This window comes from Aeoliella mucimassa (genome assembly GCF_007748035.1).
In the GTDB taxonomy this organism is placed as follows: domain Bacteria; phylum Planctomycetota; class Planctomycetia; order Pirellulales; family Lacipirellulaceae; genus Aeoliella; species Aeoliella mucimassa.
The window spans coordinates 6,516,411-6,574,081 of the sequence record NZ_CP036278.1 but is presented as its reverse complement, the minus strand read 5'-3'; the positions used below and the strand labels follow the sequence as shown (position 1 = coordinate 6,574,081).

Here is a 57,671-nt window from a genome sequence, read left to right as displayed (position 1 = left end):
TTCGATCGCCAGATCGCGAATCACTAGATGCGATACCTTGTTCGCCCGCAGGATCGGCGCGTTACAGAGCGTCAAACGAACTTCCGACTGCGACAGATTGCTCGGCGGCCAGAAGTACAGCCGCTGCTGCTGGCGATCGAGATAATACTCGCCTGGCTGGTCGAGTTCTTCGAACACGTGCAGCGCGTAGAACCGGCGAGGTTCGTTCGGGTTGTAAGGCGAGCCGACCCCGTACGTGTGCTTGGCCGCCAGACGGACCTCGCCCGATTCAGGGTTAAAGCTCCCCGCCTTGATCGCCTCGTCGGCCCAGTCGTAGGTCCAGAACCCATGCAGCCAGACCCCGCGGTCGAAGTTCCACTGCTTCGCTCGGTCGCTAGGAAAACGAAACGAACCAGGGCGATAGACTTCGCGGCTGACCCAGTGGATCGGCTTCGAGGCGCCGGAATCAATCACCTCGGTAAACGTGGTGAAGCCTTCGTTCGGCCAGCGAGCAGACTGCATCGGCACGTTGTCGACGATGAGTTCCTCGCATTGATGGGCGCGATGCTGCAAAGGCATCTCGGCGAGTTTCGGAAAGCCTAGCGCAGCGAGATCGGCCACCACAACGTGCTGCTTGGCCTCGTCGGATAGGAGCGGCGCAGCTTCCTCGGCGGTGATCGGACGAAACTCGTCGACCGAGCGGGCGCCGACTAAGTGAGTAGCGTGTGGTTTGGTGCCACGAATCACGAGCGGTTGTTCGGCGGTGCCGCTCAGCGATGCATCGAGGGCCACCCCGCTCGGCAGGTAGAACTCGCCGGGGCCGATCCAAAGCGTGCCGGGGCCTTGGTCGCGCATCATCTGCACGCCCTTTTCGACCGACGCCAGCGGAGCCTCGCGAGTGCCGGGATTCGAGTCGTCGCCGTCGATGGCAACATACACATCGGTTGCGAAGACTGGGAACGGGAAAAGCCCAACCAGTAATAAAGCCGCAATTCGTGAGACGACGTTTCGCATGATGGTATTACCCCCAAGCAAGTTCACAGGATCGCCAGAAGAAGCGAAGAAGAAGCACCATTGCACTTGGTGCTGCACCACGATCGCCGGTTAGCGCGACGTGGTGCAGCAACGCATGTGCATGGCAACAAGGGGAACCGATGGCAGGCTCCCCTGGCGGGATTACATATTGATCGCGTACTTCTCGCGGCTTTCGCGGGCGAGGAAGGTGCTCGCCTGGTCGTCGCCGACGATTTCGCGAGAAACCGGGTTCCACGCGATTTCGCGACCGAGTCGCATGGCGATGTTGCCGAGGTGCAGGATTTCCATCGCCCGATTGTGCGACCACACATCGGAAATCGGCTGCTTGCGCGATCGCATGCATTCGATCAGGTTGGCCGAGTGGTTCGCGCTGATCGGGCCGCCGTAAACCTTCTCCATCGCTCCTTCCGGCAGCGGGTTGGCTTCCAGCTCTTCGACCGGCTTGCCGACGATCTTGCCGCGGTTCACAAAGAACCGGCCCTTGGTTCCTTCGAACATAATGCCGTTGTCGCCCTCGCTGGTGATGATCAGCTCGACTTCGTTCGGCATATCGACACGAAGCTCGAACTTGGTCGGCACGTTCGATTGATCGGCCGCCACGGGGTAACCGTCGCGATACTCAACCGGCATGTCGTACGAAATCGGCGTGACTTTGCTCGGACCAGTATCGGCTGCGTCGAGCGCCCAGTTGGCGATGTCGACATGGTGCGCGCCCCAGTCGGTGAGTTGGCCGCCGGAGTATTCGAACCAGTCGCGGAACGCGTAATGGCAATTGCTGAACAACGGCACGTTGCCGCCGTAGCCTTGGCGAATCTCAGGCAACGCGCGATACGGCACCTCGGCCGCTGGGCCGAGCCAGAAGTCCCAGTCGAGTCCCTCGGGCACGTCGGCCACGGGAATCTTCGGCGAGGCAGTTGCGCCGCCGATGGCGCAGGTAATCTTCTTGAGATCGCCGATACGGCCTGCTCGAATCAACGCGACCGCCAGGATGAATCGCTTGTCGCACTCGGTGCGCTGCATGGTACCGACTTGGAACACGCGGCCGGTTTGCTCTACGACCTTTTCGATAAGCTTGCCTTCGGCGGCGGTCAGCGTGAGTGGCTTTTCGCAGTAGACATCTTTGCCAGCCAGCATGGCTTCGACCGAAATCTTGGTGTGCCAGTGATCCGGCGTGGCGATCATCACCGCGTCGATGTCTTTGCGATCGAGGATGTGACGATAGTCTTTGTAACCATCGGGCTTCTTGCCTTGCCGCTGCTTGGCCCCTTCGAGATTCGTTTCGAGCACGTTGTTGTCGACATCGGCCAGCGCGGCGAAGTCGGCAAACTGGAAGGTCTTGGCCGTGATGCCCCAACCTTGGTTTCGCAAGCCGATGGTGGCAAACACAGGTCGCTCGTTCGGCGACAGGCTAGCCATCGCTCGACCAGGTGCCACCATCAGCCCGGTGGCCCCAGCAGCAAGCCCTGCAACAAAATTACGACGCGAAATCGCCTGGGTCGTTAACATCACGCAATTCCTCCCAAAAAGCAGTGCAGCACCATAAAGAGCATCACGCCCCGCGCTGCTCGGCGAGCACGCAGAGTCGTGTGAGTTTCGTCGAACTCAACATGCGCCCCATCCTACTTCTGCGACCACCCGGTGTCGAGTTTTCCAAGCAGTCGGCCGGAGCCTGGGTTTGGGCATAGAGGAGTTGCGTATCCAACTCGCCGGCTAGTTGGATAGTTTGGTGCTAATGAGCGCAGATTAATTTACGTTTGCGAAAACGCTAAGCACTTCAGAGAGACGCTGGCCAACGTGCCGTGCTTGATCGTCGACCTACTAGTGGATTCCCGAGGGCTCCAGCGGGCGGGGCTCGCTAGATCCTCGGGTTACTTCTCCCCCGAGATGGCCTCGGCGATATTTTGGGTGTGATCGAGCACTCGTTCGTATGCATTGAGCGAAGCGAGGTAGGCGACATTCACCAGCGGAGCTACTCCGCCGTTCGAGATTTCGTCGAGGTGCTCGCGACGCAAACGCTTGATAAGCGTGCGGATGCGTTTCATCTTCGGCGAGGTCTCGACCAGGATATTCTTGTTGCCCGATTTCAGCGCGGCGTTGATTGTTTGTAGGTTCTGCAGCACTTCTTGATTGAGGCTGGCAAGTCCCGTGCGTTGGGTGGGGCCGAAGCGATGACCGTCGCGGCGGAGCTTGCGATCGAACTTGTCGAGATCCTGCACGTAGTCGCTGAGCGACTCGAACTCGTCGGCCATCTGCAACTGACGACGGGCTTCGTCGGCCACCGAGTGCGGAATGTTGCCGGAGAGCAAGTTCGTGATGAACACGGTCATCTCGTCCTGAATCGAATCGAGCACCTGCTCGCGACGCTTCAGCCGATCGGCCAGTTCCTTATCAGGCTCGTCTTGTTCGCGAAGTTCGACTGCCCAGAGCAGCATCTTTTCGCATCCATCGCCCATGCGTTCCAGTTCGGTCTGCGATTGCTCGATGGCCACAGCCGGGGTGTCGAGCATTCGCATGTCGAGGTCGGTCAACCGAGGCTTCTCTTTGAAGTCCTTCGATGGCACCACGCGTTCCAGCAAGCCGACGATCATCGGCACGAACGGCAAGAACAAGAACGTGTTGACGATGTTGAAAATACTATGCGTGGCCGCAATGGCAGGTGTGGTTTGCGGGTAGGTGGGCAAATCGTTTTCCATCACCACCGCGGTGACGTCGACGTGCGTAACCCACTGCACGAACTCGATGTACCAAGGGAAGATCAATGTGATCCAGAACACACCGATCATGTTGAAGATCACATGGAAGTAAGCCGCCCGGCGAGCGTTGGTGGTGGTACCAAGCGAAGCGAGGAAGGCGGTGATCGTGGTGCCGATGTTCTCGCCAAGAATCAGCGCGGCAGCCGTTTCGTAGGAGATGATTCCCTGGAACGCCAGCGAGATGGTAATGCCGAGCGTGGCCGACGACGACTGCACGAGCGTGGTCATCAAGCATCCCACGAACGCACACTTGAGCACACCGAAGTAACTGTCGGCCTTGAAGGCATGGAACCACGATTCGAAATCGGGGTTCTCCTTCACGATCGCACACGCGTCCTTCATGATCTCCAGACCGAAGAACACCATGCCGATGCCCATGATTGCCAGCGCCCAGTAGCGCAGGCGGTCGCCGCGGCTAAACAAGTAGCCAAACGCGGCTGCACCAAGCAAAGGCAAGCCATACTTGCCAACCTTGAGCACAAGAATCCAGCCAGTGATGGTGGTGCCGATGTTCGCGCCCATGATCACCCCGACCGCTTGGGCCAGGCTCATCACACCGCTATTCACAAAGCCAACCACCATGACCGTGGTGATCGAACTCGATTGCACGATACAGGTGACGATCACACCGACGATCATCGCAAACAAGCGATTGCCAGTCACGGTGCTGATGAGTTTTCTCAAGCTGCTACCAGCAACCGCCTGCAGTCCGTCGGACATGTATTTCATGCCGAGCAGAAAGATACCGAGGCCACCAACCAGTTCGCAGACGAGCTGCACCAAAGAAGAAAAATTCAACGGACCGTACCCAACAGAGATGTATTGTTAAGATTGTGTGAAGGCAATGGCCTGACCACGGATTTCGGTGAGTTTCCCTGATTGTAACTAGCAGGAATGGCTGTCGATAGTGAAGGTTTTTTGCGGTTATAGGCCTGGCAACAGAACCGTTTTGAGTCGCGTGTGAGCTAAAGAATGTCGGAAAAACCAGACTGAATGGCCTGCTCGCCCGATAGCTATTTCGGCTCCACAGAAGGGGCACAAATATTAAGATCGTGTGTAGATGCAAGGTCGATCGAAGGTGCGGTGTGGCGGACCATCTGTTCAGGGGGATGCTGGCCTAATTGACTGCTTTTAATGGAGTTCTGACTCTACAACGCCCCATGCGGCAAAGTTGCGGCAATCAGCCATTTTTACCAACCGCCCCCATCGCCCAGAGAATGCCTTGCAGCATCAATTGCTGGAAGCGAGGGTCGTCCCAGGTCGCATCCAAATGGCCCCAACCAACCTGCAGCACCCGCCCCCGACCATACTCTCGCGACCACATCACGGGGTAATCTTCGTCGGATCGCTTCGCGCGTTGCTCGGGCGTGAGCGAGTTTGGATCGAGCTTTAGGATCACATTTACCTTGTCGCGATCGTAAGGCTCGGTGAATACGGGGTGCTGTTCGTTGAATATGAACGTTTCGCTGCCGAACGCGTCGGCCCCGGGGAAGCTGGGGTCTTCTACGATCACGCGTGCCTCGGCCATGAACTCGCCACCCATGCGACCACCGAGCATCTCGTAGAACTTGGGCCATTCGAAGAACGCCAGCGCGCCGGCGTGTCCTACGACGAGTCCCTTGCCATCGTCGTGCACGTAGGCCAGCAGGTCGGCTTGTTGTTCAGGCGTGAGAGTGCCTGCGCCGCTGGGGAGCAGGAACACCGCGTCGTAGCTCGACAATTCGCGAGCGTTCACGCGTTTGCCGCCGTACTTGGAGCCAACGCCGACGATCGGCTGACGCGTGATCAGCTGCGAGTCGGTACGAATGTTGGTCAGGTACTCGCCCGACTGTCGGCCCAGCATCGAGAGTGTTGCCAAAGTATGCGAGATCGAATCGTGATGATAACCAGTTTGTACGTCGGCTACCGCGAGCAGCGTCCGCTGCCCGGCCCAGGGATCGCTGCGAGGTCCGCGATGGCGGTGGGGTGTGTTGTTAGGTTCTTGCGAAGTGCTCACGGGTTGCTCGTCTCTTAGCGATCTTGATACGGAGCGTAACGCGTCCGCTGCTCGTCGGTGATGGGGATGTAGCCGTTGCGGCAAGTCGTGAATCGACCCGGGTCGGCGACCTGGTTGGTGAGTCCGCGGATCGCACGAATCAGCACTCGCCAGCCCGCGGTCTTCGCAGGTCGGGCGCGGTGGAGCGTACGACTATCGAACCGAATCTGCTGGTTCGGCTCGAGAAACCATTGCTTCAGCGATCCACTGGCGAGCCCCGCAGCGACTTGCGAATCCCACTGGTCTCGACCGGGCCGGCGTCGGTGCCCACGTGGTTCGACCGCGGATGGCTCGGACTGTTCGAGTGGTCCGAGGATGAACTCGGTTTGCGAGGCCTCGCCATGCAGCACCATGATTGTTTCCACCGGCGAGCCATCGCTGGCGTTTTGACCGCCCCAGTCGAAGTGATAGTGAGGTCCCAACGGATACCAGCCCGGCTTGAGGTAGAGCAATCGGCTGAAGATCTGCACGTCGGGATCGGTGCGCCATAGGTCGGGGAGCGACTCGATGAACGCCCGATGCGCCGGCCCAGCGGCCATGGCTTCGTCGATCGAGGTGCGGGCTTGGCTCAATTCTTGCCGCACAATCTGTTGCGAGAACGGAGCGGCGGTGCCTAGCAGTTCGATGTTCGATTCGATGATCATCGGCAAGAGTCCTTTAGCGCAAGTTTCCCTACGGCGCGATCATTAGAGCTGGGCATGGTTTCGCAGGCCGTTTACGTGTGGTCGCGGGTCGCCGATGGAAACGCGAATCATGAACTGAAAACCAGGTTCAGTCGCCGGGCGGGGACGGAGCAAGGTGCCCCAACCAAACTCCACGATCGTGGCCAGCGGCAACCCGGTACAGCAAAGCTCGCCCGACTCGATGTGGTGGGCGAATTGCTGATCGCGGGCGTCGAGCGACTCGGTCGGTAGCCAAAACGCTTCGGCCTGCTCCGGGGTGGCGAAACTCAGCTGACCTTCGGCCAGTTCCGGCGTGCAATCGAGTCCCCACACACAGAGCCGATGGACCGCAGTGAGGTTCCGATTCGCTGCTCCCCGAACACCCATCGCGATGCCTGGAAATGGCTCATGCACAAACCCCACTTTGCCGCGGGGGCCAGTGAGCGGCCCGGTAGGAGTCATGGCATGTGCCAAACCAGGAGTAAGCCAGACCAGCGAAGAATCGACCACCACGCCCGCTTCGCGATTGAGCGGAGTTGCTTCGAGAAACGCCCGAGTGAGGGGCCCACCCTGCTCGAGGGCGAAATCGAGGTCGGCCGCAAACAGCGGAGTTTCCCCCTCTAGCGGGCTGGCGTCACTGGCCGGTAGCGGGCCGATCACGCGTACTTCGCTCCGATGCTGCAGCGGAAGGGGCTCAGAGTCGCTCATAAACGGTGGCTGCAGCAGGTGGGGAGGTCGCGGCGGGTATTCTGGGGAGCCATCGATTTTACCAGATCGTGCGGATAGCAGCCAGCAAACGGAGTGTGCGAGCCGTGTCGCCGAATCGTGCGAGGGTTCCCCCGCGGTTCGGGTTTTCTGCGTAGAATAGAGGTTCCCGATTCCCCCTGCTTGTTTTGCTTGAGGTCCCGTCACCATGAATCGCTTTGCCGATACCGCTTTGGCTTGCTCGCTGCTTCTCTCCCTCATCTGGACGCTTGGACATAGTCCGACTGCGACCGCGGCCGATACGGCCGACCAGTGGAAGCTGACTTGGAGCGATGAGTTCGACGGCCAAGAGGTCGATCGCAAGAAGTGGGACTTCGACATCGGTAACGGTTTCTACAACTACTCCGCGAATCAATGGATTGCCGGATGGGGGAACTCGGAGCTGGAGTACTACACCGACTCGACCACGAATGCCAAGGTGGAGGATGGCCAGCTGCATTTGCGGGCGGTAAAGCAATCGCTGCATGGCTGCGGTTACACCTCGGCCCGCATGAAGACCCGCGCGGTCGACGGCAGCCCGCTGTTCAACCAACGTTACGGCCGGTTCGAGTTTCGGGCGAAACTGCCGACAGGGCAGGGAGTGTGGCCCGCACTCTGGATGCTTCCGCAGGAAGAAACCTACGGCGGCTGGGCTGCTTCGGGCGAAATCGATGTAATGGAAGCCCGCGGTCAGCAGCCAGGAAAGGTGTTGGGTACTTTGCACTACGGGGGTGCTTGGCCTGCAAACGTGCATTCGGGCGGCGAATACGAGTTTCCCGCAGGCCAGGATATTAGCGGTTTCCATGTCTACGCTTTGGAGTGGGAACCAGGCGAGATGCGCTGGTACGTGGACGATCACTTGTACGCGACCCAGAACTTCTGGTGGAGCAGCAGCAAGACAAACGAGGGAGGCGGCCTGCAGCCTGCAAATGAAGGGGAACTGAATCCGTGGCCGGCGCCGTTCGGCAAGCCGTATTATTTGGTGATGAACGTGGCGGTCGGCGGACAGTTCGTGGGGAATCCCGACGCGTCGACCAAGTTTCCTGCCGAGATGGTGGTCGACTACGTTCGGGTGTATGAAAAAAAGGAGGGTTTCGGCGAGACCAAACCGCGCGGCGAGGGTAAACTACCTTTTGCTCGGTAAAGACATTTCGCCGCGCCAGCAATCTTGCTGCCCGCCCTTCGGCCAGCTTCGTTTCGTGTTGCACAGGCCCCACCGATTTTTGAACAGAGAGAGTTCCTATGCGTCCCTGGTTCGTCGCACTGCTGTGCGCCGCCTTCGCCGCCTCCGTAGTCGAAGCAGAAGTACCAGAGCGTCTCGCTCCCATCACCCGTCAGGCAGAGCCGTACCAAGGGGTGACCTACTACCGACTCATCGGTGGTCGCAACAAAACGACGCCAGCGGTATTGCCGCGGCCGCTGGTCATCCATTTGCTTGAGATCGACCCTCAAGCCGAAGGGCTCACGTTTTTCGGCACGCCCGACAACGGCGATGCCCCGGCCGAGTATACCCGTCAGGTCACTAGCGAGTTTCTCAAACAGCATCGTCTGAGCCTGGCTGTGAATGGCGACTTCTTCAGCATGGAAATGGGGACGAACACTGATGCCCAGGGACTTGGGGCGAGCAATGGCAAAATTGGCTCGCACCCTGCTGCTGAGGGCAAGGTGTGTGCGTCGCTGGTAATCACCAAAGACAACAAGGTATCGATCGTTACCACCGCCGACATCCCCGAGGGCACCTGGAACGCGGTAAGCGGTGGTCCCATTCTGGTGACCGATGGCGAGAACGTCGCTCGCAAGCCAGAGAACGACAAGCTCCACCCACGAACCGCGGCCGGAATCAACACCGAAACGGGCCATCTGTTTCTGCTGGTCGCAGATGGCCGGCAGCCTGGTTTTTCGGAGGGGATGTACCTAAGCGAAATGGCCGATTTGTTTCTCGAATTCGGCGTGAACCAGGCGATCAACCTCGACGGCGGCGGTAGCACCACGCTGGTGTTCGCCGATGGTAACGAAGGTGCCCCGCGAGTGATCAACAGCCCCAGCAGCGGCGCGACGCGATGGACCGCTGGCTGGGAACGCCCGGTAGCCAATCACCTCGGTGTGACCGCTGCGGTCAATGAAGACTACAAGCGATTGCCGACCCCTCGTGAGCAAGAGAAAGCTCAAGAGGCCCTGTCACAGAGCAAGTAGCCACGGGTCAGTTCGGTGTGTCGTCGGATTCTGCCTGGTGCTCGTCGAGCTGCCGCGTGACCGCGAGCATGTGTTCGATGTTGCCCTCTATGCCAGCTTCGCGCTGCACCAGACTGAGAAGCGACTCTTGTCGCCCGTATACTACCAGGCAGTCGCCTGCTTGCAGGCGGGTGCTGCCGCGGGGGGCGCCGAGGTATTCGCCGGTGGGGCGTTCGACTCCCAGCACCAGCACACCTTCGTGGTTAAGGGCCAACTCCTGCAGCGTATGTCCGGCGATCCACTCACCCTGGTGTACCTGCATCTTCGAAATCACGTAGTCGTGCCCTACCCTTAGCAGGCGGGTGTAGTCGTGCAGTTCGAGGCTACCGAGTTTCTTGAACGCCCAGGTGTTGATGCCCCACATCATCCGCTCGATCTGGTTGCTGGTGGCCAGCAGCAACAGCAGCACTAAACCGCCTGAGAGTACCGCCAGGCGGATGGAGAGTTCGCCGGTCCGATTGTCGGAACCACCCATGTCGAGAAAAGAGAGGATGACCGAGGGAATCGCCAGCACCACGCCGATATGGCCAAGCAACATCAGGTGCATCACGATCCGGCGACGGACCGGGTGGTTGACGATATCTTCGGACTCTTTGGTGGTAAATCCCGAGCCGGTGAACGCCGAGAGGGCCTGAAAGTGGGCGAGATCCTTCGAGATGCCGGTCATCGCCAAGCCGACCGTTGCGACCCGAATAACGATGAGCGAAACCGCGAACACAATCAGCGTACTATAGACGGCAAACATAGCTCGACCTCCTACCCTTATTATGGCATGAGACCGGCCAAACTAGCGCATTTCCCGCTAAAAACCGCCGACTTGGGTTCGCCTTGGCTGCGGTTTCGGCCTCAATTGCCGGGCTTGTCGACCTTGATGCGGAGGAACCGCGGCTGGTACAGCCGGATGTCGTTGGCCACGTGTCCTAGCTCAGTCGCGTTGACGAAGTAGCTGATCACCAGCTCGTTGTCGCCGGCGAGCGAAGGATGCGCCTTCGAGCCATAGCAGAAGTTGCGGCTGTCCCAGCGATCCTCGGGACAACGGAACACGGTCACCGCTGGGGTCCAGGGCCCGGTGAGTTCCTTCGATGTGCTCACGCGGATGCGATCCGACAACCCGTTGTCGTTGAAGACCACCGCGTAGATATCGAGCTCGTCGAGGTGAACCACCGAGTATTCGGTGGCCATGCGGGGAAGCAAGTGAGCCGACTTGCGGAAGTCGGCGACCCATCGCTTGCCGTCGTAGAATTGCCACTGGTCGAACGATTCGATCGATTCGACCGGCACCTTGGCGAGCGTGAGGAACCGCGTGCGGTAGTCGCCGCTCTTCTCCTCGTCGGTGCCGTAGACATAAAGTGTTTTGCCTTCGATCCGGAGCGACGCCCCGAACCAGAGTTCGCGTTTGTCGGTTGCGATCGAGCAGGGCATCGGCAGCTGGCGTAGCTGCCACTGGTAGGGATCGTCGTGCGGATTGTCGACGACGCCGAGGACCTGGCCGATTTGGCGGAAGCCAAACGCTCCGCCATCGCCATCCCGCTCGATCTGCGAGAGCACCAGGTAGAGCTTCTCTTCGACCATTACCGCGTCCTGCAACCAGAACCACCCCCGCCCATCGGCTGGGGTGAACATGGCCATCGGTTTGCCTTGCTCGTCGCGGCGCACGTAGAACTTCGGCGGCTGCTTGCCGCGGGTGCTCTCGATGGCCAGCGTGTTGTTCACGATGGTCGCATCGACTCGCTTCTCGTCGCGGATCTTGCCCACCCAGGTATCGCTGAACAGCCATAGCCGGGTGTCCTTGTCGAGCAGGCACGAGTGCCCACCGTCGGCACCAATCCAGCCATCGGTGTTCTCGAACCGGGCGTCGACGTCGCGCATGCGCTGCGCCGAGTTGTAGCGCACCTGGGCTTCCGCCACGTTGGCAACGAGCATCGCCAGGATTGTCGCGGCAAGAAGGGATCGGAGCATACTATTTCGGAGCGAAGATGGCGACGATGCGGCGACCATGCATGGTGGGACGTTGCTCGGGCTTGCTGACAGGTTCGAGCTCGGCAGTGAGCTTTTCGATGAGCTTGAAGCCTTCGTCCACGTGCGCGTTCTCACGTCCACGGAAGATGACACTGAACACCACTTTGTCCTTTTGTGCAAGGAACTTCTTGGCGCGGTTCACCTTGGTCATGAAGTCGGCTTCGCCGATCTTTGGACGCAGACGGATTTCTTTGTTCTTACTTTGGTGCGTGTGGCCTTTGTGCTGCCGCTTCTTTTGCTGGTACTTGAACTTACCGTAGTCCATGATCCGGCAGACCGGCGGCTTCTCGGCCGAGGCGACCTCCACGAGATCGAGCCCCACTTGACGCGCGCGGTCGAGTGCTTGTTCCGTGGGAATGATTCCCAGTTGCTCTCCTTGTTCCGAGATCACACGGATAGGGGTGATGCGGATCTGTTCGTTGATCCGTTGCTGCTTGCGTTCGATTGCTACGCCTCCTAGGGGTTGGAACGATTAGGCCGACCGATACCGGCTTACTGCCAAAGTATTGGTCATAACTATAGGGGAAGTCAACGGATCGGCAGGCCTTTTTGCCCCGCTGGACTAATTGTCGGCCAATTTGGCGCGGATGGTCCAAACTTCCCCCGCGATCGCCGCCCGAAACGCTAGCACGGGGCACCGGGCGATTTCGCCCCGAATTTCGGCCAACTAGGGACATCCGCAGCTAGCAATTGGTCGCGACGCCCCGCTTCGAATCGCGAATCCACTCGCTCCACGACCCAGGATAGAGCTTCGTTCCGTGGTGGCCGGCCAGCTCGCAAGCCAGCAGATTCACGCACGCGGTGACGCCCGAACCGCACATGTGCACTACCGAACCAGTCTCTCGATTTCCGATCAGCTCGTCGAATCGTTCGGCCAGCTCCGCAGGCGAGCGGAATTCGCCAGCTTCGTTCAAATTCTCCACCTGCGACCGATTCACCGCTCCCGGCACGTGCCCGGCCACGGGATCGATCGGTTCCTCCTCGCCGGAGTACCGCGTTGCCCCGCGGGCGTCGACCAGCAGCATTTCGCCCGAGGCCAATCCGGCTTGCACGTCGTCGGTCGACAGCCACATGCTGCGATTGGGCTCGGGCGTGAAGGTCGTGGGGGTCAGCTTGGACACTTCGGTCGACACCGGCTGCCCGGCAGCCTTCCAGGCGGCCAGACCACCGTCGAGCACCGCGACATTCTTCAGGCCTAACCATTTGGCAACCCACCAGAACCGCGCGGCGAACGCGCTGCCCGACTCGTCGTAGGCGACCACCTGCTTAGAGGCATCGATGCCCCAGTTCGCGAGCGTGGCGGCCAACTCGGCGGGCACCGGCAACGGGTGCCGGCCACTGGTTTCGGTCGCGGCCGACGAGAGATCGCGATCCAGGTGGGCGTACACCGCACCCGGCACATGGCCTTCGGCATACTGCTGCTCACCCGCGGCCGGATCGGCCAGCGAGAATCGGCAATCGACCACAACCGTTTGCGGGTCGCCTAGGAGCGGTACGAGTTGTTCAACAGTGATCAGGGTGGTGTAAGCCATGAAACGGTTCGCCTGCGAGGGAATTGGCAAAGAACTGCTTCGTTCGATTCTAGCGAAACGGGAGTGGCTTTCCCACTACCAGCAGAAAGCAACACGCCGCGCCGAACGATAACGCTCGACGCAGCGTGTCACCAGTCAGTGGAATCTTCGCAGATTAGTTACGCCGCCAGGCAAAACCGACCATGGCCAGCGCCAGACCGATCATCACCATGGTGCTCGGTTCCGGAGTGGAAATGTCGTCGCCTTCGAGCACGCCGACCGCTTCGAGCGCATCGACATCTTCGAACTCGTAACCAAACGTCTTGCCGACTTCGAAGGCGGTATCCCAAGTGTGACCACCATGCTTCAGGAATGTCGCGACCGGGGCACCCGATGCGTCGAAGGTCAAATGCATGATTTCACCACCATCGATCGAGAACCCAGCGGGTACCGGACCACCGGTGGCCGACATCATCATTGGCTGGTCGATTGGGTCGATCGTGAACAGCAGCTCGTCGTTGAGACCGTAGATCGGCGCGGTCGGTGACGAATCGCCAACGTCGCGGGCCATGGTGCCATCGACGTCGATCATATCGCGCGTCTGACGATCGAAATCGAGCCCCGCACCAAGGAACAGATCTTCGACCGCTTCGACAATCACCGAATGCGGAATCCAGGTGCCCACGGTGCCGGTCGCGATGTCGTACGCCCAGACCGAGGTGCCAGTGACCGAGTCGTTATCGAGCGAAAAGCGATTGGCGTCAGCCGTATGGCTACCGCCATCGTAGCCTTCGCGAATCGTGGTATCGCCATTTTCATGGCTGCTTGGTTCGGGGCCCCAGACCTCGAGCGCGTCGAGATCCTGCACAGGGTGATGATTGACGCCGGCGCCTGGGCCAGTCGGAATCTGTGGCAGCGCCCAGATATCCAAGGGATCCGCCACTAGGTCGACGGGATCGGGGTCTTCAAAATGGACCCGCGACTTCGTGCCGCCAGAGATGCCAAGATCGGCTGTCATCGAGAACAACAGCGACGCTTCGTTACGAACAATTTGGTTGAACAGAAAATCCTGCCTATTCGCGAGAGCGTCGATCTGCGGAATATCGACGTTGAATTGCAATAAAGCAGGTTCGAAGTCGAACCCGTCGACCGAACCGCTATTGCCGGTTACGGGATTGGGAATCCCATCCCACGAAACCACTTGGGCGGGGTCGAACGCGCCAAAAGCATCGTGATCCGAGGTGTTATAGAGCCGCGGATCGGTAACTAACGAGAAGTCGGTGTTCGAATACTCTTTGCCATACACTTCGCCAACCGGCGTGGCCCCTTCGCCTTCGGGGTTGATCTTAACAGTTGCCAGATACGGGACTTCTGAATAGTAATCGCCAGCTTGGGCTACATGACCAAACGACAAGAACCCAGCAGCCGCCAAAGAAAAGGCGACCTTCCCCCACAAATTTTGAGTGCGCATGCCTATCATCCTTCTGCACAAGAAAAAGAAACGGTACGGAACAAGCAGCGGGTAGAAATGCCGAGGCGCACGTAGAGCCGGTCCAAGGCCCCCCAAGAACTGGATCACTAGCGCGCATGGTCGGCTAAGGTGAAACCGAGATGATCCCTCTCCCCAATCAACGCGATGCACTTTCCCTCGCGTTGTAGAACACCCTCGCATCTTCCGGCAATCGGACAACCTTGTCAAGTAATTAATCGAGAAGTAATCGAGTTGCTCGATGCGCTTTTGCGCCGCGCGCAGAGAGCACTAGCATCGCGAGTGAATCGTCTACCGATTTACTCGTGATTGTTGCGCTACGCGATACAAGGCATGAATGCTTAGCGTGCGAAGGAGAACCTAAATGGAACTTAGAATGCACCGCATTCGTTGATGCACCGCTATGGCTTGCGAAACACCAGTAGATAGTTTTCGCGAAGTCCTTCGACTTCTGGTTCGTCCACCAACTCAAAACCGGCCGCTTCGATCTCGCTGCGGAATACTTCTTTGCTTGCCCGCACATGATTGAGCAACCATTCGCTGCTGGTAGCAGGATCGCGAATGAAATCGACCACCACCAGTGTGCCTCCTGGTTTCACTGCACGAAAGATCGACGCGTTGGTTTTCGAGGGAAACTCAAAGTGATGATACGTGTCGCAGACGTAAGCCACGTCGACCGACTCGGGTGGCAAGTTCGCCGAATTCGCGTCGCAGAGCACTGGTGTGATGTTCTCGATGCCGGCTTCGTCGGCGCGGCTGGCGATGTGCTCGATGAACTTCGGCGAGATGTCGACCGCGTACACCCAGCCCTCGGGGCCCACCGACTCGGAGAACAACACGGTGAACAACCCGGTGCCTGCGCCGATGTCGGCCACACGCATGCCAGGCTTCACGCCGGTTGCTTGCATGATCGCCGCGCGGGCGGCGAACGCTTCGCGGCCATCTTGCTCGAACCGATCGACGAACTCCTCTGGCTTCAGTTCCGGATCGGTGAACCGCGCGTTAATTCCTTCGGGCAGCTTTACTCGAGCGGTCTCCGGCGGAGCCGTGGCGACATCCGGCGTTTCGGCCACGCAGACCAAAGCACCCAGCATGGCAGATACAACCATCGCAAAGCGAACACGCAAACGTGGAGCCTGAATTACGTTCATCGAAAGGAAGCCTTTGCAGCGAGTAAAGTCGACAGCAGGTGAAGTGAAATCCAATGGCAGGATTAGAACACATTCACTACTGGATCGCGACCTTTTCCTCTCGCGAACTGCCAAGGTTCAGGACGTCGCGATGCTCTCGCAGCACTACCCGAGTTTCAGCTCTGCGGTTTTCGACATCCGAAGCCGAGAAGGACCCCCAAACCTAAGAGCATCACGCTGGTTGGTTCTGGCACTCCTTGCACCGCGTCGATCCGCGGTCCGCCACCAGCGGTGGCAAAGCTTGCTTTCCATACTTCGTATTGCGCCATGCCGATTGGCTCACCCGATTCGTCGTTGAGCAGTGTGGCAGCTGCGCTGCCGAGATGGTCGCGCCATACGGTGTAGTCGGCCAGGTTCACGAGACCATCGTTGTTGAAGTCGCCCGTCATCCCACTCACGGCGGTGAGAATAAGCTCCGTCGCGGTGCTTTGCGATAGCGTAAACATGTCGGCCACGGCGCCGCTCAAGGTCAGATGGTTCGTGATGTCGCTCGCGGTGAGCAGCGTGAACGTCTCGTTCAATGTGGGCGTATAATTGGCATCCAGCACCAAGTTCAGATAGCCATCGAGCACCGCATTGCCGGACACCACAAGCGAGTCGTTCGCCCCGTTGCCAAGATCGAGTTCGAGCAAGGCACCAGCGGTGAGATTCAAGTCGCCTTCGATGGTGAGTATCTCACCTGAGAGTACCGAGGAAGAGTTCAGCGGATTGCTCAGATTGGTTCCTTCGGCGAAGAACAAATCGTCAAGCTCCACACCAACGCCCAATCTCTCGTAGATGCCAAAGGTCACTAGCGATTGATCACCAACCGTGCCGGCGGTGCGGCGGCCGAACTGGTAGGTGCCGCCGCGGTAGGTGCCATCCTCGTCGCCGGTGGAGGTCGCGACGCGATAAAGCTTCCTATCGTTGTCGACTTCGAGCCACACGTTCACCCACTCGCTATCGGTGGTGGTCGTCAGGCCGACGTCGCCTTGCCCGTTGCTGTAAGCCCGCAATGTTGAGCTGCTTTGGTTGCCGACCATCGACAGCAGTACCGCGTACTCATTCCACGGGCTGTCGATGTCGCCGCCGGGGCCGCTATCGGTGCTGACCGTGAGGTCCGTTAAGCCGAAGATCGTATCGATGTCGCCCGACTCGTTGCGGCGGACTCGAAAGAAGTAAGTGCCGGTCTCGCCATCGGCCAGGCTAAAGTCGCGGGTGTAGTCGGTGTTGAGTTCGGTCACTGCGCCGCGCCAGGAGTCGCCGCCGCTGTTTACCCCTTCGACTCGCAAGGCTTGGTTACCGCTGTTGTCGACGATCGTAGCGTAACTGGTACCATCGAACACACCCGACCAGACGTCGCCAGTCGAGTTCGGGGACGAGCCGAGCTGTCCGGTGGCGTAGGCGGTGAAGTCGTCGACCAGTTGTTGACCGCTCGCATAGCGCTCGACGAGCCCGCTACCGCCGACACGCAGCGTGGAGTCGGAGACCGCGGTCAGGTCGCCGCGGACGATGCCGCTGCCAGCAAGCGTGGCGCCGCGATTCACGGTGGTCAGGCCATAGCCGGTCGCCCCATCGACGATGATCGTGCCGGCCGCCACGATCGTAGTGCCAGTGTAGTTATTGGCCGACGACTTGAGCGTGAGGGCGAAGCTGCCTGTCTTGCGGAACCCACTCGTCCCTCCGATTTGGGAGTGGATGAGCATATCGCCTTGTGCGGCTTCGATAGTGCTGGTCTGCGCGAGCGTCAGGTGCCCTGCGAGTTGAAACAGGTCTGCGCGAGTTTGATCGTGCCGCAAGGTCCCTCCGTCGAGCACCAGTTGGTCGATGGTGACGATGCCAGAGGTTCCCGAGCTGTTGTACAGCAGCCGCCCACCGGTGTTGATCGTGAGCGAGTCGCCAGCGAATTCCCAGCTTGGCGCTCCCCGCGGAGTGCGAATGTCGTAAGCGCCGGTTGAGTAATCGGCTCCCGCATGGGCGAAGTAGCGGTCGCTCCATCCCGCGTAGCTGCCGCTGTAACCACCGCCAAACCAGTTGAAGGCCGACGTGCCGACCGCGTCGGAGCCAGTGAGCGTGGCACTCGTCGCCGACCAGGGATCGTTGGGATTACCGTTGCCCATGTCTTGCCGCATGGCATACATGAGCGCGACGTTACGCATGTAGATGCTGTCGTCGGTCACTTCGCTGTCGTAGTTCAACCCGTAAGGATAGAAGTGGACGCCCGACTGACGGAACGCGGTACCTTGCCCATCAAACTGGGCCATCAGCGCATTGACTTTGGTGCCGGTCCAGACGTTGTTGCTGAACAGGTTGTACCAGTTGCCATCGGTGCCGGAGCCGAGCCAGTGGTTCAGCTCGTGTTGGGTCACTCGCTCGTTGGGCCAGGTGCCACCGTATTCGATGGCTCCGTAGTAGCCCGCCTGGGCAGTGGGGACCCCGGAGTTGTAATAGAGGTCGACGTAGCCGTCGCTTCCCCAGTTGAAGTCGCCGTACACGTTGAAGCGATCGACGACCGCCTGCATGGAATTGTTGGCCGCGTTGCGGCGGGTATCGGAGTCCCATGACCCGAAGGTGCCAAATGAGAGCGCGTGGACCGACCCGCCTACACCGAGCATCGCCAGCACGACGAGGCCGCCAAGCCTGAAGGAACGAGGTATCAAGGGAGACCGCCGAATAGAAAAAGTAGCACCGCCTGTAAGATCTATTAATTATTATGATTTTTAAGCACCGGTTTTGTCAAGCAAATGCTATCACCGCAGGCTGCTAGCATTTACCAAACTGGCGAATTTCCCCTGCCGAATCACGTTGGCACATTCTGGCGATCTCGCTACAATCGCCGCCCCGTGCGCGGGATTGCGCACTCCCGTTACCCCACCCACCGTTCGCAAGGAACACTGGCATGGAAGCCGCTCGCCTTACGAAAAACGAACTGAACCCACTCGATACCGCGGCCCAGCTCCGTGCTGCACGCGAAGTGCTCCGGCTCGAAGCGGTCGCGGTCTGGAAACTGTCGACCACGCTCGATCAGTCGGTCACCGACGCGATCGCCCTGGTGCGACGATCCCGCGGAAATGTCATTGTCACCGGCATGGGCAAAGCGGGGCTCGTGGGCCAGAAGATCGCGGCCACGCTCGCCTCGACCGGCACCCGCAGCCATTACCTGCACCCAGCCGAAGCCTTCCACGGCGACCTCGGCCGCATCGGCAAAGACGACGTCGTGCTCATGCTCACTCAATCCGGTGAGACCAGCGAGGTGGTGCAGCTGCTCCCTTCGCTTCGCGAGATGCGAGTGCCGATGATCGCCATTACCAAGACCCGCGATTCCAAAGTTGGTCGGGCGGCCGACGTGGTGCTCGAGCTAGGCAACCTCGAAGAAGCCTGTTCGTTGGGGCTCGCCCCAAGCACCAGCACCACGGCGATGCTCGCCTTGGGCGACGCGCTCGCGCTCGTGCTCAGCAAGCTCGCTGGTTTCCGGGCCGAGGACTTCGCGCGCTACCATCCTGGTGGCAGCCTGGGTTTCAAGCTTAGCAAGGTGGACGACCACATGCGTACGCTTTCGGAGTGCCGACTAGCTAGCGATACCAAAACGGTTCGCGAAGTGATTGTCGAATCGAGCAAACCTGGCCGCCGCAGCGGAGCGGTGATGCTGGTTTCGGAGTCGGGCGAGCTAAGCGGTATTTTTACCGACAGCGATCTGGCCCGCCTGGTCGAAGGACATCATGAGCAGGCGTTCGACAAACCGGTGAGCGAAGTGATGACCAAACGCTGTGCTCGCATTCTGTGTGGTTCGAAAACCGAAGTGGCCATCGAGCTCATGGCCGAACGCAAAATCAGCGAGCTGCCGGTGATCGACAACGATGGTCGCCCCGTCGGCATGATCGATGTGACCGACCTGGTAGGCTCGGGCGGACTCAACAGCCAGCCGGTAGAGACCGACGAGGAACCGACGATTCGCGTGTTCCCTGCTCCGACTTCCAACAGCGAAGTCGCCTAAGTTATTCGACGTCCCACGGCCTTCGACCTCGGACTACTCCTTCATGCTTTCACGTATCATCCACAGCACGATTGCTCTGGCCGTCTTGGTGGTGGCTTATCAAGTGTATGCGTGGACGGTCGTGCCATGGGTCGAGCCCGAGGGGGTGAAACGCAACGCGAAAGCCATCGATCAGGCAACCCGCGACAGCAGCTACGATGCCTTTAGTCGCTACCACGACTTGCTGGCGGCCTATTTTCCAGAAGGACATTGGTCGCTCACCAAACCGTCGCCCAAGGTTTTGCGGATCGACTCGTTGATGCTGGTCGTGAAAGACTATCGTCGGCACGACGACGGCAGCATCGACCTCGACGAGTGCGCCATTTTGATGATGCCGAAAGAATGGGAATTCGGCTCCGGTGCGCCGCGCGAGACGGTAATTCTCGAAGCCCCTGGCGGTGCTCATCTGCAGTTCGACGACGACTTTCAGCCCGCTCAAGGCAAGGCTGGGCGGATTGTGTATGGCCGTTTTCCCGGTCAGATCACCATTCGCAGCGACATGGACCTGCCGGGCATCGAGGACGACTTGCTGATCCAGACCAGCAACCTCGAAATGAACGACACCCGCATTCAGACCGAAGACGAGGTGATGGCTCGCATCGGGCCGAACATCGGGCGGGGGCGGTCGATGATGATCCGCCTGCTCCGCGATCAGCACATCAAACATGGTCCGAGCATTGTGGGCATCAAGTCGCTCGAGGTGTTCAAGAACGTGAAGCTCGAACTCGATCCGGGCGAAGTCGATCTGTTCGACGACGCGCAGCCTGAGATCAATCCCGACGACAGGACGGTCTACAGTTCGGGTGGCAGCGCGGCGGTGCGGCTAACTTCGAGCACGCAACCTGAGAGCCACTTCAAGGCGAATGTCGAAGTGACTTGCGAAGGCCGATTCTACTTCGACCTGCTCAACTACATCGCAACGCTCGATCGCAAAGTGGTGGTCAAGCGGCTACGGCCAGTCGGTGCTTACGACCAGATCGCCTGCGACGAGCTATCGATCAAGTTCTCGCCGGTCGACGACGAAGGGAAGCCGATCGCGATGGAAGATCCCAACGTCGCCCGCCGGCAACGCGAAGCGTTGGGGCAGTTCAAGCCGGTGTCGCTCACCGCCACGGGTTTTCCGGTGCGGGCGCAGTCGCAGGTCGAACAAGCCGAAGCCCGAGCAAACCGCGTGTTCATTCATCTGCTCGACCGCCGAATCGTGCTCGACGAAGGCCGCGAGGTGATGCTCAAACATGGCGGCAGTGAAATCCATGCTCCCTACATCGAATACCAGATGCCAGCCGACGACTCCCCCAGCCCGCTAGGCGAGTTGCGAGTGGCTGGTCCTGGCTGGTTGCGGGCTGTGCCCGACGTCGCCCGCGCGGATCGCGTGATCGACATCACTTGGAAGGAAGGCGAAGGCACCCAAGTTCCGCTACAACTCACCCGGCGGAACGAGCAGCCGATCTTGTTGCTCTCGGGCTATCCGGTGATCGACGCGCATCGCCTTGGTAAGATTGCCGCCCAGCGGATGGAACTTACCCTTCGCGAAGTGCCAGCCGATGGCGAGCAGGGTGCCGCGATTGAACTCGACAACAGCCCCAACAAACTGGCGGTGTTTCCCGAGCGGTTGCTCGCATCGGGCAACGTGGTGTTCGATTCCACCAAGCTCTCCGGTTCCACGCATCAATTGCAGGGCGACTTTGCCGCCTGGCAAGCCTCGGCGGCCAACACTCCGACCAACCGCCTGACCAGCTCGGCCGATCGAGAGGAAGATCCCAATAAACCAACGTCGAAGTACGACTTGGCGGCCAATCAGATTCAGCTCGATCTGGCGCTCACTGGCAAGTCGGCCGAGCCGACCGCGGTAAGTTGCGAAGGCTCCGTGGTGTTCCGCGAAACCCAAACCGCCAAGCCCGACGAACAACCTGTCGAGGTCCGCGGTACTCGGCTCACCGTCGATCAACTCGACCAAGAGGCCAAGATCACCGTGTTCGGTCGGCACGATCCGCAACTCGGCACGCCTGGCACCGCGACCATCTCGGCCCGGGGACTCACGTTGGCAGCCGAGCAGATCCATGCCGATCAACAAACCGGGCGGTTCTGGATCAATGGCCCTGGTGTCGCCACCATGAACGTAAATGGCGAAGCATTTGGCGAGCCGGCCGGCACCACCACTCCGGTGACCCTTACCTGGCAAACTAAGCTCGACGCGGCCGGGCGACGCATCGTGGCCACTGGGCGCATTCTGGCTGAGAGCCAGCAAGGCTGGGTGCAAGCCGATACCGCAGTGGCCCTGCTCACCGCTCCTCTGAAGTTTGGCAAGGAATCGGCCGCCGGCAAGATCGACGTCGCCCAAGTCGCGCTCGAAGGCAACGTGCTCGGCGATCATCGCGGCATCGACGAGAACGGGCCGAACTCGCATGAGAGCTTCCAACTCAAAACACTCACCTACGATCGACTCACCGGCAACGTGCAAGGCACCGGGCCTGGCTCGCTGCGATCGATTCGTCTGAGCGACGGCTCAATGAACTTCGCCGATCTGGCGAATACCACCACGCCGCAGCGCCCGACCTCGACGACTCCCACGAAGAAAGAGCTGCGATTCCTGCGGGTTGATTTTGCTGATGGCCTCACCGGCAACGTCGAACAACGCGTGGTGCGGTTCCATGGCCGAGTGAAGAGCGTGTACGGGCCGGTGAAAGGCTGGCAGGAGGAGCTGCCGCTGCACGCGCCCGACCGGTTGCCTTTCGACACGGTTACGCTGGCCTGCGAAACGTTGGAAGTGAACGAAGACCCCGTCGCCCGACGACTAATGAGCAAGGAGTCGAAGCTCGGCCCGCTCGAGATTCGCGCGCTTTACAACGTGGAGATCGAGGGCCGATCGGAGAAGAATGGCATGTTCCAGGCGCAGGCCTCGTCGGCCAGTTACAGCCAGTACAAGGACCTGTTCTTGCTTAAAGGCGATGGCCAGCAAGATGCGGTAATCTACCATCGCGATCCGCAGAGCGGGCAATACGTGACGGTGCCAGCTGGTTCGATTGAGTACCATCGGGGCACCAATCACACCAAGCTCGAGGACGTCCGCAGCCCGATTGAATTCCAGCAAGATACCCCGCAGGCGACTGTTCCACGGGGCACCACGCCGCAGACGCGTCCGGCCATCGGACCGATTCGCTAGCACCGAAAGACGGCAAATTGCCGGAAATCGTGGCTGCTAGACTTTCTGGCCAAGACACGCGAAACTGGTTGCTTGGCAATCCAAGTTTTCTCTCTCTCACTGTGAGCCTGGCGTGAGCTATCTAGTTGGCATCGATGTTGGCGGAACCACCAGTACGGTGGCCATCGGTAATGAAAATTGCGAGATCCTGTACGTGTCGGACCAGTTCGATACGAACTCGGCAGCCGGCCCTGGCCCGCTGATTCATGCTGTGGTCGAGGCGATCCTGAAAGGGCTCGAATCGCTTGGCGGTACCGGCGACGAGATCGCGGCTGTGTGCATCGCGACCCCTGGCCCGGCGACGCTCGACGGCGTGCTGCTGAAGACCCCCAACCTGAAGGCCGAATACTGGGACCGCTTCAACATTCGCTTGGCCCTGGAAAACGGGCTCGATGGCCGTGGTTATCACCTCGACGTGCAGTACATCGGCGACGGTCAGGCGGCCGCGCTCGGCGAGTACTCCGTTCGTAGCGGCAAGCTCACCTACTCGGCCATGGCTGCCGGTACCGACATCGATCCCGATCTGCAGTCGCTGTTCAAAGTGATCGTTGGCACCGGGCTCGGAGGTGGCGAGGTGCGCGATGGCCGCGTGGTTCGCGGCCGCGAGGGTCGTGCTGGCCATGCAGGTCATTTGCTGCTGCCGGCCGATGCGTTCCGCTACGAGCACGATCGCGAGCTGAAGGTCGGCAATGCATTCTCGACCGTAGAGTCGGCCGTGTCGCTCACCGCTTTGGCCCATCAGCTCGGCTATCGGTTGGAGCTTGAAGAATGGCGCGACCATCCGCTGAATAGCCAGCCCGGCACGGTACGCGACAAAGCCAAGCGACTGCGAGAACTAGCCGCTGCTGGGGACACGCTGGCCCAACAATTGTTCGACGACCAAGCCCGCGCGCTCGGCATCGCCTTGCTCGATATCAATTACCTCGGCGACTACGACATGATCGTCATCGGCGGCGGCGTATGCGACCTCGCTCCCGAAGTCCGCAGCCGTTACCTCCGATTGGCCGAAGAGTCGTACCGCGAGCACGCTTTGGATGGCTTCCGCAACCTCGAGCACTTTGTGTTCTCGGCCTGCGGCGATGCTGCCCCGGTGATCGGGGCCTTGGCCAACGCGTACCATTCGCTCGAGGTCGCGGAGTAAGCGACCCCGAGTCGATTAACGACGCCGAACCAGCGCCAAGCTCGCGGTCTGCAAACCGATGGTGCCAGCTGCTTCGCTGAACAACCGCAGCGCCCGCTTGCCGGGAAGCGTACGTAGATCCGCGGGGGAGTTGTGCCGGAGTTTGTCGGCCAAACGCATCAGTGCGTTAGGCGCGGGAAACTTATCGGAAGCCGTCGCCAGGATCAATCGTTCGCGAACCACCAACTCGGCGCTCTTCGGTGTGTAGATCGTGCGTTCCGACCATCCCAGCGGCGGGCAATTTGCGGGTGTCCAATCGCAGGTGGCCGCTCTCCATCGCGCGATACCTGCTTCGCCCGCCGCCGCTACCGAAACGTGTGCCCCGTCGCCATCTAACAACGCCACGGCCACAGCGAGTCCCTCGCCGCCGGGCGATGCCAACCACAACGTTTGGTTGGCATTCGTTAGTAGCTCTCCAGCATCCAACGACTGCATGGCATGCGCCCGCAACGCGATGCGAGCCGCTTCGAGCCACGACTCGTGGTCGCATTGCCCGATGGCTCCACTGGTGACCAACGTTCGTCCGTCGGCCAGCGTTTGCCAGTCGTAGAACGAACCCAGATCAGTGTTGCAGTTGATGCCGGCAAGTTCCCAATCCTGGCTTTGAGTGACCAGGTTCGGGCGCACCAGCCTTGGCATCACGATGTTGGAAGTCGGCTTTTGCTCAGCGGCTTTCGGAGCCTGCGGAGCCTTAGCCGGCTCTGCTGGTGGCTCTGCTGGTGGCTTTGGCGTTGGTTTTTCGCTGGCGAGCGTTTCGGAAGGTGCGACCGGATCGATTGCCGCACTCCCTGCTGTTCGCCAACGATGTAGTTCCAACTCCACAGCCAACCTGCCAGCTACCACTTCGGCTAGTTGCAATTCGGCATCGGCAAATGCCCGTGGCTCGTTGCTGTATAACCACAGCGTGCCATGGATGGTTTCGTCGCTCGATACCGGCAAGCACACGGCCGCACCACACCAAATCGGTACCGGCCAACCTGCGACATCGAGGTCGTCTTCCAGTACAATCGCGCTTCCGGCGAGTGCGGCCACGTCGGCTCGTGCGGTGGCCAGCGGTCGTCGCGCGGGGGCCGACTCGGTTTCGGCCGCGTGATATTCAGTGCGGAGCAGCAATTCCGTCGTGCTGGAGTTCAGTTCGTAGAACGTTGCCGCGTCGCAGGCAAATCCCTGCACCAGGCCCTGCAGGACTGCAGTCAGGCGCTGGTTCAGTGCTTGCCGACGGGCGTCGGCGGTTGCCTGTTGACTAGCCGCCGTGGGGGAGGTGGCGACTTGCGGCGGACGGACGCGGGGCACCACGCCGGCGAACACCGTAGTTGGTGGCAACGAATGCTGGTGGGTTCCCGGTTCCATGGTACCTATCTGACTCCATTACTTAGGGTGCAAGTTGCTTGCGATGCTGGCAGGTTCACGGCGGCACATATTGCCGTGTCTACGCAAATTAACATCGGGTGCGCAATTCAGGATGTTTGAGTAATTTTTGCAAGCTGCGCAAAATATGCGATAAACTGGGACGGTCCTTCCCAAACTACTGTTGTTCTGTAGCCTTGGATGCCTAGGATTGGGGACTTCCGACGAACTACCCCGCGTGCCGAACACCCACCACCCAAGCCAACCCCTCCCCTCGACGAGCTTTTAGCAAGCAAGAAGGAACCGCATGACCAAGCTGGCGCTACACTGGAAGATTCTTATTGGCATGGCCCTCGGCATCTTTGCTGGGTTAATTGCTTTGTGGTTGGGTTCCGACAAAGTGGATGAGCTTGGCGAGTTGATACTCACTCCCAAAGGCGACCGGATCAACACCGGGGCCGAGTTCGTCGTCGCCTGGGTGAAACCGTTCGGCGATATCTTCATCAACGCGCTGAAATTGATCGCGGTGCCGTTAATCATTGCCTCGCTCATCAAAGGGGTGACCGACCTGAAAGACCTGAGTCGCCTTTCTTCGCTGGGGGGGCGGACGATCGGACTCTATCTGATTACGACTTCGGTAGCCGTGTTCCTGGGACTCGGCATCGCGCTGATCGTCAAGCCAGGCAAGTACATCAATCCCGATGGCCGCGATACACTGATTGCCGCTTACGCCGACGATGCCTCGGGCAAAATTGAAGAAGCCAACAAGCAGAAGTCCCGAGGGCCGCTGCAGCCTCTGGTGGACTTGGTGCCCGAGAATCTTACGGAAGCGGCCGCCAATAATCGCAACATGCTGCAGGTGATCACGTTCGCGCTGTTCTTTGGAGTCGGCCTGCTGCTGGTTCCGCCGGAGCAATCGAAGCCGGTCAAAGACTTTTTCGATAGCCTCAACGAGATCGTGCTGAAACTGATCGACCTGATTATGCTGGCCGCGCCAGTCGGTGTGTTTGCGCTGATGGCCTCGATGGTGGTGCAGACCCCTTCGATGAGTGTGTTCTGGGCGTTGCTCGTCTACTTCGTGTGTGTTTCTTCAGGGCTGGCGATCATGGTATTCGTGTTCTACCCAGCGTTGGTGTTGATTTTTCTCCGCCGAGGCTACGCCTGGTTCTTCCGCGGTTTGTCGCCTGCTCAGTTCCTCGCCTTCAGCACCAGCAGTAGCGCGGCCACGTTGCCAGTGACCATGGAACGCGTGGAAGAGCACCTGGGAGTCGACGAAGAGGTCGCGAGCTTCGTGCTCCCGATCGGCGCGACCGTCAACATGGATGGCACCAGCCTGTACCAGGGCGTGGCAGCGGTGTTCATTTGCCAGGCGTTCGACGTCACGCTGTCGGTTTCCACGGTTATTGGCATCGCGCTCACATGCATTTTGGCCTCTATTGGTACCGCCGCGGTGCCGAGCGCTGGGGTCGTGATGCTGGTGGTCGTGCTGGGTCAGATTCCTACCGAAAACAACCTCGACCTGGTTCCCGCCGTGGCGCTGATTCTGGCTCTCGATCGGTTGCTCGACATGATGCGAACCGTGGTTAACGTTACCAGCGATGCGACCGTCTCGATGCTGGTCGCCAAGAGCGTTGGCATGCTCGGCGAGCCACATCCGGAGGAATGGGACGACTACTACCATCACAAAGGCGACTCCCCCGAGACTCCCACCGACACCACCGAGCCCACTCCCCCCAGCGAAACCAGCGAGACCACGGATAGCGAGACCCCCAAAGATTAGCGACTGCGACGTTCCCCTCACTCGTTTGCATCCCTTTCTGCGGAGCCTTTCCCATGAATCTGCTTGATCTCTGGCTGCCGATCGTACTGACGGGCGTCGCGACGCACATCGCCAGCACGATTGCTTGGACCGCGCTGAAGCATCACGATCCGGAATGGAACAAGCTACCGGTGGAAGACGACCTGCTCGACTTTGTCGACGCCAAACAGGTATCGCCGCAGCAGTACTTGTTTCCCTACTGCGACGACATGAAGGAGATGGGCACGCCGGAGTTCAAGGAGAAACTCCGCACCCGCTGCACCGGCATGCTGGTGCTATGGAAGCGGCCGCCGCACATGGGCAAAGCCATTGCGTCGACGCTTACCTATTTTCTGGTCGTGGCCATCCTCACCGGCTACGTCGCGTCGATCGCCTTCGCCCCTGGTGCGAGTCGCATCGATGTGTTTCGGCTGGTCTTCACCGTCGGCGTGCTATGCCATGCGTTCAGCCCGCTGCCGTTTGTCTTCTGGTTTCCCCGCAAATACGTGCTCGAGATGGTCGACGGAGTCGTTTACGCCCTGGTAACCGCGGGCATCTTCGCCGGCCTATGGCCGGGAGCCTAACGGCGACGGCTGCTGCTGCAGCAGCGGCAAGCGAATCGCTAAGTCGTCGCTGCGAACCACCACCGCTTCCCGCTTAGCCATCCCATTGCTCTTTCCCCCGATCGATTCATCGTCCTACCCCAGTCCCTTCGCCCGCACCGATTCGGCCTGGGCTTCGCGGTAGTTGTGTAGTTTGCGTCGGAGAGCTTCGTCGGTGTTGCCGAGGATGCGTACCGCCAGCAGGCCGGCGTTCTTCGCGCCGCTGGTGCCGATGGCCAACGTGCCGACTGGCACGCCGCCTGGCATCTGGGCGATCGAGAGCAGCGAGTCGAGCCCGCTTAGCGCCCGGCTCTGCACTGGCACGCCGAGCACCGGCAGCACCGTGAGCGAGGCCACCATGCCCGGCAGGTGGGCCGCTCCCCCCGCACCGGCGATAATCACCTGCAGCCCTCGCGCTTCGGCCTCTTTCGCGTAGTCGAACATGTCCTCAGGCGTGCGGTGGGCACTCACCACGCGGGCCTCGTGGGCAACGCCAAACTCTTCGAGCACGTGCACCGCTTCGCGCATGGTTTCCCAGTCGCTCGACGAGCCCATGATGACACCTACCAGTGGATTCTTATCAGCCATTGCCGGATCGCTTTTTGCTAGAAGGAGAGATACCTCTAGCAATGATCGAGTTGCGGCTGGAAGATGTCAACAGTGAGCGGGCGGGCGAGCTATCTACGCCTGCTGCACGAGCTGCGTCATTCGCTCGCGAAGATCATCGGCCGGGAACAAACAGAAAGAGTATTCCCGCGATTCGAGCACCTGACTGGCTCGATATTGCTCTTCGAGTTCGGCCTGCTCGCGTTCCAACCGTTGGCGGACCTCGTCGGTTGCCTGGCGGAGCGCGGCATTGGCCTCGTGAATCGCCTGATGACGCTCGGCCGCATTCTGCTCGGTCTTGGGCAACGCGAGCCAATGTCGCTTGTGGCTCAGCGCCTGCTCGACCACCGAGTCCGATTCGCTATCGAGCCAGTTTTCGGGATGCCATTGCCAATCGCGAAGGTAATGGGCGACGCGTTGAAGGTCGCCGGAACTCACCGAGCGATGCTCAATCGGTAGATGCATGGTGGCCGACAGCGCGACATAAGCCGGCGGAACGATGCCCCACAAGCGATGCACCAGGTCGTCGGCGACTTCGTCGTACTTCGCGCCACCGATGCCATGCAGGAACACGTCGCCTAGCACGAGCCGCGCGAACAGCGTGGTCGTCAGCGCCCGGGTGCGTAGTTTGATGCCGGCTGCACCTAACTCGGCAAGCTGCTCGCTTAGCTGACTTGCCATGTCGCAGCGTGCGGTCAGGTTCCAGCCCGCGCGGTTGGTGAGTTCCAGCTGCCCATCGAGCTGGCGGACAAACAACGCGCGGCGCACCGGGTCGTCGGCCGACCACACCCAGAACGGCATCTCGAGCCAGTCGTCTTCCTTCGCCAAATCGGGCATCGGTTGGGCGTCGCTCCGCAAGCGGTGAGCAGTGCGGAACGCGTGCAACGCATCGTTGTACGCTTGCCACAGTCGGGAGCTATCGACCAGCATCGCCGCGGCAAACGGAGCAAACACCGACAGTTCGCACGCCTGACTCATCGGCAGTTCGAGCGTCGTGGCTCCCCACGCGTGTTCCAACTGATGACGCGCCTGGGCGATCGCCAGATGCCCGTTGCCATTGGTTCGTTCAACCGCCTGCACGACCGTGGGCCACCACTGCTTCACGAGCGGATCAGCAACCAAAGGGGCCAGCGTGTCGGCAACGCGTTGACCAAACGACTCGAACATAGCCCGATCGACAATCCGCTTTTCTTCCACCGGCATCGGCGACGTTGCCGCGTCGAACGGCACGCTTTCGATACGCGGGGCGGCGACCGAATCGGTCGGCACGCGAACATTGCTGGAGTGGGCCGCGTCGGTATCGATCACCAGATGGATACCGACAGCTTGGTGCTCGGCAGCCAGTCGGCTGAGAGCAAAGTTCTTGAACCAGACCCCAGGGTGAAACAACTCGGCCTGATGACCCGTGAGTAGCAGCGGGGCGTGGGGATCAATCGTCGGAACGCCAGGCAAGTAGTTGGCCGTGTAACGCGTGGCCGCTTCGAGCAACTCTCGACGGGCTGCTTCGCGAAGTTGTCCCAGCGTGGTATCGGCAAGCGACAGACTCTCTACCGACATGTCAACCTCGGTACTGACTTCGGCGAGCGGCGGAATGGCCACCACGCTGTTGTTGGTACGAGGAGCGCGATATTGTCGGTAGCGGATCGAGACGTCGCTCAGCATTGCTCACAATCCGCGACATACTGGGCGCAGCCACACGGCCCGAAAGTGAAATGGGGCGTCGCAGGCGTGGCTCCCGATCGACGCAATCGCACGACGGCCCGGTGCACCACCTCGCGGTAGTGAGCCAATCGCTTGCGGGCGTCGTCGAGTGCGCCGCCGAAGCTGCGTTCCTCGTCCAAGTAAATCAGCGGCACTGCCAGCTCGACCACTCGCAGTCCGTGGAACGCTGCCTGCACCCACACTTCGAGCGGCATCGCGTAACCGGTTTCGGTCAGGTCGAGTTTCTTGAGGGCTTCGACCCGATAGGCTTTGAAGCCACAGAACGCGTCGGTGAGCGCGAGGCCCAGGCACTGATTCAGTTCGCTGGTGATCGTATGATTGATTCGTCGGCGATCGGCCGGCGCGGCGCCCGAGGCAATGTCCTCGGCATCCAGGTATCGGCTGCCCGAGACGATGTCGACCTCGCCGGTGCAAGCTTCGGCCAGGTGACGAATGCGTTGTGGTTCGTGTTGGCCATCGCAGTCGATCGTCACCAGCACGTCGTAGCCATGCTCAATCGCATAGTCGAAGGCGGTCTTGAGCGCGGCCCCGTAACCACGATTCTCTGGATGCCGTGCTACCGCCACGTCGCCGCGGCGTGCTAGCAAATCGCTCGTGCCATCGCTCGATCCATCGTCCACCACCAGCACATCCTGGGCGTACAACACCACGTCGTCGAGCACTTCGTCCACGTGCTTGGCTTCGTTGTAAACTGGAAGGGCCGTCAGATAGCGGAGAGCATCACTCATAAAAGTCTCGTGGGCTAGCGCGGTAGCAGGCGGGGGTGGAGACGGCAGGTAGGGTGAAGGCGTTGCCGATGGTCCCTCTCAGCAAACCGTACCAATCCTGGCACAGCACTCGGCGTGTATCGCTCATCGCCGTCAGACCATTGTAGGCGTCGTCAGGCGAAGGGCAAACCCGCAGCATTAAAATAGGTGACCAACCAGGCTGGGGGCGGCGGTTTGAAGCAGCTTTCGCGGGCCAGATGCCCCGACTCGTCGGAAAACCCCTACAACTTGCCACCCGCGACACGACGCTCGGAAACCGGACAGCGGCCGCCTGGGCTACTGTTCCGACTGTTCCGATCGGCGCTCGAGGGCCGGTTTGCAGTACTGCCAGAGGTCGAGCTCGATCAGCTCCTCCTCCACCGCCTCGGCCGAGGCATCGCTCAGCGTGTTGGCGACCTCGTCGATCAGCAGGTCGCCGAACTTCTCGCGGGCGCGGTGCAGCATCACCCGCACCGCCCCTGCGTTCATTTCCTTATGCAACAGATCGCTCACCAACTTCGCCAGCTCGGGCGAGCGGACGTCGGGGTGCTCGACGCGGGCGCGAAGCACCGTGTGGTACGGCTTTCCGGTCGTGAGCTCCTCGCGCTCAAGCTGTTGCCAGACGCGGCCCAGCAGATTGGCTCGCCAGCTGTTGATAAACTCTTGATCGTCGGGTGCCTGGTAGGACTCGACATCGTCGGGCGTATCGTCAACGAGCGGCGTGGCTTGCTGTTGCTGGCGACCCCGGCGGCGCTGGAAATCGACAATCAGATGGTAGAGCGAGGTCTTCAGAAAGCTGCGAAACCGCCCCTTCGCGGGATCGGCCTTGCCGTAGTCGCCGCGGACGAACTTCAGGGCGAACTCCTGGTACACCTCGTCGGCTGCCTCAGGATCGCGGAGTGCCGCCATCGCATACCGACGCACCGCCCCGCCGTAGCGGTCGATCATCTGCTGCTGTGCTTTGGCGAACTCGGTGGCATCTTGGCGATGGGCTCGCTGCACCATCGACCACATCGTGTCGATCCGGCTTAGTCGTTCGTCCATAGCGTACTGGGAATCTGGAGGAGCGTGGTGGATTGGAAACGGCAGCTCAGTATTGTAATTGGACTGCGGTGCTAGCACGACCGACTTTTTCGCACAAGTATGCTGCGTGACTTTGACGATTAGTCAAACCATGGCAGCCGGTATGGCAAACTGGCCGCCTGCGCTCCTCTTAACCTCTTGCTGTGGAGAAATCCCGTGCACACGGTCTATCGTGCGATTGCGTTTGGTCTGGCTCTGACGGCAACGTCCCAATTGTGGGGACAAACCACCGAGCAAGGCAACTACCTGGATACGAATACCGATCCGTTGTCGATCGATTTTCCCGAGTTGCCACCGGTGCCGCCTGCTACGCCGCCGGCACAAGTGGCTCCCGCACCGGTGCGCCCTGCCATCACTCCGCGGCTGCAGCGGTTGAGTCCTGCCGAAACGGCTCATTTGCCGCGACAAGTGCAGAATGTCATCGACTTCTACGGCGGCACGACCTCGGGTCGGGCGTTGTCGCAGATTCCGCAGCGGCCTTCGACGGTCAGCTCGGGAGTCTCCAGCCCTCCGCCGGTACGCCGGGTGAGCAAGCCATTCTCGGGCGGGGTGAGCAGCTCGCCGACCATCAGCCCTTACCTGAATCTGTTCCGCGAAGAGTCCAGCGAAGAGCTGCCAAATTACCACGCGTTCGTGCGACCGATGTTGCAGCAGCAACAAACCAACACGATGAACCAGCGAGAGCTTAACACGCTGCAATCCGAAGTTCGCCAGGCGTCGTATCAGCAGAGTTCGGCCACCTCGAACGGCGGAGTGCCGATCACCGGTCATGGCACGCGATACATGAACACCTCGGGCTTCTACCCTCAGACTCGCCGGCTCAAGTAGCACCGCACGTCGGTTTGCCTGGCGGTTCGCGACTCTGGTACGATGGGATTGCTGTTCGAAGCCATCCCCACCCGCCCGGAGTAATCGCGATGAACCTCGCTACCAGTCGGTACGTTAGCTCGAGTCTGTCCCTGCTGTGCTTGCTTTCGTCATTCGCATTGGCCGACGAGCCGGCAACCACTCTACCGTCCGATGAGCAACTAAAGCGCGAAGCGGCCTTTGTCGAGATGCTCTCCGGCGCGACGTTGATCGGGCACTTTACCGTGACTGGCAACGAGCCGAAGGGCGAGCCTCCGCGGCTTCGCGGCGAGCGTTACGATCTGGTCGAAGTTCGTAAGATCGACGAGCAGCACTGGCTGTTCAAAGCCCGCATTCGCTACGGCGATCACGACGTCACCATTCCGATGACCCTGCCGGTAGAGTGGGCGGGGGACACGCCGGTGGTGGTGGTCGATAACCTCGGGTTCCCTGGCTTGGGAACCTACAGCGCAAGAGTGCTGTTTCACAAAGACCACTACGCTGGCTTCTGGAGTGGCACCGATCGCGGCGGGCATTTGTTCGGCACCATCGAGCGAAGCAAACCAGCGGACGACAACACCACCGACGAGTAGTCGCCGGTGATGTCGACTCCGCGTTGTGCTAAGCGTTAGCGACGCAGCTTGCGGATGCCAATCAAGGCGATGGCACCCATCGCGCCGAGCACCATGGTGCTTGGCTCGGGAACGCCGGTGTCGCCGGGGCTCACGGTGATCTCCATCGCTCCGATGTAAGCAAACGAGCCTTCGATCAACGTCTGGTCGAAGAAGATCTGTCCGAACTCATCGGGTTTGACGCTGAGGAACTCGATCACTTCGTCGTCGTTGCCATCGTACATTCCATCGAAACCGATGTCGGTGCCCGAGGTCTGCAGAATGGCCGAGTGCTCGGTCGCACCAATCAGTCGGTATTCTGTCTTGCGAACATCGGTGGTCGCCCGGGTGCCGAACAAGCGGAAGTCGTACACGTAGTCGGTGTCGAGTCCCGTGATCATGAACCCGCCGGCCATGTCGTCGTTGCCGCCGCCTTGCACGCCGTCGCCGGTGCTGAAGAAGTAGTCGACCGTGGCCGATTCGACTGCCAGGTCGCCGAGCAACGCGGGATCGGGCGAGAACAAACCACCATGGTTCTTCCCATTGTTATGGAACTGAGCCGTGATAGTCAGGCCGAGGCCCACGTTTTCGCCAGCGGTGTTTACCAGGTTGCCAATGTGCTCGCCTGGCAGGATGTCGGTACCGCCGTTGAGCGGGTGCCAGTTGTTCCAGTGGTTGCCATTCACGTCGGGGCTCGCGGTGTGCTCACCATTGGTCGTGTCGTTGGCACCAAAGTCGAACAGAATCTTATCGCCAACCGACAGGGCGGTGTTCGGCGCGTAGACTTTGTCGGGCGCGGCGACCGCTTCGATTTGTGGGCGGACGATGCTGGTCCACAGATCGTACCCGTCGCGATTCAGATGGATGTCATCGACAAACTTGTTCTGGAAATCCGAACCGGTGTAAGCACCCAAGGCGTCGAACTCGGCCGGCAGATCGATGTAGTAAGCGTGGTCGTGGCTCGAAGCGTAGTTCGAGATCAAACCATTCGCGATGTCTTCCTGTGGGCGATTGCCTTCGCGGCCGGGGGTCGGCATGATGCCGAGGTAGAAGATGTCGACCGTCGGATCGACCGTGTGCACCGAGTTCACGAATCCCAGGTAATCGTCCAGTACTTCCAGGCCATTCGAACCTGATCCCAGGTCGTTTGTGCCGGCCCACACCACTACCGCCCGCGGGCTGTGCTTATTCACCAGGTCGCCGACCTGAGCGTTCACGTCGTCGAACAGGGCGCCGCCGATGCCGCGTTGAATCACGTTGTAGTCGGCAAAGTCGCGGGTCAGTTGTTCCCATCGACGGATGCTCGAGCTACCAACGAACACGATGCTGTCCTGCGGCAATGGATCGAGCGCGTCTTGCGTATTCCAGCGATTCACTTCGTTCTGGTACGGCTGAGCTTCGGCGTTGTTGGCCATCGTCAGCGAAGCAACCGCAGCCAGGGCAATGGCCAAAGCCGATTGCCAACGCTTGGCGCCGCGGACCATCACTAGGCCCACTGCAGCCAGACCGAGCAGGGCGACGGTCGAAGGTTCCGGCACCTGATTGGTGGTCGCGGTGACTTCCAGCACGTTCAGGTAGGCGAAGTTGCCTTGCACGACCGACACCAGCAGTTGGATCTCGTTGTTCGCGTCGGGGGTGATGCCGGTAAGGCTGACGATGTTGTTGTTATTGCCATCGTAACCGTCGGCTCCGATGTCGACGCCCGAGGAGAGCATCGTGACGTACTGAATGTTCTCGCCGATCGCCGAGAAACGGGTCTCGCGAGTCGAAGTGGTCGCCCGACTGCCGAACAAGCGGAAGTCGTACACCGCGTCGGGATCCAATCCGCTGAACGTGATGCCCGACGGGTCGTTCGCGGCGCTGGTGTTCGCGGTACCTTCGACGAAGAAGTAGTCTTCGGTCGCAGTGCCGATGGCAAAGTCGCCAAGCAACGCGGGATCGGGAGTGAGCAAACCGCCGTTGTTGCGACCATTCGCCCGGAAGTTCTGCCCGGCGATGCCAAAGGTGTTGATCGAGACGCCGGTCGACGCGTTGTCGACATCCACCAGATCGGCGAGGCCCACGTTGTCGGCGATTTGGAAATCACCGCTCAGGTTATTCCAGTAGTTGCCGTTCGTGTCGGGGCTGACTGTCTCGGAGCCATTGCCGCCGTCGTTGCGACCAAAGTCGATCAACACACGGCTCGCCTGCACTGGCTGAGCAAACAAAGAGAATACGATCCCACAAAGGGCCGATGCGAAAACCAAGGTGTTGCGTTTCACTAGACTACTCGCCGTTAAAAGATCAAAGATGCCGCTGTCTCTAGATCAGCCAACACGGACCACTACCAACTGGGAGGGATCGTTCCATCCGCTAAATCGCGGTCCGTCTGATTCAATGAAAAGGTCGCCTTCCGCGTTCGCGAAAGTCGGCCGCCTGTTGCTACGTGACTGCTTTACTGGATACCAACAAGCGAAACACGTAGCGACCACTAGTATATGCTGGCGACCCCCCGCATGTTGACGGGAATTCTTGCCAAAATTGCCAAAATCGCCTCTGCTGCCAACTCGTACCAACAGGTAGTCTTTGTACCAGGCGTTTACACCAGCCGTGTAGGGTGTCGGCTATTCAGGCGAATTGGCCGCACGCCAGCTGGCTGCCTGCTCGCCATCGAGACGCAAAGTCAGGCATTTTGCACTGCCGCCGGCCTTTACGAACTCGTCGAGCGGCGTCGCGGTCGGCTCGTAGCCGCGGTCGCGGAGTTCCGCGTGCAATTCATTGCAGCCGGTGTTTGTGAACACCTGCCGACCGACCACCACCGCGTTGCAGGCGAATCGCTCCGCTTCCGACTGCTCGACCGCAATCAGCTTGTCGATGGTCCCCTCGATGGCCCGCCGCCCGTAATCGTCGAACGCCGGCGGGTACCAGATGGCCTCGTCCTCGGCCAGCGGGCAGAAGCACGTATCGAGGTGATAATAGCGGGAATCAACGAGTTCCACGGGAATCACCCGCACGCCGAGCAGGGAGCCGATCTGCTGATGACAGGTCGCGTCGCTCCGCATGCGATAGCCGGCAAACAGCGTATCGCCGCAAAATAGCGCGTCGCCGGCCCCTTCGAAGTCGTAGCCCCCCCCTTCGTCGGGCGGGGCGAACTCGACTACCTCGAACCCATGCTCCGCAAACCAGTCGCGAAACACCGGCGACTCCCCTTGCCGCTGCGGATGCCGAAACCGCGAGACCAACGCCCGCTGCTGATACACCAGCCCTGCGTTGGCGGTGAACACCAGGTCGGGCAGCCCCGCGACCGGCGGCAGCAGCTCGATCTCGGCCCCGGTGCCTGCGAGCAAGGCATGCAAGGCGTTCCACTGCTCGGTCGCCAGGGCATGGTCGGCCGCGACCTCCACGTTCATCCAGGGATTGATCTCGTACTCAATGCCAAAGAAGTCGGGCGGGCACATAAGAATACGAGCGGTCATCGGCGTCCAATGGCAAACGAGCAACAGGGCAAATCGGCATCGCCGAGCAGGCGATCCATGACTACCGAAAGTGTACCCCAAGGGTCGCAAAGCATCGCGATCGATCAAGGAGACTATCGAGAGGACGCATGGGGAGTTTTGCCCCCAGCGGCAACCAGCACCAGTCGACGTAAAGCGTTGCTGCAAAGCGACTTACGCCAAAAGCCCCCGCCCCCAATTCAGGAAAACGATCCGTGGGGGCAATTCTTACGCCGCCGCCATTTTCCGCAACTCGTTGGAGCATAGCGACTTACGCAATGTCGAATCGACGTAAGTCAAAACCAAAAGCCCCCACCCCGGGGGCACCACCAACAAGCGGCCATCGCTGGGCCGATGTGCCGGTCACCCCGATGGGCATCGTCATGGGTAACCCCCATTTGGTCGCACTCACCAAGTTGTCAAAGAACCAACCGGGCCGCAGCCCACAGGTACTATTGGAACGGTTCAGGTGGCCAATTAATAGGAAAAAGTGGGTAGAAACGTGCTCTGTTTTCACGCTCCTAGTTGGCGGTAATCATTCACCTTATTTGCCCCACGTAACTGCTGCGGCTTGCCGCCCGCGGGGCCTCATTATCCGCCGTCTCTCTGTTTTTTGGCGATTGTTGTCCCCGTTGGTTCGACTTGATAGCAATAACAGCAGAAGGGGCTGCTGCGAGTACTTACCGGAATGGTCATGGCCGACGCGAAGAAACTGTTTGAAATCCTGGTCCGCGAAAATGCCGACATGCTCACCGCCTACTTGAGGGCGGCCGTGCGTGATGCGGCTGCGGCCGACGATGTGTTTCAGGAAACCTTGCTTACCGCCTGGCGGAAGCTCGACGACTACGACGCCGAGCGCCCGTTTGGTCCTTGGCTGCGGGGCATCGCTGCGAAGCTGGTGCTTTCGCACTATCGTCAGGCGGCCCGGCGGGACGAAACCGTGGGGCACGACGTGCTCGAGCACCTGAACCAGCGGTTCGAGCGGTTCCATGGTTTGCCAGGCGATACGTTCGACGAGAAACTCGACGCGCTGCGACAATGTGTCGAGCAGTTGCCGGAGCAGTATCGCGAGCCGGTCGACTTGCGATACGCCCACGAGTTGTCGCTTGCCGACGTCGGGGAGCAACTCGCGCTGAGTGCCGAGGCCCTGAAGAAACGTCTGCAACGCGCGAAGGTCCGCCTGCTCGATTGCCTGAACCGCCGACTGCTGGCCCCCGAACCGTCCTAAATATACGAGCCCGTTTCCCGCTCAATCCATCACCGAACCCAACAAACCTAGCGACCGAGTGCTGCCCGCCATGCCTGAGCCCCACGATCCCCAGCCCGACCTGCAAGCGGCCGACGAGCGATTCGTCGAAGCCTTGCTGAGTCAGGCGCTGCGGCCTGATACGGCAGGTCGCGAGCGGCGGATCGCCCAGGCGATGGACTCCATCAACCGGCCGGAACCAACGCCACGCCCGCATCGTGCGAGCTCCGCTTCGCACTGGCGTTGGGCCCGGCTGGCGATGGCCGCCACGGTGCTGCTGGCTCTCGGGCTGTTGTGGCCGCTGCTCGATACCTCGCGGAGTGCCCACGCGACGGTGTTACGAAGTTTGGAAGTCGCGACCGCGCGCGGCCCGCGACATTACCGAGTGGTGACCATCGCCCGCCGGCCGGTGGTCGGCGACGTGACCGTGCACTGGGACCTGTACGTCGACGGGGCCAACCGATTCGCGATTCGCCGCCCGTCGCCGATCGCGATGCGCGAAGTGTGGTTCGGCTCCAATGGCGACGAGTCGTGGGTGGTGCCACCGATAGGTCCGGTGATGCGGGGCGACCAACGGATGCTCGGGCGGTGGCTGGCGGCTCGCGATCCGAACGAATCGCAGGTGCTGCATCTCTCGACCGTGCTGGAGTGGATGGCCCGCGACTTCGATCTCGAATCGCTCGACAACGAGCGGCTGCTCGATCTCACTAGCGACGACCAGAGCACCAAGGTGGAGTGCCGCCATGTGCGAGGCATCCGCCGACTGCAAGACACGAGGGCCCCGAAACAAATCGACGTGTGGGCCGATACCACGACCGGCATCGCTCGCCGGGTGGTGATCGACTGGCAGCTGGAAGAGGGGCAGCGCGACGAAGCGCAGTTCGGCCGCATGAAGATGACGCTCGATCTGCTCGACGAACACGAGCTAGCAGAAGACTGGTTCGATGCGGCGGGGCACACCAACGCCCGGCGCGCTCGCTAATCGGTTGCCCGATGCTATCGATGCATCGCGACAAACTTATCGGAAAAGTTGTCCCCGTTTGTCTTCTTCGGAGCAATTACAGGAGGAATCTCCCGACGCGTGGCTCGGGGGTCACCTCTACTCAAGACTCTATCGAAGAGGCACACATGAATCTTCTGACTCGCATTTCTCGTCCTTTCGCGGCCAAGTCGAAGTCCCGTTCGCAGCACCGCCAAGGCAAGTTCCATGGATTGGAATCTCTTGAGGCTCGCGCCATGATGGCGGGCGACTTCGCTGCGGCGATGGACGTCGGTGGGTTTGGTGATGGTTCCGAAGCGGCTACCGCGATCGTGTCGAAGCACGTCGCCGAACGGCGCGAGGCCAAGTTCGACTTGATCAGCGACGCCCAAAAAGCCAACCTCAAGCAACTGGCAACCGACCTCAAGGCAATTGCCGCCGACTCGGAAGTTACGCCGGAGCAGATCGAGCAGCTGATGACCGACCTGCAAGCAATCGCCACTGGTGCGACGGTGCCGGAAGAGGAGTTGGTAACCGCGCTGAAGGAAGACTTCCAAGCGGCGGCCGAAGATGGCGAGTTCACGGTGCCTGAGATCGCGAAGCTGAAAACCGACTTTGCTGCGGTGCTCGAGAGTGCAGGCATCGAAGCGGAGGAAGTGGAAGCGGTGGTCGCCGACCTGCAAGGCATCGTCACTGCCTCGGGGGTCGACCAGCAGGACGTCGAGACGATCGTCGACGATCTGGTGGCGATTGCCGAGGAGTTCCAGAACCGCGAACCGATTGTCAGCGACGTGCAGAAAGAGAACCTCCGCACGCTGTTCAGCGACCTGAGCGACATCGCCGACCACACGTCGATGACACCCGAACTGGCGCAGGAGATTCGCGCCGACCTGCAAGCGATCACCAGCCAGGCGACCCGCCCTGAATGGCGGTTGGTCGTCGACCTCGCCAAAGAAGTGCGGGCCGCGCGCAACGATGGGGTGATCACCCAAGAGGAGAAGGCCTCGATTGCCGAAAGCTTCGACGCGGTGCTCCAGAGCGCGAACATCTCGCAGGAACTCCGCGACGAACTCTGGGCCGACATCGCCGAGAGCGGGCTAACCAAGACCGACCTGCACACCATCGCCAGCGACGTGGCCGCCATTCGCAAGGAGTTTCGCAACAACCACGACCACGCCAAACCGGGCCGCCGCAAGTAACCCCGCACGGCGGTCGCCACAACGCACCTGGTACCCATCGGAGAGTCGGTGACAACACGACGATGTGGAACACGACGCTTCGGGTCCTTAGGGGTCCGAAGCGTCGGTTTTTTGGGGGGAGCTCCACTTCCGCTGGGCAAGTAGCAACATGGCGGCCGACGCTGGCTCGAGTCTGCCCGTCTGACGGGGGGGTGGAAATTGCCTTGTGGAGAGGCTGTTTTCGCAAATATTGACCCGATCAGGGGACGTAACTAGCATAGGCGATTCGGGCCGCGGGTGCGGTCCTGCATCTTATGTTGGGGACCTGAAGTTGCGAATCACTCTGCCGGTTGTTGTTGGTGCGACACTACTTGTCGTGTTGAGCTTCTCGGTCATCGGCATTGCCCCCGCTTGGGGATCGATTGGCTGGGACGACGTGCGCGAACCGTCACATTCGACGAATACGGCCAGTCGGATGTCTCGCCTAGCGCGGTCCCGTCGCTCAGCACTTGGGAACCTCCGGTTGGTTGGACCGACCCGTTCTATCACAACAAGTGGGATTACACGTCGAGTGTTTCGCAGGCCTACAATTCGTTCGGCGGCGAGTCGCCTCCCGATGTGCGCCCGTACTTGGAGTGGGCGTCGCGGCAAAGCACGCACGACCCAACGAGTATCACGCCGATCAATGGTTTGAGAGTGGGAAGCACCGCTTCGTATTTTCCGCGGCTTAATATGCGGTCGCTCGACATTGCCCCGCCGGTGTTGAGTAACTATCGCAGTTATCCCGAGCCACTGACGGCCACGATCCGCGGATGGCGTGAAGACAAAACAAAGGATCCCAGTTCGCCCGAGCGGTGGAATGAACTGCAGACCAAAACCGTATCGCTCCAGTTGCCCAACATCACGCAAGTGGAAACGGAAAACGGGCTGCGACCTCGCTATGAGTCGCAGTACACGCACGTCAATCTATCGGGCTGGAATCAGCTCGATCGGGTCACCTTCGAGGTCAATGATCCCAATGGAGGAACGGTCGACAACGTCTGGGTCGATAACATCAAGGCCAATGCTGGTACCACGCACGGGTTCTTTCTCGGCGCGCCCGACATCACCGCGATCGATGCCGGCCGCGACACAAGTGCGATGGTCAAAGCCATGCAGGATGCGTTTGGCATGCAAAGCTACAGCCGTTATGTGTTGCCAAATATCTATAACAACATGCAGTCGACTGCCGAGGTTAGCGAGCAAGTGTTCGCTCGCCTCGACAATGTCAAACAGTATCTGCAACCTGGCGATAACTTTGTGTTCTATTATTCGGGGCATGGAGTGCAGCGAACCGGCACATCCAGCGAGCCCAACGGCGACGAAGCGCTCGTGTTGAGTCGCAATGCTTTGTTGTCCGACGACGCCTTGACGGAGTACTTCACCAGAGATCCGATTTGGGCACAGGTCGACAAGGTCTTTATGCTCGACGCTTGCCATAGTGGTGGATTCTGGACCTCGCGCGAGGACGCGATTGCCTTGAATGGCCATGAGGATGGCTCTACGGGGCCAACCGATCTGGCGACATTGCCACGCACGGCCCTGCTGGCAGCTGCGCCGGAGTATCAAACGGCCCTATCGTTTGCCAAGCTCTCTCAGGTGGAGGAAACACAACTTCCCGGCACCGAGAACTTCAAGACCTAACAGGGAATGTTTACCGCTGCGGTGGTGAGTGCGTTGCAGGTGACCGAGGACGGGTTCACGATGGCCGACTTGAATCAGGATGGACTCTCGTTTCGCGAACTGATGGAGTGGGTCCGTGTGTCGCCAATGAACGAACTGTACGGTTCCGAAAAACTGCTGACCGATATGTACGACGCTCGCGTGGCGATGAAGGATCCGAATCACAGCCTCCGCGTCAATCCGAACGGACACATCCCATGGTTCCACCGGTCGCAGTTCAACGGCTACGAACGCGATGAATTCGGATCGTGGGCGACCGAGCCGATTGATGTGGAATTGGGGGCGTTCGCTGCGGTGACCGACGACTTTGGTACCGCGGGGCTGCTGGAACTCATGACCGAAGGCGAGCAAGCCTTTCGCGACATGCTCACTTCGCTGCCGGGCGACTTCAACAACGATGGTGTCGTGGACCTCGGCGACTACACCGTATGGCGCGACAACTTCGGCGCACCGGCCGGAACGCTGCCCAACGACGTGGCCGGTACCGACATCGGTCTCGATCAATACACCGAGTGGAAGGCCTTCTTCGGCAGCCGACTATCGCCCCCCGCAGCAGTTCAGGTCCCCGAACCGACCGGCGCCATGCTCATGGCAGGCCTCGCCTCGCTACTACTCGTTGCGGGCCGCATTGCGAAGTAAGAGCGTTTGCTCTTGGACTTACGCGAAGGACGCCGCGGACTCCGTGTCGAATGGTGCAAACACACTGCTTGTAGCGACATCGATAACGAGTGAAAACATGGGAATCAGCCCGTTGCGTGCGTTGTCGCGTGCACCGGGGCGTGGTACACCGACGGACGGTTATTCGCCCGTCTCACCCCGACGCAAGGAGATTCCCATGAAGTACGTTGGTGCCGATTTGCATAAGAAGACCGTTAGCCTGTGCGTGGTCGAATGGCACGACCACTCCACGCGAGTCGTCCAGCGAAAGCGACTACGCTGCGACGAGCCCGATCAGATCGGCGAGTTCCTCGCCTCGCTCGGGGAGTTTTGCATCACCGTCGAGGCGACCATCGGCTACGACTGGTTTGCGGCCCTGGCCGAACCGCTGGCCCGGCGGGTGGTGATCGCCCACCCCCATAAACTCCGCGTCATCGCCGACAGCACTCGCAAGAGCGACAAGATCGATGCCCAGACGCTGGCCGACTTTCTGGCTCACAACATGATCCCCGAAGCGTGGCGAGCCACGCCCCGCGTGCGGCAACATCGCTCGCTGATCCGCCGACGGCAGAAGGTGCAGAATCGCATCACCTCGATCAAGACCACGATTCGCGCGCTATTGACCCGTTACAACGCCGACCGCCGCGACCTGTTCACTCGCATCGGGCGGAAGGCCCTCAGACAGTTTCAATTTCTCGACGAAGAACGGTGGCTCGTTGACGACCTGTTGGAAGACCTCGACCAGGCCCGGCACCACTTGGCGAACGTCGATTGCCGGTTGCGTGAGTTCGCCGAGCGGGCACCGCTGGCCGAACGCGAAGCCCGCGAGGTGTTGGCCACGCTTCCCGGCGCAGGTCCGGTGACCATCAACGTGCTACTGGCCGAGTTGGGCGACTGGCGACGGTTTACTAGCGGCGATGCGGTGGTCGCCTTTGCGGGACTGTCGCCCGGGTTCCGCGAAAGCGATGGCCACCGCAAGGCCTTGGGCATCACCAAAGCGGGCTCGCCGCTGTTGCGGTGGGCGATGATTCAACTGGCCCACCGGGTCAAGCAATCGAGCAGCCGCTGGCGGACGACCTTCGAGCGATTAAGCCAACGCACCGGCAAGAAAAAGGCGACCTGTGCGATTGCCCGGCGACTGCTCTTGGTCGTCCACGCCATGCTCCGCGACGGACGAGCCTACCAGTTTGCCGCGGCCAAGTAGCCATCCACGAACGAACCGACCGTAAGCCAGGATGATCTCGATATAGAGAATGCCGGCGGAGAGCGACTCCGATCGGCGCACGAGTGAATGGGACATTCTTCGCCGACGTTTTTATGGGACACTTGCCAACGGAGTGGCGGGTGATCACCGCATAGATGTTTGAGCACGGACGGCAGGTCCGATGACTCGCATACCCCAGCGGTCTTGGTTCAACGAAATAAAACATCCGACAATAGGAGAAAATGATGATCCCCTAAGAAACCACGCTTGACAAAGATTCCCATAGATTTCTCTATACCGGCAGGAGACTCGATCCGGCAACAGGCCTCCAGTACTCCCGCTACCGCTACTACCACCCGCAGCTTGGGCGGTTCGTGAATCGGGACCCGATTGGGTACGCGGGGGGGGATGAATCTGTATGCCTATGTGGGGGGGATGCCGACGGGGTATTCCGATCCATTGGGCTTGTTTAACTGGTTCGGTCAAAAACTCGTGATGCCCTGGCACCCACGTGCAAGCTGGAATCCTCTCGACACGGGTGAGGCTTGGGGCAATGTCGCGAGTGGAGGTGCTGATTACGTTGCTAGTGGAGTTGAAGCGGCAGGCTATTGGACCGAGAACGATTACGGCGCTGGTACCGGAGCTTTTGCAGGCAATCTGATTCGAAGTGCTGGCGGGATGGTCCAGGGAGGATTGGATACTCGTGGGTCGGTCAATGCTACAGTTCAGGATGTCAGACATGCATACGCGGTTGGGCAAAAGCACGGAGTTCGCCTTGGCGTCGGAGAGTTCATTGGAACCAACCAACTGGTCGAAGGATTCTCGGGATACGATATCGAAACAGGTGAAGAACTCAGCGAAGCTGAGCGAGTGGAGCGGGTCGCCGACGGTTCAGGCAGACTTGGTAGTACCGCTGGAACAGTAGCGGGTGCGATCAAAGGTGTGAAGTTCGGAATGCAACGAACTCCCTGTGGTCGCCGCAGATGGCGATTCTGGGAAGATCCCTGCTTCCCACCTGGAACTTTGATCCTGATGGCTGATGGATCAACCAAGGCCATCGAAGATGTTGAGCCAGGCGACATGGTGCTGGCCGACAATCCCGAGGATGACGAGAAACCGAAGGCGTACAAGGTCGTGGCGGTGCCGAAGAACTGGACTAAGCGGCTGATTCACATCGACGTGGACGAGGATGGCGATGGCAAGTCGGATGCCCACTATCGAGCCACTGGCAAGCACCCAATTTGGACCACCGAACGGGGGTGGCAAAATGCTGTCGATCTGAAAATCGGTGATGAGTTGATGACGGACAAGTTGGAAGAAGTACGTGTAATTGCGGTCGCCGAGGAGAAGACGGAGGTTGATACATACAACCTAAGTGTAGAAGGTGTGCATACTTTCTACATTGTGGGTGACGGTCTGGCTGTATTGGTGCATAATGTCGAAGGGATTTATGAATTTCCGGATCAATGGTTTCCTGGTCAGCAATACATCGGCCAGTCCGGCGATACCGATACACGTTTGGACCATTGGGAAAACGTAGGACGCTATGACCCTAACACTGGTGCAGCCTCGACAGAAGAAGTTCTCGGTGGTAAAACGGCGAGGGAGATCGCTGAGGATGCACGCATCATGGGGCGTACTGGTGGGACACATCCAAGTGATTCAAATGCTGTATCTAACAAGGTAAGACCCATTGGCGAAAAGAGGGCACACCTACGCAGGCCGCCTTGCCCTTAGTTCCATCGCGATTGCTAGCGATCACACTATCTCTGTGGAGGACTACTATGAAACCCCTAGAAATCCCACCTGCCGCCTTGGCGGACGATCAGGCTGTTGAAATAGCAAGGATCTGGGGAGCCGGCGGAAAGCAGCATGTAACTTTAGCTAGTGGGATCTGGAAAGACCCCGGGAACTGGGGGATTATGCTGGTAGACTTGGCTACGCATATTGCAAATGCTTACGAACAAAATTCTCTCTGTACCAAGCGGCAGTGTTTGGATCGAATAAAGGACGTGTTCGACTCGGAATGGCAAGAACCAACTGATGACCCTACAGGTGAAATTGTAAACTAGTGTTTCGGGTAGTCGCGTATTCCGCATGGATGTCACGCAGGCAGCCCGTAGGGGCCAAGTACTCAGCCGAGCCAAAAACCACTGAAATTCCTTGAGTTAAGAAACACGCCAGGCTGAAATCTCAGCGGAACTTACCGGTCATTACGATCCCCGCAACCAGTCAGCAATACTAAGGCAATTGCACGATGTTGCAACTTGACTACCCAGAAGCGAAGAACCGCTGAACGATAACACCGAAGCATCATGTATATAATGGCCTTCCGTGGCCAGGATCGTTTACTCAGTTGCCCAACACTCAATTAGCCGTTCCAGTGCTGTGCACACAAGAGGCTGGCACTGTTAGCCATTCTTTTTCGGTGCCACTGCTGGCTTGTCGCGGACAGCGTTTGTAGATCGCATGGCAGTAGCAACGGCTCGATGATGATCCGTTACGTTGCCCAATCGCCAGCAGTGGGCTGGATGCTTGGTGTGGGGCGTCGCGACCTCGAAGAACTGAGCAGCTAACGAACGCCGGCTACCGATCGGCGGTAGTGCGTGGCCTGGGACGCTAGTCCCAGGGAATGGTTTGTTTCCATTGGCTCGCCGCGACCTGAGGCTACCCTCCCCGGGCCTGATAGCCCGACCTGCGTCTTTATATTGGCCGCCAGCGGAGGGTGAATTTGGTGCTTGGATTCTCACCAGTTTTCGCTGGGAAATGGCCACCTGTGGTGTTCTAATGGACAGTTGGTGTGTTGTCCGTTGTTTGTGGTCAGTAGTCCGTTGTTGGAGGATGGAGAGATGTAACCGAGTGAACATGAAAATCAGTAAGGCCATGCACCACGCAAGCGCGCTGTAGGAGCGGTCTCTGACCGCGATGCCGATTGCGCTGGCGTTCGCTGCTGCGCGTGTGGCAATGCGTTGGTGGGGCTGCGTCGCTGGAAGCTCCTGGACCCACCCTACTGCCCTTTCAAACTCCCAACTTCCAACTCCCAACATCCAACTCAAAATACTTTCCCACCCATGGGAATCTATTATCCAACCGATGGGGTTAGAACCCTCGCCTTCAGGCGAAACCTTCAGGTTCATATACTACTTGGATGGATAGTTACCGGATTGGAGCACATAGCCGCTTTGATTTGAAATACCATTTCGTGTGGGTCACGAAGTACCGCAAGGCGATCCTGAGAGGTGACGTCGGGGTACGGGTGCGTGAAATCGTGCGTGAGGTGTGTCGGACCAACGATATTGAGATACTGCAGGGGGCGGTCTCGGCTGATCATGTGCATGTTTTGTTGTCATGCCCTCCGAATCTCTCGCCCAGCAAGATCATGCAGTATCTCAAGGGCAAGAGTTCGCGAAAGCTTCTGATGGAGTTCCAGCATCTGCAAAAGCAGTACTGGGGGCGTCATTTGTGGGCCCGCGGGTACTTTGTGGCGTCTAGCGGAAGTGTGACTGAGGAAGCGATCACCGCGTATATCCAGGGTCAGCGGGGAACGGAGCCCAGCGACGGGGAAGATAACTTCCGCGTAACGCCTTCGTGAGTGAAGGACTTCAGTCCGTAGCTCACGAACTCTTTCCAAACCTACCGGCTTCTAGCCGGTAGTAGTTCAGTTGCACGGCGTTGGGAATCTATCGCGCGAGATTACTTCGTGAGCGCGACTCGATCGTTGCTCGTTCATCTTGCGGGTCCTCCTGGGCCGGTAAGCTAGCAGTCGCATGGCTTTTTGCGTGCGTGGGTCGATCGATGGTATTTAGTGGACTTGTTTGTCTTAATCCGTACAATACGCCGGTAGTTGCGGTGCTGGGCGGAGGAGGTCTGGCGTCGCGATCTCGTCTTTTGTGCTTTTCTTCTGTTGACCGTGGGGGCGTCGGGCAGGTGTCTCGGCGTGCGCTTCTGACTGGGAGATACGACTCATGATCCGAATCCGAATTTGTGCTTCGCTGCTCGCCTTGGCCGGGTTGTCCGTGGGGGCGATCGCTCCCGCAACAGCCGAGCTGCTGCATCTGTGGGACTTCAACGCTGGCAACGAGATGGCCGACTCGGTCGGGACGTTGGACCTGAACCCCGCGCCTGGCGAAGGGAGCGTTACCATCGACGACAACGGCACGCCCGGCGATACCAGCGACGATGTCGTGGTGACCGGCACCGCCGGCGACATCATCTTCGAGCCCGGCTACATGGGCGTAGGCCAAGCGTTTCGCCCTTACTATGTCGACTCGTCGCAGTCGTCGACGGCCGGCGCTGGTTTGACCGGCAAGATCACCATCGACGACAACGGAACGCCCGACGACACCGGTGACGATATCATCACCGATGGCTTTGCGAGTCCTAACCAGTTTACGATTGAGACGATCGTGCGGGTTGATGCCAAGACCACCGGCTCGGCAGTGAACTACATCTTTCAAACTCGTCCAGGCAGCGATCGGGGCTACTACTTGATTCAGGACGAAGACAATGTCGGCGCGGGTTCCACTGGCGGCGTCGGCTCGATCATCGGCAACAACTTTGGCGACGTCGGCATCGGTGCCGAGTACGATACGGAAGGGACCTGGCTGTATTACGCAGCGGTGATCGACCTGACTTCGACGCCTGGGCAAGCGGTGGCCGACGTGTACGCGGCCGACCTTTCGGCTGGTGAGACCATCCCGACGCTGATTCTGAACGATCGCACGTGGAACAGCGCCGACCCGAGTGCCCTGGCTGGCGTGCCGGGCATTTTTGGCATCGGCGGATTCGCGATCGACCGCGACGGCGACGGCATCGCCGAAGCCTCGCAGGAGTGGTTCCAAGGAGCGATCGACTACATTGCGATCTACGACGGGCTGCTCACGGCCGACGACCTGGCGGTGAACCTCGAGGGACGCCGCGTTCCGGAACCAACGTCGCTAGTGCTGCTCGCATTGGGAGCAACGCTATGGGCCGGCGCGCGACGCTTTAAGGTTCGCTAGGTTAGCACCGCGTGGATCGACTGCACTTTGCAGCACAACGCGGCGGCTCTTAAGATGATTGGATGAGTAAGCACTGCCCACCGATGAACCGTTTGAACGCGCGCTGCCAATCCGTCTTGCTCATTCTCTTCTCGCTTACCTTGGTGGGGTGCACCAATGATCCGCCGAGCGAGCCGGCCGACGGTCTGCACCCATCCGATCCGAGTTATATTTATGTGGTCATGACAAGTGACGACAGTCCGAAGCTGGATTACGAGGGCGAGGGGATGCTGAAGCAGGAGCTGGTAAAACCGGCGGCCGGTGCTTCTACGTTTGATTATGAATTGATCGCTTTCGAGCTCCCGCCGGGAGAAACCTTCGTGGCCGGCGGCAGAAACGATGACCCCCAGCACCATCTGGTCGAATTCACTGGCACCATGCAACGTTCCGGCGACAACCATTTTTCGTTGAACGGCAAGCTAGTCAGCAAAGTTCCGGTCACCATCCAGTTCTGCAAAATGGTTCGCGATCAGCACGACACAAGCGAGGAGTTTCCCGAGCTACCCTTCGCGACCGGCGAACATGCAGTATCGTTCGAGGGCAAAGTTACCGGATGGTTGAAAGAGTAGTGCAACCCTTCGCTGGGGGCCGATTCCCTTTCAGGGAATGGAAGCGTGTTCTTTAGCTGCTATCCACCTAGTCCAGCCGCGGAGCGGCGGAAGCATTCTTGCAAAGAGCGGCACCACTTCTACCGCATTCTTCCACCGCACCGCGACATCGCCAGCAGGCCGAGTAGCAACATGACGGCCGACGCTGGCTCGGGGATGGCGACGCTCTCGGGCGGGGGCGCCAGGTGCAGGCCGAACTGCTCGCGCCAGATCAGGTAGTCTTGCTGGTCGACGGTGCGGTTGCCATCGCTGTCGCTACCGGTGTAAGGCGACAGGTTCGTCGTGCCGAGTTGATCGCGCCAGAGCGTGTAATCGGCCAGATCAACCAAGCCATCGGCGTTGAAGTCGCCCGCGTACGTGACCAGGGCCGAGACGGTAGTCGGCTCGTACAGCATCCGCCAAACGAGACCATCTTCTAGTTCTGGCAAGCCGACGATCGCGTCGAACTGCCCAGTGATTCGTGCGATACGTGTATCCACGTTGGAACGCAGAAACTCAATCTGGTCGCCCGCTTGGACAACCAGTTCGTCGGCAAATACGAACTCTAGCGTCCCAGCCAGTTGTGCCAAGTTGTCGTAGCTTGCAGAAGAAATATGGCTAAACAACAGTTGATCGTGCAAGTCGGCCGCAAATCCGGCGACTTCGATTTGCAATGTTCCCTCGGCGGTTTGTACATACCTCCCAGAAAGAGTCAAGTTACCGATGGATTCCCCCGGTGCAAGAACTCCAGCGTTCTCGCATGCAAGTCCAGAGTGGTTTCCCCATAAGCCCGATATTGTTCCTGCCCCATAAACGAATCCACCTGGGTGGTTGGATACAAATGCCGTCAGATCGGATTCAACGAAGATTTCACCTCCTGCAAGATTGTAGATTGGCTCAGATACTTCGATGCCTTGCCCCCCCACAACGATTCGACCGCGATTTTCGAATGACCATTTAAATCCAGACATGACGATCTTGCCTTGGCCGGAGGCCCGAACGGTACCTTCCTGCCGTAGCGCAGTGGACAGATCGAGTAGCCCAGTATCTGCATGGATCAATCCTTGATTGATCAAGGCTCCCCCTGAGTTACTCAGGTCGCCATGACCAGCAATAGTGTGATTGATGCCGTTCACTAGATCTCCGGAGTATCCGGAAAAACGCTCTCCCGACAGTCGCATTTCTCCTGAACCTGACAAATACAGGTCACCCTTTTTCAGTCCGATCCCCACCTCCAACATTCCGTTATTCTCGATTTGACCAGCCAATTCGCCTTTGTTGAGATGCAAGTAAGCGTTGTTTGGTCACGTCTTGCACGTATCCGGCAGATACTTCACCAGTCCCGGTTCCGCAAATCTCTCCAGCAGGACAGCCAATCGTGCCGCGCACCATGCTAGTCACCTGGATAATGCTATCCGGTTTTGCATACAGGAATCCTTGCTGACCGACATCGGTGCTCAGCGAAGTGAATCTCAGAGTACTTCCAGGCTCGGCCTGAACAATTCCGTGGTTAACAACGCTTAATTTGCTTCCGAAAGAGAAGTATCCTTCCACACCTTGAATTAAGCTATTGTTGACTATCGTGCAATCACTCAGTCGAGATTGTGCGTAACCTTGGCCAACCTGCACGACCGTGTTCGTAAGGGTTAATGTCGACTGGGAAGAGGAGATGTTAGTTTCTCCGCGCAAATAGACCACTCCTCCGACGATCTCCGCGTCTTCTGTGACGTCCAACTGATTGAAAGCAAAAAGCCCCCTGTTTTCAATTTGCCCGGCGATTGAGAAACTCGATATTTCATTTCCTACATTGCCTTCTAGTGTGACATTCTTGAGAAGACCTCCAGCCCCCTGAATGATGCCATTCCCCTCGCCTGAATCGGGAGCCGCAGCGATACCACGGACGATTCCTCCCTCAATAGTACTGTTTTCTAGCGTGACGAGACCGTTGGGCAACGCCTCCATCACGCCGGCCTCATCCCCCGATGTATTGTTGATAGTCTGATATTGAATCGAAAGGTGATTGCCTGGAGTGGCCCTGATAGTCCCCATGTTTGCAATCAGACCTCCAAATATTTCCAGCTTGTAATCGGCCTTGTTGAACAATTAGTCACAAACCTCCGTAAAAACTAACGTGGAATGGAACCACGTACCTTTTTTACGGAGATCGAACATGGCTACGAAAGAAAAACGAACCTACAAAGTCACGAACTGGAAGGAGTATAACAAGTCGCTCATCGAGCGTGGAAACATCACTATTTGGTTTAGCGACGAGGCGTTGGAGAACTGGGAACATCCTAACGACCAGACAAAAGTCGGTCGCCCTTTTGTCTTCAGCGATACGGCGATCGAGTGCTTGCTGACGATTCGCGAACTGCTGAAACTTCCCTATCGGCAGACTGAGGGATTCGGCCGCTCGCTGGTGGCGATGTTGGGCGTCGAGGCAGCGATTCCCAATTATTCTTCGCTCGCCAAGCGAGCCAGCAAGCTGAATGTTTCGCTCGATATCGCTAACAAGAGGGGCGACATCGATATCGTGGTGGATAGCACCGGCATGAAAGTGTTTGGCGAGGGCGAATGGAAGATGCGGACGCATGGCAAGTCGAAGCGGCGGACATGGCGGAAGCTGCATTTGTCGGTGAATCCTGACACCCGCGAGATTGTGGCGGAGATTTTGACCGAGAACAGTTGCCACGATGCCGATGCGGTTCCCGAAATGCTGGAGCAGGTGGAGCAGCCCGTAAAAAAGTTTCACGGCGACGGTAGTTACGACAAGTGGAAGGTTTATGAAGGGCTGGAATCCGAAGGCATTGAGCCGGTGATTCCGCCGCAGCACAACGCCAAGATCAAACAACATGGCAACTCTGCGGAGGAGCCTTTGCCCCGGGACGAGGCAATTCGTCAGATTCGACGCAAGGGGCGTAGGAGTTGGAAAGAGGAAGTGGGCTATCATCGTAGAAGCTTGGCGGAAACGACCATGTACCGAGTGAAACAAAGCTTTGGGAGCCATCTCAAAAACCGAGTATTCGAAAACCAACAAACGGAAGCCCGCTTGCGCTGTAAAATCATCAATCAATTCACCCAACTCGGGCTTCCACAGTTCGAGTGGAGTTAGTCAACAAGGCCCTGTAAAATCATCAATCAATTCACCCAACTCGGGCTTCCACAGTTCGAGTGGAGTTAGTCAACAAGGCCCTTGTAATCTGACAATTGCACCGGCTCTTCAGTGCCAAAGCCAGTCTCAATGGTACCTCGATTGACCATGTTTCCGCTTTCAAAGGTACCTTGTCCGCGCAGTACGTTGTCTTCGTTGACGAACGTGGCGTCTCGACCATAACCAGTATTGTAAGTGATGGAGGAATGGGCGAACTGAACGACCCCACCACCCGACAGCGTTCCAAGAAGGCCGCAATTGTAGGTCAAGTTTAGTTGCCCTAAATTCTGCACAGCCCCTGTGAGTGTTACATACTTGAGGTCGATTTCCCCCTCCAGCTGAACTCCGTCAAGTTGACTTTGTTCAATCAGCAGATTGCCATGAGAGTCGTCCTGCACTTCGCTACTAACAACACCACCCTCGATGATTAAGGAACGGATCGTGAGGCTCGAACCGGCCAATGCCTCAATCCGCCCAGGAGTGCTGTCTTGATAGTTCAACAATCTAGCTCCTATAGAAGCGAACGTTCTACTCAACAACAACGATCCCCCTGAAGTGGCTTGAATAAGTCCCCCATTCGTACCGACGATATAACTCCCTTCGGTTTTGTTTCCCAGAGTGACGGATAGGTGTTTGCCCTCACCATTTACACTGAGAGTGCCATCGTTCCGCAAACTGTCTGAAAGCTCCAGCACTCCAGCCCCATCAATAGACCCGCGATTCCATATCGAATTACCCGTAGAAGAGCTTTTGTATAGCGAACTAAAGATCCCATTGATTTCGAGATGGCCGGTCTCCTCAATGTCCAGGTTATTCCTAAGATCGAACCGCCCGTCCTCCAAAACGACAAACTCCCCTGCTAGATGCACTTCTTCAGCAGAGAAATTTTCGAGGATGAGCGTATCGAGGTAGTCAATGGTCAAACTTCCAACTCCCCATAGTGGGTCAGAAACGAAGACCTGCGAGTGTCGGGACTCATCGTTGTCGATGATTGCTGTCTGATAAACAATAGGCACTTGGCCGGTCGACCAGTTGGTGGGGTCGGTCCAGTCGCCGGTTTCGGGACCAATCCAAACCGCGGTCACTGCCAAGGTGGGGGAGGCAATCGCGGCGAACAAGAGGGTGGCAACAACGCGACGGGCGGTCGTCATTTTGTGTTCCGAGAGAGTCCGAAGGGCTTGCTGAATACTTGCAGCTCGTGAACCCTCGATTGTACTTGAAGCCCACGCTGCTTGCAGCGGCGAAGTGGGCGTTCTGCCTGACTTGCTGGGGTTCCGACGTCGCAGAAAACGAGTCGCCCCAGATTCGCCAGAATCTGCTGTTTCGGCAGTTATGCGACTATTCTTGCTGGATTCCTTCTGCGTGTGCGGAACCGCTCGTTCTTGGCGTCGCCAACTAGTAGTTTTCTACTGAATGCGAAAACTGGTCTCCGAGGTCATCTAACACAGTGATCCACTATCGATCCCAGTCATTTCGCGCGCTGTGAGATTTTGTGCTGGGAATTGGCCACCGGTGGTGTTCTAATGGACAGTTTGTTTGGTCCGTTGTTTATGGTCAGTAGTTCGTTGTTGGAAGGTGGAATGATGTAACCGAGTGAATATGAAAACCAGTAAGGCCAATCATCAGGCAAGCGCGCTGTAGGAGCGGTCTCTGACCGCGATGGCCCTTGCGTTGGGTTCGCTGCTGCGCGCGTTGGTAACGCAGGTGATGGGGCTGCGTCGCTGTCGCTCCTGGTCCCATCCTACAGGGCGCTCGTTGGTGACACGCTCGAAATGGCTAGCTGAGATCTTTCAGTCGCTGGAAGCTCCTTCAAGATGACATCCGCTTATTCCCATTCCGCAATCCGCAATCCCAGATCCCCAATCCGTCCCCTCCCAAAATAGTTTCCCATGGCTGGGAATCTATTCTGGGCACTTTCACCGGAGGTGTTAATGCAACTTGTTGGTGACAAACGACTTGCGATGGATTCCCACCGCGAAAATAGATTCCCACTCGATGCGTTTTGGGAAATGGGAATCTATTCCAGTTCGAAAACCGCTGGTTTTGTAGTGTGCGCGGAGATTCAATTTTCCCATCGGTGGGTAAATTGGGAATCTATTTGCCGCGGGGGATGCTGACCGGTGGTCGGTGGGGGAAAATTGGCCCTTGGGGCTGGTTTTTTGCCTGTATGTGGGAAGGTGAAGAAGCTGCCAAAGTGGCCAACTTTTCCTGGTATTCCTCCTCGGCTGTGGTCTAATAGGAGTAATGCAGCGAGTTGCAGAGGTGCTGCACTTATCGAACTAGCTTGAATCGAGCGACAAGATAGCCCTCTGGGCGACGAAATACCTTTCCCCGGAGCGTGGCGCTCGGACGGCTTAAGTGGTCTATCAATAAGGACTTACGAATAAGCGGAAGCAAGCGATTTTGCCGGATTCGCTGGAGTATGGCGGACGCGGCGGGTTGGGTGCGGAAAGCCGTGAGTTCAAAGTGTCCATTTTGGCAGCCCAACTGATTCACCTTAATACAATGTGCTGTGTAATCATGTGCAATTTTGGCAGTCGTTAACATTTGGAAATTGGCGAAATAGGAGCGAACAAAAAACCCCACTCGCTGCGTAACCAATGCGATGTACTGGGTTTACAGCGATGGAAAAGCAACCTGATAGCACCGCCAGCAAGGCGATTGGCACAAGGCTTGCAAATTAAAAAACGCTATAACCGGCCGCGAGGGGTGGAACCCAGAAACTCCAGCCGGTTTGTTGTCCCGCTGTCCATGGAGTCGCGTAGAATGCGAGGATGGCGGGTACCCATTTTAGACGGGAGGGGAATGACGGATCTGTTCCTCTGAGCGTCGAACTCTCAAGATTGAGGAGTTCGGAAACATGATGATGACCACACGCAAGGAAGATTTGACTGGACGCACCGAAGACTACCAAACCTCGGCAATGACCATGAACGACGAACAACTACTCATGAAGTACCGCGACTCGGGCGACGAGCAGCTTCTTAGCGAGCTGGTCGGTCGTTATGAGCGGGAGCTGTTTAGTTACCTGCGTCGTTTTCTTGGTGATGCCGCGCTGGCGGAGGACGCTTTCCAAAACACGTTCCTGCAGGTGCACAGCAAGAGCCACCTGTTCGACGGCAAGCGGAAGTTCCGTCCTTGGCTTTATACCATCGCAACCAATCAAGCGATTGATCTGCAACGTCGCAACAAGCGACACCAGCTGGCGAGTCTCGATCGTCAGCAGCGGACTGCACATGCGGAAGTTGGCAGCCTGATGAATCTGCTCGAGAGCGAGGACATGGGTCCCGCCGAGCGATTCGACCTGCGTGAGCGGATGGAATGGGTTCGCAACGCCGTGGCCGCGCTGCCCGAGCAGCTTTCGGCTGCGATTTCGCTTGTTTACTTCCGCGGCATGAAGTACCGCGAAGCGGCCGAAGAACTGGCTGTACCGGTTGGTACGGTTAAGAGCCGGCTGCACTCGGCTGTTCAACAGCTCGGTGACGCTTGGAACGAGTCGAACGGACGTCGGGGCGAATAATTGCCCCAAAACACGGCGATAAGCAGCGAACGCTGCAACCAGTCGTCGCGTAGTAGAATGGAGAACGAGGCGGTGCAATGCCGAAAGGTCGCTAAGTAGCTGACCTGACTCCGCATGACAGAGAGCGGTGGCTTTGCACAACAAACCGTCAACTTCGCCCGCCCTCGAGCTTCGTACCGGCTCGAGGGCGGGTTTTGACATGCCTTGAGTATCCTTTTTACTGTCTTAATTTCTGCATAAGTTCGATGCGCGAAGATCTGATAGCCTACGCCTTGGATGAACTGGACGATGTTGATCGCCAGAAAGTCGAAGAGTTGCTGGCCAGCGATCCCGATCTGCGGGCCGAGCTGGATCAGATTCAATGTTGCTTGCAGGGGTTCGAAGAGGACGACTGCGAGTGCGAAGACATGCCGAGCGACCTGGCCGATCGCACGACGGCCGGCATCCTCTCCGGCAGTATCGTCTGTCCGTCGGAGACCGACGGATTGAAGCCCGATCTGAATTATGGATCGGTCCACGCGTTCATGTCGCCGATGGACATGACCGTTGCCATTGGTATTCTCATTACCATCGGCAGCTTGCTGATTCCAGCGATCTACAACAATCGCAACGCGAATCAGAAATTGACTTGTACAAACAACCTACGGCAACTCGGCAACTACATGAGCCAGTATGCCGAATACAACTCGGGCCATTACTATCCGGTGGTGCGACCTTACGAACACGCGGGCATTTTTGCCTCGCGTTTGCTCGACTCCGACATCACTGCTCCCGGCGAACTCGACCGCTTGTTGGTGTGCCCTTCGTCGCCGCTGGCGGAGCGACTGATGGAGCGTTCGCAAACGTTCCACGTTCCGTCGCTGGCCGACTTGTCGATGGCCAAAGGCCCTTGGCTCGTGGAGATTAAGCGATATTCGTCGGGCAGCTATGGCTATCAGCCTGGGCACGTGAATGGCCGGTTCTATCTGCCGGCGCGAGACACGAGCAATTGCCGGGTGCCGGTGCTGTCGGACACGCCGAGTCGCGTGGACAACTTCCGCACGTCGGACAACCACGGTGGGCAGTTCGTTAACGTGCTTTTCCAGGACGGCAGCGTTCGCTCGCTGACCCAACCGATGATAGCACCGAACTGCGATCACTTGTTCCTGAACGCCGAAGGGGTTCCCTCGGTCAGCCATGAGTGGAACGACGCGGTATTGCTCACAAGCGAAGCGACGCCTGGCGAGCAGTTCCCGGTGCAGCCGATGCCGCAGGCGGTGTACCGCTTCTTTCTGAAGATCGAAACTCGGCAGCCCTAGCGACTTGCTGGGCGATGGTGCAAATCGGGGTCGAAAGGTGCAATCCGGCAACATGGCCGGGATGGCTGGTGTAGCCATTTGGCAACGTCGACGCTGGGTGGATTCGGCACTCGGTGACAGAAACCCCTGAAAACAACGTGTTACAGCTCGTCGGCCGACGTTTGGCACGAGGGGTGCATAAAGGGTAAGCAGGTTCTCCAGAGAAGGGCTTTG

47 protein-coding genes and 1 pseudogene (1 of these 48 only partly in view) are annotated in these 57,671 nt (G+C 59.0%); 25 read left to right on the top strand and 23 right to left on the bottom strand.

Going from position 1 to position 57,671, the window contains the following annotated elements; translation table 11 throughout:
* The 6 genes from Pan181_RS25720 to Pan181_RS25700 form a co-directional block, all read right to left on the bottom strand.
* On the bottom strand, window positions 1-993 hold the beginning of the coding sequence (locus Pan181_RS25720) for a right-handed parallel beta-helix repeat-containing protein (protein WP_145251859.1). The gene continues 1,038 nt to the left of window position 1, outside the view; only the first 993 of its 2,031 coding nucleotides appear in the window; the start codon lies at window positions 991-993; its stop codon lies off the left edge, out of view.
* Between the two features lie 162 nt (window positions 994-1,155).
* Entirely contained in the window at window positions 1,156-2,520 is a 1,365-nt protein-coding gene (locus tag Pan181_RS25715) for a Gfo/Idh/MocA family protein (protein ID WP_145252476.1), read from the bottom strand.
* A 362-nt stretch (window positions 2,521-2,882) separates the two neighbouring features.
* A complete protein-coding gene (locus Pan181_RS25710) occupies window positions 2,883-4,565 on the bottom strand; it encodes a Na/Pi cotransporter family protein (RefSeq protein WP_145251857.1) in 1,683 nt (560 codons plus the stop codon).
* A 382-nt stretch (window positions 4,566-4,947) separates the two neighbouring features.
* A complete protein-coding gene (locus Pan181_RS25705; RefSeq protein ID WP_197528721.1) occupies window positions 4,948-5,763 on the bottom strand; it encodes a ThuA domain-containing protein in 816 nt (271 codons plus the stop codon).
* 14 nt (window positions 5,764-5,777) lie between these two features.
* Window positions 5,778-6,446, bottom strand: a complete 669-nt coding sequence (locus Pan181_RS26425; RefSeq protein ID WP_197528720.1) for a hypothetical protein — start codon at window positions 6,444-6,446, stop codon at window positions 5,778-5,780.
* Window positions 6,447-6,488: 42 nt separating this feature from the next.
* Entirely contained in the window at window positions 6,489-7,172 is a 684-nt protein-coding gene (locus tag Pan181_RS25700) for a hypothetical protein (protein WP_145251853.1), read from the bottom strand.
* Window positions 7,173-7,377: 205 nt separating this feature from the next.
* Here Pan181_RS25700 and Pan181_RS25695 point away from each other — a divergent pair, with 205 nt between their 5' ends.
* Together Pan181_RS25695 and Pan181_RS25690 are read left to right on the top strand one after the other, a co-directional pair.
* Window positions 7,378-8,352: a glycoside hydrolase family 16 protein gene (locus Pan181_RS25695; protein ID WP_145251851.1), complete on the top strand. Its 975-nt coding sequence runs from the start codon at window positions 7,378-7,380 to the stop codon at window positions 8,350-8,352.
* 98 nt (window positions 8,353-8,450) lie between these two features.
* Window positions 8,451-9,401 (top strand): phosphodiester glycosidase family protein, encoded by a 951-nt coding sequence (locus tag Pan181_RS25690; protein ID WP_145251849.1) that lies wholly within the window; start codon window positions 8,451-8,453, stop codon window positions 9,399-9,401.
* Window positions 9,402-9,408: 7 nt separating this feature from the next.
* On the opposite strand, the gene Pan181_RS25685 is transcribed toward Pan181_RS25690, so the two are convergent.
* The 7 genes from Pan181_RS25685 to Pan181_RS25655 form a co-directional block, all read right to left on the bottom strand.
* Complete coding sequence (locus Pan181_RS25685) at window positions 9,409-10,185, bottom strand: TrkA C-terminal domain-containing protein (RefSeq protein WP_145251847.1); 777 nt, start codon at window positions 10,183-10,185, stop codon at window positions 9,409-9,411.
* 101 nt (window positions 10,186-10,286) lie between these two features.
* Window positions 10,287-11,399, bottom strand: coding sequence for a DUF4185 domain-containing protein (locus Pan181_RS25680; protein ID WP_197528719.1), 1,113 nt, complete (start codon window positions 11,397-11,399; stop codon window positions 10,287-10,289).
* A 1-nt stretch (window position 11,400) separates the two neighbouring features.
* Window positions 11,401-11,904: a translation initiation factor IF-3 gene (gene infC, locus Pan181_RS25675; protein WP_145251843.1), complete on the bottom strand. Its 504-nt coding sequence runs from the start codon at window positions 11,902-11,904 to the stop codon at window positions 11,401-11,403.
* A 238-nt stretch (window positions 11,905-12,142) separates the two neighbouring features.
* A complete protein-coding gene (locus tag Pan181_RS25670; RefSeq protein WP_145251840.1) occupies window positions 12,143-12,991 on the bottom strand; it encodes a sulfurtransferase in 849 nt (282 codons plus the stop codon).
* Between the two features lie 154 nt (window positions 12,992-13,145).
* Complete coding sequence (locus tag Pan181_RS25665) at window positions 13,146-14,441, bottom strand: PEP-CTERM sorting domain-containing protein (protein ID WP_197528718.1); 1,296 nt, start codon at window positions 14,439-14,441, stop codon at window positions 13,146-13,148.
* Window positions 14,442-14,860: 419 nt separating this feature from the next.
* Window positions 14,861-15,610 carry a class I SAM-dependent methyltransferase gene (locus Pan181_RS25660; RefSeq protein WP_145251836.1) on the bottom strand — a complete coding sequence of 250 codons (750 nt, stop codon included), beginning with the start codon at window positions 15,608-15,610 and terminating at the stop codon, window positions 14,861-14,863.
* Window positions 15,611-15,765: 155 nt separating this feature from the next.
* Window positions 15,766-18,288, bottom strand: coding sequence for a PEP-CTERM sorting domain-containing protein (locus Pan181_RS25655; RefSeq protein WP_145251834.1), 2,523 nt, complete (start codon window positions 18,286-18,288; stop codon window positions 15,766-15,768).
* 239 nt (window positions 18,289-18,527) lie between these two features.
* On the opposite strand from Pan181_RS25655, the gene Pan181_RS25650 reads away from it, so the two are divergent.
* The 3 genes from Pan181_RS25650 (at window position 18,528) to Pan181_RS25640 (ending at window position 24,004) form a co-directional block, all read left to right on the top strand.
* A complete protein-coding gene (locus Pan181_RS25650) occupies window positions 18,528-19,622 on the top strand; it encodes a KpsF/GutQ family sugar-phosphate isomerase (protein ID WP_145251832.1) in 1,095 nt (364 codons plus the stop codon).
* Between the two features lie 43 nt (window positions 19,623-19,665).
* Window positions 19,666-22,824: a hypothetical protein gene (locus Pan181_RS25645; RefSeq protein WP_145251830.1), complete on the top strand. Its 3,159-nt coding sequence runs from the start codon at window positions 19,666-19,668 to the stop codon at window positions 22,822-22,824.
* 112 nt (window positions 22,825-22,936) lie between these two features.
* Entirely contained in the window at window positions 22,937-24,004 is a 1,068-nt protein-coding gene (locus tag Pan181_RS25640; RefSeq protein ID WP_145251828.1) for an ROK family protein, read from the top strand.
* Window positions 24,005-24,019: 15 nt separating this feature from the next.
* Here Pan181_RS25640 and Pan181_RS25635 read toward each other — a convergent pair whose 3' ends face one another.
* Window positions 24,020-25,366: a GAF domain-containing protein gene (locus Pan181_RS25635; protein WP_197528717.1), complete on the bottom strand. Its 1,347-nt coding sequence runs from the start codon at window positions 25,364-25,366 to the stop codon at window positions 24,020-24,022.
* Between the two features lie 331 nt (window positions 25,367-25,697).
* Here Pan181_RS25635 and Pan181_RS25630 point away from each other — a divergent pair, with 331 nt between their 5' ends.
* Window positions 25,698-27,170 carry a dicarboxylate/amino acid:cation symporter gene (locus tag Pan181_RS25630; protein WP_145251824.1) on the top strand — a complete coding sequence of 491 codons (1,473 nt, stop codon included), beginning with the start codon at window positions 25,698-25,700 and terminating at the stop codon, window positions 27,168-27,170.
* Window positions 27,171-27,223: 53 nt separating this feature from the next.
* Window positions 27,224-27,772 (top strand): hypothetical protein, encoded by a 549-nt coding sequence (locus Pan181_RS25625; RefSeq protein ID WP_145251822.1) that lies wholly within the window; start codon window positions 27,224-27,226, stop codon window positions 27,770-27,772.
* 114 nt (window positions 27,773-27,886) lie between these two features.
* On the opposite strand, the gene purE is transcribed toward Pan181_RS25625, so the two are convergent.
* The 4 genes from purE to Pan181_RS25605 form a co-directional block, all read right to left on the bottom strand.
* Window positions 27,887-28,378 carry a 5-(carboxyamino)imidazole ribonucleotide mutase gene (gene purE, locus Pan181_RS25620; protein WP_145251820.1) on the bottom strand — a complete coding sequence of 164 codons (492 nt, stop codon included), beginning with the start codon at window positions 28,376-28,378 and terminating at the stop codon, window positions 27,887-27,889.
* 93 nt (window positions 28,379-28,471) lie between these two features.
* Window positions 28,472-30,058 (bottom strand): hypothetical protein, encoded by a 1,587-nt coding sequence (locus tag Pan181_RS25615; protein ID WP_145251818.1) that lies wholly within the window; start codon window positions 30,056-30,058, stop codon window positions 28,472-28,474.
* Complete coding sequence (locus Pan181_RS25610; RefSeq protein WP_145251816.1) at window positions 30,052-30,846, bottom strand: glycosyltransferase family 2 protein; 795 nt, start codon at window positions 30,844-30,846, stop codon at window positions 30,052-30,054. Before Pan181_RS25610 ends, Pan181_RS25615 begins: the two co-directional genes overlap by 7 nt.
* Before the next feature lie 315 nt (window positions 30,847-31,161).
* A complete protein-coding gene (locus tag Pan181_RS25605) occupies window positions 31,162-31,908 on the bottom strand; it encodes an RNA polymerase sigma factor (protein ID WP_145251814.1) in 747 nt (248 codons plus the stop codon).
* 195 nt (window positions 31,909-32,103) lie between these two features.
* On the opposite strand from Pan181_RS25605, the gene Pan181_RS25600 reads away from it, so the two are divergent.
* Both Pan181_RS25600 and Pan181_RS25595 read left to right on the top strand, forming a co-directional pair.
* Complete coding sequence (locus tag Pan181_RS25600; RefSeq protein WP_145251812.1) at window positions 32,104-32,775, top strand: hypothetical protein; 672 nt, start codon at window positions 32,104-32,106, stop codon at window positions 32,773-32,775.
* 89 nt (window positions 32,776-32,864) lie between these two features.
* Complete coding sequence (locus Pan181_RS25595; RefSeq protein WP_145251810.1) at window positions 32,865-33,386, top strand: hypothetical protein; 522 nt, start codon at window positions 32,865-32,867, stop codon at window positions 33,384-33,386.
* A gap of 35 nt (window positions 33,387-33,421) precedes the next feature.
* Here the strand turns inward: Pan181_RS25595 and Pan181_RS25590 are convergent, their stop codons facing one another.
* Window positions 33,422-35,665: a GDSL-type esterase/lipase family protein gene (locus Pan181_RS25590; protein ID WP_197528716.1), complete on the bottom strand. Its 2,244-nt coding sequence runs from the start codon at window positions 35,663-35,665 to the stop codon at window positions 33,422-33,424.
* Window positions 35,666-36,007: 342 nt separating this feature from the next.
* Window positions 36,008-36,859 carry a dimethylarginine dimethylaminohydrolase family protein gene (locus Pan181_RS25585; protein ID WP_145251806.1) on the bottom strand — a complete coding sequence of 284 codons (852 nt, stop codon included), beginning with the start codon at window positions 36,857-36,859 and terminating at the stop codon, window positions 36,008-36,010.
* 712 nt (window positions 36,860-37,571) lie between these two features.
* Here Pan181_RS25585 and Pan181_RS25580 point away from each other — a divergent pair.
* The 12 genes and pseudogenes from Pan181_RS25580 to Pan181_RS25535 all read left to right on the top strand — a co-directional run bounded on the left by Pan181_RS25580 (window position 37,572) and on the right by Pan181_RS25535 (window position 49,471).
* A complete protein-coding gene (locus tag Pan181_RS25580; protein WP_145251804.1) occupies window positions 37,572-38,105 on the top strand; it encodes a sigma-70 family RNA polymerase sigma factor in 534 nt (177 codons plus the stop codon).
* A gap of 70 nt (window positions 38,106-38,175) precedes the next feature.
* On the top strand, window positions 38,176-39,105 hold the full coding sequence (locus tag Pan181_RS25575; RefSeq protein WP_145251802.1) for a hypothetical protein: 930 nt from the start codon (window positions 38,176-38,178) through the stop codon (window positions 39,103-39,105).
* A gap of 146 nt (window positions 39,106-39,251) precedes the next feature.
* On the top strand, window positions 39,252-40,301 hold the full coding sequence (locus tag Pan181_RS25570) for a hypothetical protein (protein ID WP_145251800.1): 1,050 nt from the start codon (window positions 39,252-39,254) through the stop codon (window positions 40,299-40,301).
* Between the two features lie 390 nt (window positions 40,302-40,691).
* Window positions 40,692-41,963, top strand: coding sequence for a caspase family protein (locus tag Pan181_RS25565; RefSeq protein ID WP_145251798.1), 1,272 nt, complete (start codon window positions 40,692-40,694; stop codon window positions 41,961-41,963).
* 6 nt (window positions 41,964-41,969) lie between these two features.
* A complete protein-coding gene (locus tag Pan181_RS26420) occupies window positions 41,970-42,641 on the top strand; it encodes a hypothetical protein (protein ID WP_197528715.1) in 672 nt (223 codons plus the stop codon).
* A gap of 196 nt (window positions 42,642-42,837) precedes the next feature.
* Window positions 42,838-43,863: an IS110 family RNA-guided transposase gene (locus tag Pan181_RS25560; RefSeq protein WP_197528511.1), complete on the top strand. Its 1,026-nt coding sequence runs from the start codon at window positions 42,838-42,840 to the stop codon at window positions 43,861-43,863.
* Between the two features lie 335 nt (window positions 43,864-44,198).
* Window positions 44,199-44,336 (top strand): annotated as a pseudogene (locus tag Pan181_RS27100) (hypothetical protein); the annotation flags it as partial.
* A complete protein-coding gene (locus Pan181_RS26415; protein WP_197528714.1) occupies window positions 44,272-45,600 on the top strand; it encodes a polymorphic toxin-type HINT domain-containing protein in 1,329 nt (442 codons plus the stop codon). The pseudogene Pan181_RS27100 and the gene Pan181_RS26415, both read left to right, overlap by 65 nt.
* A 47-nt stretch (window positions 45,601-45,647) precedes the next feature.
* Window positions 45,648-45,935: a DUF5076 domain-containing protein gene (locus Pan181_RS25550; protein ID WP_145251794.1), complete on the top strand. Its 288-nt coding sequence runs from the start codon at window positions 45,648-45,650 to the stop codon at window positions 45,933-45,935.
* Between the two features lie 1,076 nt (window positions 45,936-47,011).
* Window positions 47,012-47,455 (top strand): IS200/IS605 family transposase, encoded by a 444-nt coding sequence (tnpA, locus tag Pan181_RS25545; RefSeq protein ID WP_145247389.1) that lies wholly within the window; start codon window positions 47,012-47,014, stop codon window positions 47,453-47,455.
* 373 nt (window positions 47,456-47,828) lie between these two features.
* On the top strand, window positions 47,829-48,863 hold the full coding sequence (locus Pan181_RS25540) for a PEP-CTERM sorting domain-containing protein (protein ID WP_145251792.1): 1,035 nt from the start codon (window positions 47,829-47,831) through the stop codon (window positions 48,861-48,863).
* 83 nt (window positions 48,864-48,946) lie between these two features.
* Window positions 48,947-49,471, top strand: a complete 525-nt coding sequence (locus tag Pan181_RS25535) for a hypothetical protein (protein WP_145251790.1) — start codon at window positions 48,947-48,949, stop codon at window positions 49,469-49,471.
* Window positions 49,472-49,590: 119 nt separating this feature from the next.
* Here Pan181_RS25535 and Pan181_RS25530 read toward each other — a convergent pair whose 3' ends face one another.
* Both Pan181_RS25530 and Pan181_RS25525 read right to left on the bottom strand, forming a co-directional pair.
* Window positions 49,591-50,163, bottom strand: a complete 573-nt coding sequence (locus Pan181_RS25530) for a hypothetical protein (RefSeq protein WP_145251788.1) — start codon at window positions 50,161-50,163, stop codon at window positions 49,591-49,593.
* 571 nt (window positions 50,164-50,734) lie between these two features.
* Window positions 50,735-51,592, bottom strand: a complete 858-nt coding sequence (locus Pan181_RS25525) for a hypothetical protein (protein WP_145251786.1) — start codon at window positions 51,590-51,592, stop codon at window positions 50,735-50,737.
* A 67-nt stretch (window positions 51,593-51,659) separates the two neighbouring features.
* On the opposite strand from Pan181_RS25525, the gene Pan181_RS25520 reads away from it, so the two are divergent.
* A complete protein-coding gene (locus tag Pan181_RS25520) occupies window positions 51,660-52,601 on the top strand; it encodes an IS5 family transposase (protein ID WP_145244898.1) in 942 nt (313 codons plus the stop codon).
* Window positions 52,602-52,666: 65 nt separating this feature from the next.
* On the opposite strand, the gene Pan181_RS25515 is transcribed toward Pan181_RS25520, so the two are convergent.
* Window positions 52,667-53,791, bottom strand: coding sequence for a hypothetical protein (locus Pan181_RS25515; protein WP_145251784.1), 1,125 nt, complete (start codon window positions 53,789-53,791; stop codon window positions 52,667-52,669).
* A gap of 47 nt (window positions 53,792-53,838) precedes the next feature.
* Between Pan181_RS25515 and Pan181_RS25510 the strand changes: the two genes are divergently transcribed.
* The 3 genes from Pan181_RS25510 (at window position 53,839) to Pan181_RS25500 (ending at window position 57,458) form a co-directional block, all read left to right on the top strand.
* Window positions 53,839-54,039, top strand: a complete 201-nt coding sequence (locus tag Pan181_RS25510; RefSeq protein WP_145251782.1) for a hypothetical protein — start codon at window positions 53,839-53,841, stop codon at window positions 54,037-54,039.
* Between the two features lie 1,461 nt (window positions 54,040-55,500).
* Window positions 55,501-56,160 carry an RNA polymerase sigma factor gene (locus tag Pan181_RS25505; protein WP_231943705.1) on the top strand — a complete coding sequence of 220 codons (660 nt, stop codon included), beginning with the start codon at window positions 55,501-55,503 and terminating at the stop codon, window positions 56,158-56,160.
* Between the two features lie 245 nt (window positions 56,161-56,405).
* Window positions 56,406-57,458 carry an anti-sigma factor family protein gene (locus Pan181_RS25500; RefSeq protein WP_145251780.1) on the top strand — a complete coding sequence of 351 codons (1,053 nt, stop codon included), beginning with the start codon at window positions 56,406-56,408 and terminating at the stop codon, window positions 57,456-57,458.
* Window positions 57,459-57,671 lie beyond the last annotated feature (213 nt).

Bases quoted from the DNA above. Each gene is read 5' to 3' on its own strand.
- Pan181_RS25595 (WP_145251810.1), top strand. From the start codon at position 32,865: ATGAACCTCGCTACCAGTCGGTACGTTAGCTCGAGTCTGTCCCTGCTG.
- Pan181_RS25695 (WP_145251851.1), top strand. From the start codon at position 7,378: ATGAATCGCTTTGCCGATACCGCTTTGGCTTGCTCGCTGCTTCTCTCC.
- Pan181_RS25500 (WP_145251780.1), top strand. From the start codon at position 56,406: ATGCGCGAAGATCTGATAGCCTACGCCTTGGATGAACTGGACGATGTT.
- Pan181_RS25715 (WP_145252476.1), bottom strand. From the start codon at position 2,520: ATGTTAACGACCCAGGCGATTTCGCGTCGTAATTTTGTTGCAGGGCTT.
- Pan181_RS25560 (WP_197528511.1), top strand. From the start codon at position 42,838: ATGAAGTACGTTGGTGCCGATTTGCATAAGAAGACCGTTAGCCTGTGC.
- Pan181_RS25680 (WP_197528719.1), bottom strand. From the start codon at position 11,399: ATGCTCCGATCCCTTCTTGCCGCGACAATCCTGGCGATGCTCGTTGCC.
- Pan181_RS25580 (WP_145251804.1), top strand. From the start codon at position 37,572: ATGGCCGACGCGAAGAAACTGTTTGAAATCCTGGTCCGCGAAAATGCC.
- Pan181_RS25535 (WP_145251790.1), top strand. From the start codon at position 48,947: ATGAACCGTTTGAACGCGCGCTGCCAATCCGTCTTGCTCATTCTCTTC.
- tnpA (WP_145247389.1), top strand. From the start codon at position 47,012: ATGGATAGTTACCGGATTGGAGCACATAGCCGCTTTGATTTGAAATAC.
- Pan181_RS25625 (WP_145251822.1), top strand. From the start codon at position 27,224: ATGAATCTGCTTGATCTCTGGCTGCCGATCGTACTGACGGGCGTCGCG.
- Pan181_RS25505 (WP_231943705.1), top strand. From the start codon at position 55,501: ATGATGATGACCACACGCAAGGAAGATTTGACTGGACGCACCGAAGAC.
- Pan181_RS25520 (WP_145244898.1), top strand. From the start codon at position 51,660: ATGGCTACGAAAGAAAAACGAACCTACAAAGTCACGAACTGGAAGGAG.
- Pan181_RS25585 (WP_145251806.1), bottom strand. From the start codon at position 36,859: ATGACCGCTCGTATTCTTATGTGCCCGCCCGACTTCTTTGGCATTGAG.
- Pan181_RS25540 (WP_145251792.1), top strand. From the start codon at position 47,829: ATGATCCGAATCCGAATTTGTGCTTCGCTGCTCGCCTTGGCCGGGTTG.
- Pan181_RS25690 (WP_145251849.1), top strand. From the start codon at position 8,451: ATGCGTCCCTGGTTCGTCGCACTGCTGTGCGCCGCCTTCGCCGCCTCC.
- Pan181_RS25645 (WP_145251830.1), top strand. From the start codon at position 19,666: ATGCTTTCACGTATCATCCACAGCACGATTGCTCTGGCCGTCTTGGTG.
- Pan181_RS25610 (WP_145251816.1), bottom strand. From the start codon at position 30,846: ATGAGTGATGCTCTCCGCTATCTGACGGCCCTTCCAGTTTACAACGAA.
- Pan181_RS25550 (WP_145251794.1), top strand. From the start codon at position 45,648: ATGAAACCCCTAGAAATCCCACCTGCCGCCTTGGCGGACGATCAGGCT.
- Pan181_RS25685 (WP_145251847.1), bottom strand. From the start codon at position 10,185: ATGTTTGCCGTCTATAGTACGCTGATTGTGTTCGCGGTTTCGCTCATC.
- Pan181_RS25575 (WP_145251802.1), top strand. From the start codon at position 38,176: ATGCCTGAGCCCCACGATCCCCAGCCCGACCTGCAAGCGGCCGACGAG.
- Pan181_RS26425 (WP_197528720.1), bottom strand. From the start codon at position 6,446: ATGATCATCGAATCGAACATCGAACTGCTAGGCACCGCCGCTCCGTTC.
- Pan181_RS25570 (WP_145251800.1), top strand. From the start codon at position 39,252: ATGAATCTTCTGACTCGCATTTCTCGTCCTTTCGCGGCCAAGTCGAAG.
- Pan181_RS25615 (WP_145251818.1), bottom strand. From the start codon at position 30,058: ATGCTGAGCGACGTCTCGATCCGCTACCGACAATATCGCGCTCCTCGT.
- Pan181_RS25605 (WP_145251814.1), bottom strand. From the start codon at position 31,908: ATGGACGAACGACTAAGCCGGATCGACACGATGTGGTCGATGGTGCAG.
- purE (WP_145251820.1), bottom strand. From the start codon at position 28,378: ATGGCTGATAAGAATCCACTGGTAGGTGTCATCATGGGCTCGTCGAGC.
- Pan181_RS25650 (WP_145251832.1), top strand. From the start codon at position 18,528: ATGGAAGCCGCTCGCCTTACGAAAAACGAACTGAACCCACTCGATACC.
- Pan181_RS26415 (WP_197528714.1), top strand. From the start codon at position 44,272: ATGAATCTGTATGCCTATGTGGGGGGGATGCCGACGGGGTATTCCGAT.
- Pan181_RS25515 (WP_145251784.1), bottom strand. From the start codon at position 53,791: ATGACGACCGCCCGTCGCGTTGTTGCCACCCTCTTGTTCGCCGCGATT.
- Pan181_RS25660 (WP_145251836.1), bottom strand. From the start codon at position 15,610: ATGAACGTAATTCAGGCTCCACGTTTGCGTGTTCGCTTTGCGATGGTT.
- Pan181_RS25665 (WP_197528718.1), bottom strand. From the start codon at position 14,441: ATGCGCACTCAAAATTTGTGGGGGAAGGTCGCCTTTTCTTTGGCGGCT.
- Pan181_RS25670 (WP_145251840.1), bottom strand. From the start codon at position 12,991: ATGGCTTACACCACCCTGATCACTGTTGAACAACTCGTACCGCTCCTA.
- Pan181_RS25700 (WP_145251853.1), bottom strand. From the start codon at position 7,172: ATGAGCGACTCTGAGCCCCTTCCGCTGCAGCATCGGAGCGAAGTACGC.
- Pan181_RS26420 (WP_197528715.1), top strand. From the start codon at position 41,970: ATGTTTACCGCTGCGGTGGTGAGTGCGTTGCAGGTGACCGAGGACGGG.
- Pan181_RS25630 (WP_145251824.1), top strand. From the start codon at position 25,698: ATGACCAAGCTGGCGCTACACTGGAAGATTCTTATTGGCATGGCCCTC.